Raw genomic sequence first — 48,988 nt, 5'->3', positions numbered from 1 at the left:
AGGTTCTAGGTTCTAGGTTCTAGGTTCTAGGTTCTAGGTTCTAGGTTCTAGGTTCTAGGTTCTAGGTTCTAGGTTCTGCATACCAAACAACACCAAGCTGGCTCTTTATAATCTTTCGTTTTCCGCTGCCGTTGATTCTCTGTCTATTCAGCTTTTGTTGTACCATCTTGCCTTTGCGGCCTTTGCCGTCTCAGCTTGTATCGTCTCAGCTATTCTCGACTTATCACCTGCTCTTTCGGCTTTATCTTCTTTAGAATCTAGAGCACTCGTAAACTCGCTGCGAGGACGCTTCGCGGCTAGAGCGGGCTTCGCCCTGCTATACAATCAAAAGACGGCATTGTGTTTTTTATGTAGGTTGGGCTTTAGCCCATCAAAGGTGACGGCATAAATGCCGACCTACTTTAGAACAAGGACCTAGATCCTAGGACCTTCTTGCCTTCATCATCTCTAAGCTGGTATCGAGCATACGGTTAGCAAAACCCCACTCGTTATCACACCAGAGTAATAGCTTCACCAAATGACCATCGCTGACTCGGGTCTGCGTGCCATCGACAATGCTTGAACGTGGGTCGTGGTTAAAGTCACACGATACTAACGGCTCATTGGTAAATCCGACCACGCCAGAATATGAACCTTCAGTTGCTTGTTTAAGCACTCGGTTCACGGTTTCGATATCGACGCGCTTATTGAGCGTAACGGAAAGGTCGATTGCGGTGACGTTAATGGTCGGCACGCGTACAGAGATAGCTTCAAACTTATCTTTCATGTGCGGCAAAATACGCTCAATACCCCGAGCAAGTTTAGTATCGACAGGGATGATTGATTGACCAGCGGCGCGGGTTCTACGTAAATCGTCATGATAGGCATCGATCACTTGCTGATCATTCATTGCCGAATGGATAGTGGTAATCGCACCACTTTTAACTTCAAAATGCTTATCGAGCACGTCGATCACCGGTACGATACAGTTAGTCGTGCATGATGCATTCGACACTATGGTATGTTCGGCTTTGAGTAAATCTTGGTTAACACCATAAACAATGGTGGCGTCGACATCGCTAGATGACGGGTTACTGATTAGAACTTGCTTAGCACCCGCTTTTATATGCGCTTCACATTGCACTCTGTCATTAAGCACGCCCGTCGCTTCATAAACAATATCAATATCCAGTTCTTTCCAGGGCAGATTTTCAGGATTAGGTTCATGCAGCAATTTAATGGCGTCGTCACCAATAATCATATGCTGATTATCAAGTGACACTTGGGTGTGGAAGCGCCCGTGGGTGGTGTCGTACTGAGTTAAATGAAGCATCGCTTCAGGTTTGGCCAACTCATTAATCGCCACTATCTGAATGCGGTCACGTTTGGCAGATTCATACACTGCACGAAGAATTGAACGACCGATACGGCCATAACCATTGATAGCGACTCTGATCATGTAAGCTTTCTATTTCCTTTAACAGCTTAATTATTGATACGACAACGGCCTACCTCAATAGGTAAGCCGTTGTATCATAAATGCTTAAAGTAAAAAATACGTAAACAATTATTCTGTATCATAGAGCAAATTATTGATGCAATACACTGATTAATCTTTCGACTCGCGCCTAGGTTAACCGCCCATTGCATCATTAGCTCTGACACGTTAGCTGATTATAGTCCGTTAACGGTTGCTACAACGTTTTCAACAGTAAAGCCAAAGTACTTCAACAAGTCGCCACCAGGAGCAGACTCACCGAAGGTGCTCATGCCCACAACTGCGCCGCCAAAGCCAACATACTTGTGCCAGAAATCAACGTGAGCCGCTTCAATCGCAACACGCTTAGTCACAGAGGCTGGTAGTACAGACTCTTTATAAGCCGCATCTTGCTTATCGAACTCGTTAGTTGACGGCATAGACACAACGCGAACCTTTTGTCCTTGCTCAGTCAGTACTTTTGCAGAATCTAGTGCTAGCTGAACTTCAGAGCCTGTAGCAATCAGGATTAGGTCTGGTGTGCCAGCGCAATCACTTAGTACATAACCACCTTTAACAACGTTCGCTAACTGCTCTGCAGTACGTGTTTGCGCAGCAAGGTTTTGACGACTGAAGATTAGCGATGTTGGCGCGTTACGGCGCTCGATTGCATTCTTCCAAGAAACCGCAGTTTCAGCCGCATCACATGGACGCCATACCGTCATGTTTGGTGTCATACGTAGGTTTGCAAGCTGTTCAACTGGCTGGTGAGTTGGACCATCTTCACCTTGACCGATAGAGTCATGGGTATAAACGAAGATGTTCTGAATGCCCATCAATGCAGACATACGTACAGCATTACGTGCGTATTCCATAAACATCATGAACGTTGCGCCGTAGTTGATGAAACCACCGTGTAGAGAAGCACCGTTCATGATACCGCTCATGCCGAATTCACGTACACCGTAATAGATGTAGTTACCGGCTGGATCGTCTTGAATACCTTTAGAGCCTGACCAAAGCGTTAGGTTAGAACCGGCTAGATCTGCAGAGCCACCTAGCATTTCAGGTAGGATAGCGCCAAATGCACCAATAGCATTTTGTGATGCTTTACGGCTAGCAATGCCTTCTGCTTTATCTTGACACTCTTGAACGAAAGCTTGTGCTTTCTCTTCAAAGTCAGCAGGTAGGTCGCCAGAAATAACACGACGCTTGTATTCAGCCGCCAATTCTGGGAATGCTGCTTCATATGCTGCGAACTTATCGTTCCAGTTAGCTTCGTTAGCTTGACCCGCTTCTTTAGCATCCCAACCCGCGTAAACGTTTTCTGGGATTTCAAATGCACCGTGGTTCCAGCCAAGGAATTCACGAGCCGCTGCGATTTCAGCATCACCTAGTGGTGCGCCGTGACAGTCGTGGCTGCCAGACTTGTTTGGTGAACCAAAACCGATAGTCGTTTTACAGCAGATCATGGTTGGCTTGTCTGTAACAGACTTAGCTTCTTCGATAGCCGCACGAATAGCGTCGCTGTCGTGGCCATCTACGTTTGCAATAACATGCCAGCCGTAAGACTCAAAACGCTTAGGCGTATCGTCAGTGAACCAGCCTTCTACGTGACCATCGATAGAGATACCGTTGTCATCCCAGAACGCGACTAGCTTGCCAAGACCTAGGGTGCCGGCTAGTGAACATGCTTCATGAGAGATACCTTCCATCAAACAGCCATCACCTAGGAAGCAGTATGTGAAGTGATCAACGATGTCGTGACCAGGCTGGTTGAACTGTGCAGCCAGTGTCTTTTCAGCAATCGCCATACCTACAGCGTTGCTGATACCAGCGCCTAGTGGGCCAGTTGTCGTTTCAACACCGGGGGTGTAACCGTATTCTGGGTGTCCCGGTGTTTTAGAGTGAAGCTGACGGAAGTTTTTCAACTCTTCGATAGGTAATGCGTAACCTGTAAGGTGCAGCAAAGAGTAAATAAGCATAGAGCCGTGGCCGTTAGAAAGGATAAAGCGGTCACGATCAACCCAGTCTGGGTTGTTTGGGTTGTGCTTTAGGAAATCGTTCCATAGCACTTCAGCAATATCAGCCATCCCCATTGGTGCACCTGGGTGACCAGAATTGGCTTTTTGAACAGCATCCATGGTCAATGCGCGGATTGCGTTTGCGAGTTCTTTACGAGATGACATGCTCTCTCCTGCTTCGTTTTGAGGTATTGAGGCTTAGATTGAGAAAAGGGCCACAAATTTGTATTTGCTTTTCCCTTCCCTACAGCAAATTTTGGAGCCATATTTTCGCCTACTCGCCAGTAGGACGCAAATTTAATTCACCCAGAATGAAAAATATTGGCACTTTTAAGTGAGATGAATGAAGCTTGAGCAAATTAATGCCATCAAATAATAGCTTTTTTCTATTTCAGCGGTGAGTTTTTGGCAAAAATGGGCAAATTATTGATCATTCCTAAATCAGAACGCTGCGCATAAAACAGTAAAAATCACCTTTACTTACATAGATCTAATGTAAATCAAAAACCCTATTAAATATCCATCTAGCAAATAAAATGCGCGCGTGACTGCACAAAATTTAGTGAAAGGGGTGTCATCAACTCTGTTTTACACTAGAATAGCCGTCTAGATGTAGATACTTCTACACATTCAAATTGTTTAAAGACGAGATTTTCCATCATGGCAAAGCACTTGTTTACCTCTGAGTCGGTCTCAGAAGGTCATCCAGATAAAATCGCCGATCAGATTTCTGATGCGGTACTAGACGCAATTTTGGCGCAAGATCCAAAAGCTCGTGTAGCATGCGAAACTTATGTCAAAACTGGCATGGTTATGGTTGGCGGCGAAGTTACCACTTCAGCTTGGGTTGATATCGAAGAGATCACCCGTAAGACTGTACGTGACATTGGCTACACTCACTCAGATATGGGTTTTGATGCCGACTCTTGCGCTATCCTAAACGTAATTGGTAAGCAGTCTCCAGACATCAACCAAGGTGTTGACCGTGCTGACCCTAAAGAGCAAGGTGCTGGTGACCAAGGTTTAATGTTTGGCTATGCCAACAACGAAACCGACGTACTCATGCCTGCGCCTATTACTTATTCGCACAAGCTAGTTAAGCGTCAGTCTGAAGTACGTAAAGACAAGACACTTCCATGGTTACGTCCTGATGCGAAAAGTCAGGTTACTTTTGCTTATAACTCAGATGGCAGCATTGCTGGTATCGATGCAGTTGTTCTATCTACGCAGCACAGCGAAGATGTGACTCAAGCAGACCTCATTGAAGGTGTAATGGAAACCATCATCAAGCCAGTATTACCGGCTAAGTGGTTATCTAAAGACACTAAATACTTCATCAACCCAACTGGCCGTTTCGTTATCGGTGGTCCAGTAGGTGATTGTGGTCTAACGGGTCGTAAGATCATCGTTGACACATACGGTGGTATGGCTCGTCACGGTGGTGGTGCTTTCTCTGGTAAAGACCCATCAAAAGTTGACCGTAGTGCAGCATACGCAGCACGTTACGTTGCTAAGAACATCGTTGCAGCAGGTCTTGCAGACCGTTGTGAGCTTCAAGTGTCTTACGCTATTGGTGTTGCAGAGCCAACTTCAATCAGCATCGAAACATTTGGCACTGCTAAAGTTGGCGAAGAGCTATTGATTGACCTAGTACGTCGTCACTTCGACCTACGTCCATACGGTCTAACAGAAATGTTGAACCTAGCTCGTCCAATCTACCAAGCGACTGCAGCATACGGTCACTTTGGTCGTAACGAGTTCCCATGGGAAGCTACAGACAAAGTTGACGCTCTACGCGCTGACGCAGGTCTATAATCGTTACCGATTAGTTCGGCGTTGCTGGTTCAACGCCGATAAAAACCGCCATTTGGCGGTTTTTTTATGTCTGGAACATTTATGACGATTTACCATGGATGACTTTTTCAAAATAGTAAATCGTCGTTGTGTCTGCAATTAGCAATATTAAGTTGTGGTTTTGCATCAGAGCACACAATTACGCAAGACGCCATAAACTCATCCCTGAGGGCTTAACCACAGCATCCCTGCTGCGGATACTTGCTTCATTTGTATCACTCTGATTACTATCAATGTACAACATAATATTCCCAGCGCAGCTCTCTACAGACTAAGAATGAGGTAGTTACAAAGTGCAATTAACTTGGTTAGCGGCTGATGAGCGTATCGAGGTGAAGAAGTTTTATCGCCAGCACATGCCTTATGCACGCCTGTTGCAGAAGGAGTCTGTCTGCGTGTTAACGCAAGCTGACCCTAACCTTGATAGCTTTGACGAAATCACTTCTTCCAACATAATCGCTAGTGCGCGTATTCGGCCTATTGGTCAGTTAGCTATTTTAACTGGCATGTTAGTGCACCCAGATTTTCGTGGCCAAGGTGTTGGGCATCAGTTGATGCGAGAACTTTCACCCGTGATTAGTGACGGCAAGACGTATATTTTTGCCTTAGCGAATTTAGAAGGGTTTTATTCGCAACATGGTTTTTGCGCTGTGGCATCAGCGCCGAATGATATTGAGCAGTTGTTTCTGAAGTATCAGGGGGATGGTGAAAGGTTGGTGTTAATGGGATTAACTGGTGCTATTGAACGATAGCTTTCGTTTTATTTGAGGCCTTACGGCCTTTGAAGCAATCAAACTTCGTTTGACCTTATAGTTAGACTGCGTCTAACAACTAACTCAAGCTCCGCTTGAGAAAGGTCGTGGCGCTTCGCCCACACCAGATTTTTAAGGCATCAGGCTGCGCCTGACCAAAGTCGTGAGCTTCCAGCTCGCACACGGCCAAGAAGGGGTCTACAGCTACCCCCTCTTGGATCTCCCCTGCCGCCCCGACGAAGTTGTTGATCCTCATACTCCAATAAAAATCGCCTAACGGCTCAGATGGGACATCCATGTCCCGCTGAGCCTGAGCCATCATCCATGATGGCTCCACCGCATTTTCATCTACGTATTTCGGCAACTCCGATGGGATTAGGTGTTTTCTGTAAGTTTTGTCACTCACTTTTGCCCCATTACGCATTCGCAAGAGAAATAGATATACCGAAGAACAGCTAATAGAGCCTTATATTCTCTAATTTATTGTGCGCAGCAGCTCTGACTTACAAGTCCTAGATAAATTCGCAGTTACATTCCCACAACAGATATACCCCTTGAGAAAAAAGAGCGGAAAATGAGCATAGAATGCTCCCTCCCCGCACTACTCCGTAAGCCACCGAAATTAAAATATTTAGCGAAAGATTGAAGAGACCTCGACTTCAAGATGATCAAGTTTTCAAGTTTGATATGGCTCCAGCAAATCGACATATTATTGAGCTGCGACACCATATACTGATACCGGCTAAATTTGACTTAAATCAAATACTTATACCACTATAAAGGTATAATACTAGGTAAGTTCAGTATTACTCACTGTGGCACTATGAAAATAATTAACCCTACGGACGCCGATCTTCTTACATCAGGTGAACGTTATGCTTTAGACCAAAAATTGAAGAAATTACTAAGCAACGAAGATTGCTTTGTCTACGTTCAACCTAATATAAACAGCTTACGACCAGATTTTGTTGTTATTGGCAAAAGCTTCGGTGTACTGATTATTGAAGTGAAGGACTGGAGTGAAGAATTTATTCTTTCCTCTAATTCTAAATTAGTGTCTTGTAAAAATGGGCGTTTTAAAAACCCTATTGATCAAATTGAAACATATGAAAGTATTATTTTAAGCAAGCTTAATGGAGTGTTTGATTTTATAGATGAGGCTGGAGAGCTCAAAGTTAGTGTTAGAAAATTAGTTTTTTATACTAACTTAAACTCCGATTACTTAGAGTCGAAGCCTGAGCTTATGGGGAGCTCATCAATAATATATGATCGAAGAAAGCTAAGAACATTAACATTAGATGAGCTAGTAATCGAACGTCAAAACAATCTTAGTAATGCCGAGATACTTGCTATTCGAAGTGTTCTTTTCCCAGAAATAGTTATCCCAACAGAAACAAGGCAGTCAGATGACTTTGTTGAAGTTAAAGATGTAAAAGCACTAGATTACGAGCAAGAGGAATTTGCCAAAAAAGTTCCTAATGGACACTATATGGTGTCTGGTATTCCCGGTAGCGGAAAAACAGTGATCTTGTTATCGCGAGCGTTGCACTTGGCTCAACGTTATGAAAGCTACTCGATATTAATACTTACATATACAAAAGCTTTAGCTAATAAGCTAAAACACCAGCTTACAGTGAAAGCTAAGGATATGAATATTCCTGAAAGTGTTAAAAGCAGAATTCAGATCAAGCACTTCCATAAGCTTTGCTATGACATTATAGGATTTAACAAAAGAGTCGCAGATCAAAGCGGTGAAAAATACTACAGTGAGCTTTGGCCTCAAGAAGCAATCAATGGCTTAAAAGGTAAAAACGGAACTTATGATGCTGTATTAGTTGATGAGTACCAAGACTTTCATGTGGATTGGTTTGAATTATGTAAAACTATTTGTAAAAAAAGTGAAGATGGACAAGAAAACTTGTTCTTTGCTGGAGATCGTTTACAACGAATCTATGATATTACTTGGAGTAGTTATAAAGAAATTGGCATTAATATCCAAGGTCGAAGTAAATTACTAAAAATACCTTATCGAACAAACCAGAATCACCTAGATTTTGCATTGAAGTTTCTATCAAATGATGACGTACTAGCAAAGGATATTGGTAATTTCTACGAGATGGATAAATTAAATGGCTTTGCAAATAATGGTAATTCGATTGACTTGGTAGAGGGGAATGCAACTTCAATTTCTAGTTATGTAGAGCAGTTGGTTAACAAACTAGATATCTTGCCTCAAGATATACTAATTTTATGCCATACAAATTATGAATGCCGAGAAATGCTAAGAACTTTACCAAACAATATCGCAAGTAAATTTGATAGTGGTAAGGAGCCCCAAAAATGCAAAGGATTGATCACCACTTATCATTCATCAAAAGGTTTAGAGGCAAAATACTGTATTTTATATAAAGTTGATAAATTTGAAGTACAAAGAAACAATAGAACATTAATTTATGTTGGTATGACAAGAGCATCTGAAAAGCTAATTGTAAACTATGATCGTGATAATAACTTTGCATCTGAAATATTAGAACTCTTGGATCAATAAAAAGTGGGTGTCAGAGTAAACTTTCTAGAGTTTCTAGAGTTTCTAGAGTTTCTAGAGTTTCTAGAGTTTCTAAGCAGAATAACTATTCCCCATAGATATCAAACGAATAGTGAAACTCACAGAAAACACCTATTCCCCATCGGAGTTGCCGAAGTTATTGAAGACAATCGCGTGAGTGAGGCATGGATGCCGAGATAGCCTTAGGTGAGCCATGGATGGCGAATATGAGGCGATAGCGATTGTCGAAAATAACTGAGGATCAACAACTTCGTCGGGGCGGCTCGGGTGATGCAAGAGGGGGAAGCTGTTGTCCCCCTTTTGCCCGAGTGTGAGCTGGAAGCTCACGACTTTAGTTGTTAGACGAAGTCTAACTGAATCACGTTTATCAAGCGCAGCTTGATTGGAACTAGGGGGTGGGAAACATTCCCACATCACCATTACTGGTTTGCCAAAACCTCTTCCAATTTAAGCCCGGTCAGATCTCGAATAGTACGCCATAAATAATAAAAGGTCCCCATCATCATCAACATCGATGGCACGGCGATCATTGGGTAACTGTATAAGCTCAATTGCCCCAGCTGTTCATTGAACTCAGGGGTCCCGGCTGGGCTGGTGACTATCCATTTGGCCAGTATGTAATTCATGGTGGCCGAGAACGCGAACGAGCCGGCAACAAAATAGGTGGCTGTCATGAGTCGCTTTTCAAACGCCGCCATACAATTGTTCTGTTGTAAGCGCTTCATGATCTTATCTACGTCCATCACCGCTGGATTAAAGACCAAGACTTTAATTAGTGGCTTAGAAGTAAAGGTCGAAATAAGCACTGCAATGCCGATAGCGGCTGGAATCGCGGCTTCTTTAATTGCCAACCATTTAAGGTCAAGCTCCAGTAAACCAATGCCGCCGGTTAACATCACATTGGCTAAGCCAAGCAAGGCGATAAAATTAAACTTTTTATACTTTATTAGCTCAAATATGCCCCACCCTAGCGGAAAGCTTAACGCCAACATTAATCCACCACTCGCCCCGAGCTGATCATCACCACTTAGCTTCATTAGAATAAAAGCGGGGATGACGATACTCACTAACAGGTCAACCATAGGCCGAGGTTTATGTGTCGATGTACTACTCATATGTTGTTTTCCAGCCGAAGCATATAAGCTTCGAAAAAATTTAAAGATAAACCAGCGCTGCTTCTATGATCTTAGACTAGCCACTCTATGATGCCAGCATTGATACTAAACCGCGTACAGGGGCGTAAAAATACCTTTTTCTACCTCAGGTGTCACTCTTGTTCAAACATAACTGAGACTCAGCATGTTAGCCGCTACAATGTCTGAAACTGTACAAAAGAAAGTTGGCGACTCTTCTATGCCGAATAACCATTCCGTTGAGCAAACTCCAATCGCCATAAAAAACAGCTGTTATCTATGGCGATTATCGAAATGGATTGGAAACTATTTATAAAAAGAGCGTAAACAGAGGAAGCCGTTGCCCCGCTTTATAGAGTGTGAACAAGAAGCTGACACTCTCTATCAACAATGATCAAAATGTGCGTTTTCCATGCACATAAACTCAACTTGTTGCATCGACAAGACTGGCGGTTGTAGAACCTGTATCGACTCTGGATTAATGTCATCTAAACTCGCGACTTCATCAATCGCATTGCCGTAAGAGTTAGTCCGACCACAATAGATAAAATGCTTGTGCCAACGCACTAAGTACGCAGTTTGTGTTTTACCTTCAAAGGTTAATTCTGCTTCTAGCGCATGACACTCTTGGCCTTGGGCCGTTAATACCGCAACCACCAACTTAAGGTTATCAAACCCAGATAAGTTTAATGTTAGATACGGAGAGAAAATGGCTGCTACTGATTCAGATAACATAAAAATCCTTAAAAAAACTTTCGCTGGTTGGCAATACAAGCAAGTAATAATCACGGCCATCATAACTAATATAATCGACAACTTGCATACCGCCTTTACGAGTATGTGCGGCAAACGAGCCTGCGTTGTCTTCTGCGATAAAGGTCAACATATAAGGCAGTTCATTAGCGACCAGTTTTTTAATATAGCTCACAAGTGCTTCAAATATGCCCTGACCGCGATGACGACTATCAATCCATATTGGCCCATATTGACAGCAGTTCTTCTCGGTGAGTTTTGCGCGCTCATAATCAAGACGAGGTAAACGATTTAGCAAGTTACGATAGATAGGCCATTGCTTGAAGAAAGACCATCGCCCCGCAATAACATAACCGACTATAGCACCTTCAACTTCAGCCACAACCACCCAATGCTGATCCACCAATGTCGTTAAATCGGCCTGCGTGAACGATTGCCCCTCAAGTGAATTGTCGCGCTTATCGGCAACAAGCTCATCTTGTAAGTGTTCTTGCTCCAGTGCAACTAAGGTTGCGATATCGGCGGTTTTTGCACGTCTTATATTCATCTCTGTCTTCTACACTCAATCTTGGTTCTGTTGGAGTAAAAACACTAATTAACTAGCAATTATAACTGAATAATCGTGAGGGTCGTTAGGCTTCAAACTATCGTTATTTTTTAAGGAAGTGCATAAAACTGTAAATCCTTAACCAAAGTGACCAAGCGAGCATTACTTAGCCAGATACAGATCAGGTTTTTACATATTTAACATTCAAATAACCCAGCAAAGCCCGTATAGTTATTTGGCGATATAAGCTTGATAAAAGCCTATCTAGGCCTCCATAACAATAAGCGAGCTCACTCATGTTAGCGCAAAAAATCAATCATAACATTTGGATTAGGGAACAGGATCATCCTGCTATTAGCTTGCCGAGATGGCAACAACAAGTAGACTTAATTAACGACCTTTATCAATCTGAAGCCACTGTTATTCTTCAGTCTAATGGTGATAGAGGCCAAATAACATGTAGCAGTCCCCAGCAGACAGGTAACGCCTTTGCCGCTGGCGATATGCTCCAAAGAGAAGGGCTTATTGATGCCATTTGCGAAACAGTCAGCTACGGGTTAGTGCCATTTGAACCCGCTAAGCTCGGTGGCAGCTTTGCTGTTTTTAACACATTACTCGCTATCAAGCTCACTTGGCCTGATGGCAGACTATTTGGTTGCCTTGTGATCTGTAACCCCGCCAGTGATAAAATCAGTGCGACCTCTGCAGCGGTCTGCGAAACGGTAAAAGCACTTATTCAAGGTGAATTGAAGCAGATGTATATGATGGAGCAGCTGCAGAGAATGTCGGTTCAGGACGAATTTACCTGTATGCTCAATCCTTACGGTTTTAATTTAATGGCTCCTAGGCAGTTAAGCTTGAGTCGCCGCTTTGGCTCTCATGCCGGGATTATTATTCTAGAAGATGTCCCCTCTTCCCAACATCAGAAATACACCGAGACACAACGTATTCGAATTATGGCTAGGGTTATTTCAGAAAGCATGCGTGAAGCTGATATATCGGCGCGAATTCAAAACCAGCAATTTATTATTCTCGCCTTTGTTGATAACGAGTCTAACTTAGACAGTTTAATCGCCCGTTTGCGCAAACGACTCAGCAAGGAAGCACCGGAAATTAATCTTGTCACAGGCAAATGCTTTTTTACCCCAGACACTCAATTAACGTTAATTCCGATGCAGGAGCAAGCGACTGCAGATCTTGAAAGAAATCGGGGTTAATAGAAGATCCTAGGTTCTAGGTTCTAGGTTCTAGGTCCTAGGTCCTAGGTCCTAGGTCCTAGAAAATGCTAAGACGGTAAAAGCTGAAAGGCAAAGACAAAAAAGAGCCGGAAAGACCACATAGACGCTTGTGTAGGTCGGCATTTATGCCGTCATCTGTGATGGGCTAAAGCCCAACCTACATAAAAAACACAATGCCCTCTTTTGATTGTATAGCAGGACGAAGTCCGCTCTAGCCGCGACTTTACGAGTGTTCTTGGCTCCTGGCTCTTTAAAGCATTTTTGTAGGTCGGCATTTATGCCGTCATCTGTGATGGGCTAAAGCCCAACCTACATAAAAAACACAATGCCCTCTTCTGATTGTATAGCAGGACGAAGTCCGCTCTAGCCGCGAAGCGTCCTCGCAGCGAGTTTCGAGCGCTCTAGGTTCTAGGTTCAAAGTTAAACCGCTATTGTTGATTTTGCTTTTGTGCCCACTCTAAAAATAGTGCGATAGGAAACGGCGACATCATCACCATTCCTAACCCTGACAAACTCGCAATAATAACCATGCCTTCAACTTGTTGTGACATATTGGACATAAAATAGATACCAAGTGCACACAACAGCATGCTTAACCCTATCCAATGGAATATTTTTAGGGTTTTAATTACACTTTTTTGCACTGCCAACCGCCTTTTATTATCGATTTTAGACTAATATATTCACAAGATATTGATATTAACCACTTTGGATCCAGAACATGATAAAACAATCCTTAATCGTAGCAAGTTTGCTATTGGGTTTAGCAGCTTGTCAATCAACGCCTCAAACTCAAGTAGAGGATTTAGCCATTGAAGGTACATGGCACATTGAGTCAGCACAAGGTCAGCCTGTCATCGATTATAGCCCTGCAGAACTGATTTTTGATGCCGAAGGTAATCTAACCGGTAACAACAGTTGTAATAACTTTTTCGGTGGTTATGTACTATCTGGTCAATCACTGCAATTGCAACCCGCTGGTAGCACAATGAAAGCCTGTGTCGATGCTTTGATGGCGCAAGAGCAACGTGTAATGCAAGCGATGCCTAAAGTCACTCAAGCTGAAATGGCAAAAGGTAAGTTAGTGTTAAAAGATGCTGGTGACAATACAGTTATGGTACTCAGCAAAAAGTAAGACTCATTTTAAATCATTGCTGGGCGAGTTTTTGTTCGCAAGACGTTTCATGGCATGTTTCATGGGAGCCAGTTTGTTAGCAGTGAGATAAGACATTTATGACATAAAGACGATTTTTTACCGTCCTTGGTAAATCGCCATAAGTGTTCCAGACACAAAAAAACCGCCTGTTGGCGGTTTTTTATACGTTAAAACTCATCTTGGCACAGGCTACTTAAGACTTTAGCTTTTCTGCCATTTCAGCGCTGTCTTCAGCATTGGCGTTGTAATGTTCAACATCAATTTCACCTTCTGATTTTGCAATCACGGTCGTTGCCACTAGATCGCCAGACACGTTCACTACGGTACGTGCCATATCCAAGATACGGTCGATACCGGCAATTAGGGCGACACCTTCAAGTGGTAAACCAACGGTGGTCAATACTAACGTTAGCATTACAAGGCCCGCACCTGGCACACCTGCGGTGCCGATTGAGGCTAACGTTGCCGTTAAAATAATAGTGAGATAATCAACCCAGGTTAAATCGATACCAAAAGCTTGTGCAACAAACAGTGCCGTTACGCCTTGATAAAGCGCTGTGCCGTCCATGTTAATCGTGGTGCCAAGTGGCAATACAAAGCTTGAGATTTTCTTGTTAACACCTAGGTATTCGCTAGCACACTTCATACTCGCAGGTAAGGTGCCCGCAGAGCTTGATGTTGTGAATGCCACCGCAAGTGCATTGCTAATACCTTTAAAAAATTGAATAGGATTGAGCTTAGCAAACACCACTAAAACAAAACTGTAGAAGCCCACAACATGCAAGAAGCAGCCAATGTAAACGGCAATAATCACCTTGATTAACGGCATCAACATATCAACGCCATATTCACCAGCTACCCAAGCCATCAAACCAAATACACCGTATGGTGCTAACTTCATCACCATATCAGTCAGCTTATACATAGCCTCGGCTAGGCTCTCAAACACCTTGATGGCAGGTTTGCCATGCTCACCAATCAACACCAAAGCAACGCCTAGCGCGACGGCAAACACAATCACTTGTAGAATTTGCCCATTTGCTAGCGCTGCAATCGGGTTAGTCGGTACGATATCAATCAAGGTTTGCATGATTGATGGCGCTTGCTTAACCACTTCCGTTGTTTCGTGAGCCACCATATCTAAGCCAACACCGGGCTGCATAAAGTGACCAACGGCTAAGCCTACTGTGATTGCAATAGAGGTTGTGCCTAAGTAGAAAGCGAACGACTTGAAACCAATGCGGCCCATCTTTGCAGTATCTTGCATTGAGGTCACGCCGACAATTAAAGAACAGAACACTAATGGCACAATCAACATCTTGATTGTATTTACAAATAGCGTTCCAATTGGTTTCAAGTAGGTCGCCTGCTCACCTAAGCCGATACCCGTTAAAATACCTAACAGCATACCTATCATTATCTGTAACCATAGCGGCACAGACATCCAGCTCGACCACACTTTTTTCACCAGTGAAGGTTGTTGACTTGACATATTTAAACCTTGAAACATTTAAAGGGAGGACTACCAGCACATGACTAGTTCAAAATAACGCGGCAGTTTAGCATAAGCTTTAGAAGTGAGAGATGATCTGTATCACGCCGATAAATTCCATGGATTAGCTACAACAATAACCGCTAACGCACTGAGGAATTCATAATTTTATGCATCAAATTTTGAGGTTTTCACATTTTTAGAGAAATGCATTTGATGAAGTGCTGCGGGAGGCTGATCTCGCTCAATAAGATAGCTCCAATAAGCATCATCGAAACCTGAAAATATCGCTTTACCTTCGGCACGTAAAATCAGCCACCACCAAACGATACCCCAAAGCCCTAGAGTGAGTAACGTCAGTACAAAATGCCACACATGTTTAATCTCTTGTTCCTTTTTCATCGCGACTCCACTTAGATGAGGGCCATAGAAAAAGTCTAGCAGAGTTCGACTTTAGTCGAATAACCATGGTTAGACTTTAGTCGAATAAGAATAGTTAAAAAAATATCTGAGAGGCTTAAACTTCATGTTAAAGTGAGCGAAAAAAGGAACCCGATAGATGATAATTCGTAAAGGTCAGATGGCAGATCTGCAAGCACTGGTTAACTTTAATCAAGCAATGGCAGAGGAAACAGAAAACTTAGTCTTAGATGCAACAACTCTGACAAAAGGGGTCAATACTCTGCTGACATCAGCCGAAAAAGGTTTCTACCTTGTTGCTGAAGTTGACGGTGAAATTGCAGGCTCACTCATGGTGACATTTGAATGGAGTGATTGGCGCGCTAAAGACTATTACTGGATCCAGAGTGTGTATATTCGCCCTGAAAATCGCCGCCAGGGGATCTATGGCAAACTCTATCAAGCCGTTAAAGATATCGCTGCAGAAAACGATGGCGCGGCCAGTTTTAGACTCTATGTTGAAAAAGAAAATACCAATGCTCAGCGCACCTATAGCGCCTTAGGTATGGAGCAAAGCTACTACTTGATGTACGAAGAAAAGTAAGCTTTTATCAAAAAAATACATATGAAAAAGGCCATCATTTGATGGCCTTTTTGCTTTTTTGACAGCGATACTACATGTAAACGCCTAGCTCACTTCAAAAATTAACCGCAGATGCTGGTTACTTTGATTGCTAAACCGCCCTGGCTCGTTTCACGGTACTTAACGTGCATATCTTTGCCCGTCTCATACATAGTCGCGATAACTTTATCCAAGCTCACCTTTGGTGCGCAGTTACGGCGCATTGCCATACGTGATGAGTTAATTGCTTTAACAGCAGCAATCGCATTACGTTCAATACATGGTACTTGAACTTGGCCAGCAACTGGGTCACAAGTTAGACCTAAGTTATGCTCCATGCCAATTTCAGCAGCCATACAGACTTGCTCAGGGTTAGCCCCCATTATTTCAGCAAGACCCGCTGCAGCCATAGAACATGCCACTCCAACTTCACCCTGACAGCCAACTTCAGCACCAGAGATTGAAGCGTTACGCTTATATAGCGAACCTACTGCAGCCGCAGCTAGGAAGAAGCGAGTGTACTCTTGCTTGCCAACAGGCTTAATGAACTTGTCATAGTAAGCAAGAACAGCTGGGATAATACCCGCTGCGCCGTTAGTTGGTGAAGTCACTACGCGGCCACCGGCAGCGTTTTCTTCACTCACTGCCATTGCAAATACGTTGATCCAATCAACGATTTCCATTGGGTCGCTAGATAGACGCTCACCCGTTTGTAACTGGCGGTAAAGTGCTGGAGCGCGACGAGCCACTCGTAGCGGACCGGCTAGTACGCCTTCAGTTTGACAGCCTTTTTCAATTGCTTGATGCATGGTTGCCCATACTGCACCAAAGCCATCGTAAATCGCTTCTTCACTGTTGAAACACAGTTCATTCTTGAACATGATAGTGCTGATGCTTAGGCCAGTCTCTTTACAGGTCGCTAGTAGCTCATCGGCAAAGTTAAACGGGTATGGCACTTCAACTGGGTTTTCAACTTCTTTGCCAAATTGTGATTCTTCAACAATAAAGCCACCGCCAACTGAATAGTATGTCTTGCTTAATACTACGTCGTCGCCACTGTATGCGTGCAACATCATGCCGTTTTCATGCAATGGTAATGCGTGGCTATGGAAGATAACCGCATCGTGACCAAAGTCGACTAACTGCTTTTCGATGCCCATTGGCAGTTTGTGCGTTTTTTCGACGTCAGCAATAAAGCTTGGGATCCCGTCAATATCTACATCGTGCGGTGAGTTACCACCTAGACCCACAATAATTGCGATATCGGTATGGTGCCCTTTACCGGTTAACGACAAAGAACCAAAAATCTCTACGCTCAAACGTGTCACTTGTTCAAACTGACCCGTTTGACGAACATCATCGATAAACTCTTTGGCGGCCTTCATCGGCCCGACAGTATGAGAGCTCGATGGACCCACACCTATCTTAAAAATATCAAATGCGCTAAACATAAAAACACCTCGGGAAAAAGAGGAAAAACCGGGAGAACTCCTGGCTTAGTCAAACAAATGGAATCATAAAACTTAATGGATAACGCCTAAGCAAGTGCTTAAACATTAAAAAGCCAGGCTATCTCAAAATGCTATCGCATAAAGAAACAACCCAGCTTTTAGCGTTATCTTTTTACATCATACCAAACAGAATCGCAGTCATAGCAAGTAGACCTGCAACCACAACAAAGATGTTGCTGAAACGACCACGGTATGCAGCTAGAGCTGGCACTTTGTGAATCGCATACATTGGCATTAGGTAAAGAATCGCAGCGATGATTGGACCACCTAGCGCTTCAATCATACCCAAAATGCTTGGGTTGATAATGGCCACGCCCCAGATAGTGAAGAACATGAAACCTAAAATAAACTTGTTCAGTTTAGAATCAGAAACTTCTTTTCCACTCGAACGTAGTTGCTTAGTGATTAACCCTTTCATGCCTTCAGTCGCACCCATGTAGTGACCGAAGAATGAAGAGATAATCGCAACGAAAGCAATGAATGGACCGAAGTAGCTTACAAAGCCACTTTCATGCACGTTTGCCAAGTAAGAAAGAATTGGCAAGTTCATCGATTTCGCTTCAGCAAGTTGCGCTGGCGATAGTGCTAATACGCATGAAATTACAAACATCATCACGAAACCAACCAACATAAATGTAGTGTTACGTAAGATCACGTCTGCTTTGCGTGCTGCATTTTTACCATGTTCACGCTTCAATGACACAGAGAACTGTGAGATCGCTGGCGAATGGTTAAAGGCAAAAATTAGTACTGGGATAGTCAACCAAACCGTACCTAAGAAGTCTACAGTGTCTGGCACAACTTGTAGCGCATCTGTTTTCCAATCAGGGATCAGATATACAGACATGAATGCTAAAATCGCAACTAATGGGTATACCAATAGCTGAGTCACTTTAAGCATCATTTTTTCACCCGCTACCATCACTGACATCATGCCAAGAATTAATACTCCTGATAAAATGAAGCGTGGTGGCGATGCCATGCCTAGCTGGTTTACAATAAAGCTATCAACAGTGTTGGTAATACCCACACCGTAGATTAAAACGATTGGGTAGATAGCAAAGAAATAAAGCAAAGTAATTGCCTTGCCCGCACCCACACCAAAGTGCTCTTCCACTACGTGGGTGATGTCACTGCCTGGCTTGCTTGATGAGCAAACAAAACGCGACAAACCACGGTGAGCGAGGTAAGTCATTGGACCGATGATAGCAACCATCATCATTAGTGGCCAAAAACCGCCCATACCTGCGTTAATTGGTAGGAATAAAATTCCGGCACCGACAGCAGTACCGAACAAACTCAACATCCAAGTCGTATCTTGACGTGTCCAAGGCATTGACTTAGTCGTTGCCGTATCATTTTGTACCACTTCTTGTGTACAGATCGCGTCTTTTTGCATTCTTGTTACCTTAAAGGTGCTGACAGGCACCGTTTAATTTTGATCTCAGGAGTAATTTCGCGGTTAAGAGTATCCTAATGCATCCGCTAAATATTGATCTGGGTTCACATTCTGTAATTGATTTTCAAATCGTAATCAAATTGAGAGCTAGATCGCTTATTTGATGTAATAAGTTTTCATTTGTTCATCACAAACGCAACCGAATCGAACCTTAAACTAACATTAAGTTTACGTAAATCATGAAATACTCATGTACAGCCTCTAATCTTGAAAACTTCTGAACGGACATAGATCGCAAAAATACCAATTTACCGACACTGACCATCAACTCAATGTCGGTTTTTGAAGCGTGTCACAGCTTTAAAAGGCAAAATTCACCCTCTTATTAGGTAATCTAATGATAAATTTTGTTAATTTATATTGAACATTAGTTAACCAGCGTTAAATCCATACAAGTAATCCTTTTTCAGGCCAATTATTTAATGGTGAAGATAAAGATAAATTACAATAAACTGGTGGGACAAAAGAGTTCCCTACTCGAGAAAAGATAACCAAAATGAAAGACACAATAACCATCATCGTGGGCTCAAAGAATCCCGTTAAAGTGGGTGCGGCTCAAAGCGCCTTAACCCGCCTTTTTCCCGATTGCAATATCGAGTGTCAAGGAGTGCATGCGCCGTCATTAGTGGCTGACCAACCGATGAGTGAAGCAGAAACAAAACTAGGCGCAATCAATCGAGCCAAATATTGCCAGGACAATTATCAAGCCGATTACTATATTGCGATGGAAGGCGGCGTTGACTTGTTTGATCATGGTCCTGCGACATTTGCCTATATCGCAATTACACATAAAGCACAGGTGAGCGTGGGGCGCGGCGCACAACTGCCCTTACCCATGCAGGTTTATCAAGCGTTAACCCAAGGCCAAGAGCTAGGCCATGTGATGGATGACATGTTCAATACGGTCAATATTAAACAGAAAGGCGGCGCGATAACCTTGCTCACTGAAGGTCATGCAACGCGTCAGGGGAACTATACCCAGGCGATCATTCTTGCCATGGCACCTATGCTACACCCGCATCTGTACATTAATTAGCCATCGCTTTATTATTTTTATCTTAAGATACTTGATTTTGAAAAGTAGTCCTCGTAAGTTAGGTGTTAATCGCAACTAAACAAGAACTGTTCGATGAATCAAGCTCAAGATAATAGCCCTTGTGTCGCTTCTCAATTACGCCGTCTCTCTAGGCAGCTTATCCGTCAACTAGGCATGTTAAATGCTGCCTGCGGTAATCAGCCTCTCTCCCCAGTTCAAGCTCATACGCTAATTGAGTTAGGCGAGAACACCTACTCTATTAAGCAATTGGCCGATATTCTCAATATCGACAAATCCAACGCGAGTCGAGCCGTCAGCCATCTGGTCGATAAAGGCTTTGCCAAGTCACAATCTAACCCAAGAGACAACCGCAGTTTAGTGGTGCAAATTAGCCCCAAAGGCAAAAAGCAGCTGGCCCTGTTAAATGAGCAGCAAAACCTACAGTTTAGTGAAATTATGGCCCAGCTCCCCGCTGAACATATTGCCGAGCTAGAGCTATCACTTAGGCGTTATAACAAAGCTGTGATGCAATCTAAGTCGCAGCAAGGCTATTGCATTAGAAGCATTACAGCCCAGGACAATGAGCAGATCGCCCAGGTGATCCGCCAAGTCTCCGCCGAATATGGCCTAACAGCAGATAAAGGCTATGGCGTAGCCGATAAGACCCTAGATAGCTTGAGTGAGGTTTATCAGGCTCAAAACGCCCATTACTGGGTCATAGAGTTAGAGGGCAAGATCCTAGGCGGGGCAGGCATCGCCCCATTGGCAGGACACGCTGACACCTGTGAACTACAGAAGATGTATTTCTCCACCGAGCTGCGCGGCAAAGGGTTTGCTAAGCGCCTAGCCTTGCAGGCCATCCGTTTTGCTAGTGAGCAAGGTTATACCTCCTGTTATCTAGAAACCACTGCTAATCTTATTGAAGCGATTAAGCTCTATGAGTCGCTAGGCTTTAAGCATCTCGATAGGCCAATGGGTAATACTGGCCATGACGCCTGTGAGATAGCCATGCTGCGTTCGCTGTCAGTAGACGAATCGTTTTATATAAAAGAAACATTAAACTGACGATAAGCTCATGGTTTTTATCGCTAAAGCTTGCTAGCCTCAAGTTAAAGTAGCCTTCGGGTATAAGAGAGTTTTTATGGAATATAGACGTCTTTCGCATTCAAGTTTACATGTTAGTCAAATCTGTTTAGGTACCATGACTTGGGGTGCACAAAACACCCAGGCACAAGCATTCGAACAACTCGATTATGCTATTGGTAAAGGCATTAACTTTATCGACACCGCAGAAATGTACCCAGTACCGCCCGAGGCTGAAACTCAAGGTGAAACTGAACGCATTTTAGGTCAATACCTTAAACAAAGAGGTAATCGAGAAAACTTAGTGATTGCGACTAAGGTGGCCGCACCGGGTGGTAAGAGTGATTATATTCGCCCAGATATGGCGCTCGATTGGCGTAATATTCATGCCGCCGTTGACGCCTCTCTAGAGCGTCTGCAAATCGATACCATTGATTTATACCAAATCCACTGGCCAGACAGAAACACGAACTTTTTCGGTGAGCTGAGCTATAACCAGCAAGATGAGCACGAGCAACTTACACCGATTATCGATACCTTAGAGGCACTATCGGATCTCATCAATGCAGGCAAAATTCGCTACATAGGGATCTCTAATGAAACGCCTTGGGGCTTTATGGAGTATCTGCGCTTAGCCGAGAAGCATGACTTACCTAAAATAGTCTCGGTGCAAAACCCCTATAATCTGCTCAATCGCAGCTATGAAGTGGGGATGGCTGAAATTAGCCACCGCGAAGAAGTACCGCTACTGGCTTATTCACCGCTGGCTTTTGGCGCACTATCGGGCAAGTACCTTGATAACCAATGGCCAGAGGGTGCGAGAATGACGCTATTTAAGCGTTTTGCACGTTACAACGGTACAGAGCTAGCACTTGAGGCCACTAAAGCCTATGTTGAACTGGCGCGTGAATTTAATATGAACCCAGCACAAATGGCGCTAGCCTTTGTTAATTCGAGAAAATTTGTTGCTTCAAATATTATTGGTGCTACCAATCTTGAGCAGTTAAAACAGAATATCGACAGTATAAACTGCACTATTTCACCAGAGTTGATGCAACGCTTAGATGAGCTGGCGTTGATTTATCGCCTACCTTGCCCATAAAAACAGGCTCTTTTAGCAGTCTAACCTTGCTTTAGGCGCTTAGATCTTACAAGATCTGAGCGCCTTTTTATTTTATCGATAACCTCGGATCGGATTAATGGATCTCTCAACGCTGCGGTCACAATTCCCAACTCTTGCTCAGTCTAATGATGGCTACCCACTGTGTTATTTAGACACGGCCGCCACCAGCCAGAAACCGCAGCAAGTGATTGATGCTATGAACCACTATTATCAGCATGATAATGCCAACGTGCACCGCGCAGCCCACCAACTGTCGGCCCGAGCCACCAGCCAATATGAAGCGGTGCGCGATAAGCTAAAGCAGTTTATTCATGCCAAGCAACGTGAAGAGATTATCTTTACTCACGGTGCCACTGAATCGATCAATATCGTCGCTAATGGCTTAACCAGCCAAATCAAAGCTGGCAGCGTGATTCTAATTGATAGCGCCGCCCATCACGCTAACATCGTGCCCTGGCAAGAGCTAGCCAAGCGCACTGGCGCGATTATCAAGCCGATTCCACTGACGGCAGATTGCCGGCTAGACATTGATGCTTTCGAGGCTTTGTTGAAAGAAAAGCCCGCCATCGTGGCGCTGAGCCATGTATCTAATGCCTTAGGTACACGCAATCCGGTTAACGAGTTAGTAGCCAAAGCCAAACACGCGGGCGCCCTCACCCTGGTCGATGGCGCGCAGGCTATCGCCCATCTTCGGGTCGATGTACAAAGTATCGGTTGTGATTTTTATGTCTTTTCGGGTCACAAGATGTATGGCCCTACCGGCATAGGTGTCTTATATGGTCGCTTTGAGGCTTTAGATAGCTTAAGCCCATTAATGACAGGTGGTGAGATGATAAAAACCGTCAGCTTTGAGCTGACCGAGTTTAGTCAGTTACCTAATCGATTAGAGGCCGGCACGCCAGCAATCGCTGAAGTGATAGGTTTAGGCGCCGCCATCGACTTTATTCAAGCACTACCAAAAGAGCAAGTACACGCCGCCGAGCAAGCACTGTTATACTACCTGCAAGATGAGTTAACCGCGCTTGGTGATGTGGTACTTTATGGCGCTCACCGCGATAATATCGGCGCGGTAGCATTTAATCTTAGCGACGAGCACCATCAGGATGTGGGCATTTTACTCGACCAACAAGGCATCGCGGTGCGCTGCGGCCACCACTGCGCGATGCCCTTGATGCAAAGTTTAGGCTTAAAAGGCTGCTGCCGTGCTTCCATTGGCGTTTATACTAATAAGGCTGATATCGACAGTTTTATCAACGCCATGAAATCGGTAAAAGAGTTGTTGATTTAAAAAAAGGTTCTAGATCCTAGGAAAAGCAGGTTCTAGGAAAGGCCAAGACGGTAAAGATTTAAGCAACAGATGGAAAGACAAAAGCTGGACCGTCTGTTGACTGTATAGCAGGACGAAGTCCGCTCTAGCCGCGAAGCGTTCTCGCAGCGAGTATACGAGCGCTCTAGATTCTGCGAATAAGAAGGTTCTAGGTTCTAGGTTCTAGGCAAAATCTAAGACGGAAAGCAAAACCAAACACAGTTTTATTTATTGTTATATTAATCATTTCAAATTAGGTCGAGTATGAGTCAGCAAGTTAAGCCCACCCAAGCAGAGTTTTTAGCATTAACACTTGAAAGTGATGCTCAAACGACACTAAAGCTATTTGAACAAGCCGGTAACTGGCAAGAGCGTTATCGTCAGATAATGCTGCTGGGAAAAAGTCTGCCTAAACTCGATGACAGTTTTCGTGTCGAAAGCGCTCAGGTTCGCGGCTGTGAGAGCAATGCTTGGCTATATCATAGTGAAATTGATGGTAAACACTATTTTGTTGCAGACAGCGATGCTCGCATCGTCAAGGGCTTAATCGCACTGCTACTGATAGCCTGCAACGGTAAAACCAGCAGCGAAATCAGCGCGTTCGCCCCTGACAGCTACTTTACTCAACTTGGGCTACATGGCCAGCTAAGCCCCTCGCGTACCAATGGCCTACTGGCACTGACTAAAGCGATAAAGTCTGCTTCGTAAACCAAAAGAGCTTAACGCCATTTCTTCTCAGAAAGATTCGACTTGCCTTTATTACATGCTGCGCAAAGGATCTGCAGATTCTCAATATCCAAAGCCAGTTCAGGATATTGAGAGCGAGGCTTAATGTGGTCTACGTGCATTATTGCGCCTTGGTCTGGCGTAATACCGCAACATGAGCAACGGCTACCGTACTTCATTAAAGCTTCATGCCTCAGCGTATGCCACTTACCTGAACTATAAAAATCTTGCTCAATTGGCTCACTAAAAGGTAGCTCATCACAATCATTAAAAATCTTCGGCTCAGACCCTGGAGCAAGAAATACAGCATGGCCATCGTTCACTTTAAGCCATTTCCATATCGCTTTTAATGCCCCTTTTTCAGTTTTATAAGACGCAGTTCGCCTCCTATCACTTCTAAAAGTAACCGACCACATGCAAAATCCTTTTGTATCAATTAATCTTGCGAACAGGCTAACATTTCACTTATACAAGGGCAAAGTAGCCCTGTACTCGAAAGCACAAATTGTTGGGGGGAGTCTTATCAAAAAGCAATCAATATCAGGAAGCTCATCTCAACATCGACAATGGCTCAAAGGCTAGCTGCTATTAAGCCGATGGAATGCCTTACCCGCCTGCGCTTTTACTACAAAACGCCGGAATTAAAGGCATTACACACACTAAACAGCTTGTCGAGACGCATGCCGACAAACTTACAGAGACAGATTAGCGATGGTCTTTTGAATCCCTACTACATCGGTGCCACGTTTGAGCTCTTTAACTAGTGGGTCTTTCTGGCCTGAAATCCAAATCTTAAGCTCGGCATCCATATCAAAAGTGCCCGCGGTTTCCACTTCAAAATGGGTTATCGACTTATATGGCACCGAGTGATAGCTGACCTTTTTACCCGTCACGCCTTGCTTATCAATTAAAATAAGCCGTTTATTGGTAAACACGAACATGTCGCGAATAACCTTATAAGCCAAGGTTAACGACTCATCGTCGGCCATAATAGGGCTTAATTCTTGGGTTAACTCCTCAAGGTTAACCTCTGAAGCATTACCCATTAGCGAATCTAATAATCCCATTGCTATTTTCCTTAATAGTGTGTGAGTGTTCGATTCGCCAACTTGTCGACGAACCTAATTCGTTGAGCGAACTTGTCTATTTTCGCCCACCACCATCATTTCACATTTCGGGCAGTCAAACACTAGCTTGAGCACATCTTTACCGATTTCTAACACCATAGGGTCGGCTTTGATGCCTGGTACTTCTTTTGGACAAAGATTGAAGTTAAAGCGCAAACAGTGCTTAGTCACCATTAATGGCACGTCTTCACTAATGCCATTTTTCTCATAGGTGTCTTGAATTTCAATCACGCCATGACGCTGGTAAAACGCTTTTGCTTGCTCATTTGCCACGTTGCCAAGATAGCTTAAGTGTTTAACCGGATAGACCGCGTCTTGATTATATTTCCACGCTTTAGGGCGCTGGTAATCGTTTACTCGTGTTAGCTCTAAAGCGGCCACAGTGTCACGGCGTAATCCGTTCAATATCGAGGTTGGAATAAACCAAGTCTCGGCGGTTTCAATCAAAATATTGTGCGCGGTAAAGTCGGTGCTACCAAGCTTTGCTAGTTGCTTACGCAAACCTTGCTGCGTTTTTTCAATATCCGTCGCCGCCGTTTTTTCAACAACTAATGACTGCATTGCACTGTGACCATAAACGTCGGTCATGGTTAGCGACACGCCATCAGCCGTATCCGCTAATACCAGATCAACGCCGATAATACGTTTAGATGACTCTTTAGCCAGTACAGATTCAAAGGCTTGGTTGTGGTTACGATAAATCGTCATGCCAACTTTTAGCTCTTTTGGCATACGTGCCACAAACAGCGTTAGCCCTTCGGCGCGGTTAACCCGCAGGCCCTTTAGCTTGTCATCAGACTGTTTGGCTTCGGCGTAATCACTTGGAAAGAAACACAAGCCATCGCCGTTATTGAATGTCTCATTTGAGGTCACTTCAATATAGTCATTGCCAATACGCTTAACCGTCGCCACTTCTTCACCAATATATTTAGGCGAGCGGAAGTCACTTACGCCCTGGCTGCGCTCATTAACGAAATAATCGGTGCGGCCACGGTTAAAGGTTTTTTCAGGATCAGGCGTAAAAGAATGTTCACAACGTCCGTGAGATGATGCGACAAACTCACTGCGACGCGCCATGATCTTGTCTAACTCTTGACGATAATGTGCTGTAACGTTTTTAACGTAGCTTAAATCTTTTAAACGCCCTTCGATTTTAAATGAGCGCACGCCCGCATCAATCAGGGCTTCAAGGTTGTCAGTTTGGTTATTATCTTTAAGTGATAACAAGTGCTCGTTTTGCGCTAGCACTTCGCCTTGGCGGGTTTTAAGCTCGCCCGGCAAGCGACACATTTGCGAGCATTCACCGCGGTTGGCACTGCGGTTGCTGAACGAGTGGCTCAAGTTACAAAGGCCGCTGTAGGCCACACATAATGCACCATGAATAAAGAACTCAATTTGCATATTGGTGTTAGCAGCGACATCGCGAATTTGGCTTAAACCGAGTTCACGGGCAAGTACCACTTGAGAGAAGCCAACTTGCTCTAAAAAAGCCACTTTTTCTGGGCTACGGTTATCCATTTGCGTACTGGCATGCAGTGCAATAGGAGGCAAGTCGAGCTGTAAGATCCCCATGTCCTGCACGATAAGTGCATCGGCACCTGCTTCGTAGACTTCCCAAATGAGTTTTTGCGCCGCATCGAGTTCGTCGTCCATCAAAATAGTATTGATAGCGACAAACACTTGGGCGTGATATTGATGAGCAAAGGTACATAAGCGCGCAATGTCTTCGACACTATTGCCAGCTGTGGCACGTGCACCAAACGCTGGACCACCGATGTAAACCGCGTCCGCGCCATGGCGAATGGCTTCGATACCATAGTCGGCATTTTTAGCCGGAGCCAGCAGCTCTAGACGATTATTTTGCATCTCTAATGGAGAATGCGTCTCGCCAGTAGGCTTGTCACCAGACTTATCGCTAGGGTTGTAGATGCCAACATTGCTCATAAAAATCACTCAAAAAAGGGAAATACAAATATTTTGGGCGAAGATTATAGCAAAAATGCCGAGCTTTGGCGTTAGCTAATATAAAATCAATTTTTGAGCGATTCGCTATAGGTCGGAGTGGCGATTATCACAGTGACAATTAGCCAAATGCAATTATCACAGTAGCAATTAATAGTGAACCGCTAACCAGATAGTCTCAACCTCTTCACTAGTCCACGCCACACGATGTTTTACATGGGCCGGAATATTAAGATATTCCCCCACACTTAGCTCAACCACTGCACCATCAATAAATTCCAGCCTAGCCGCGCCCTGCATCACCATCACCCACTCGCTGCGGTGTTGATCATACCATTCACCTAAAGGGGTAATATGCGCCTTAGAAATGATGCGTTCAATGAGCACATCGCCTTGCTCCACCAGCGGCTCAAACGCCTCTTCAATTAAGTCTTGTGGTAGTTTATTAAAGATATTGTGCTTTTCCATCCGGCCTCACTTTTGTCATTAACCGCAGCGCTAAGCGACTAGGATAATAATAGGCTACTACGATTATAAAATGGTGCAGATCTCCTCTAGCGACTTTTTCTGCAATGCATGTTCTGGCACGGTCGCATCATCACTTGGATAACCGGCAATAATCAACATATAGGGGCGCTCATTGCTGCTGTCGCGGCCACAGACTTTAGTTAAAAATGACATAGGTTTAGGCGTGTGAGTTAACGTACCGAGCCCTGCGTTATGTAGCGCCTGAATTAAAAAGCCTGTGGCAATCCCCACCGACTCATGTACGTAATAGTTAGCCTTTTGTTCGCCCTCTTCCTCTGAGCGTTTTTGACTAAAAATGGCAATCAACCAGGGGGCATGTTCAAGGTAAGGTTTGTCGGCATTGGTGCCTAGAGGCTTAAGCGCATCGAGCCACTCTGCACCTGCACGACCAGCGTAAAAGGCTTGCTCTAACGCCTCGGCCTCGTGACGAATTTGCGCTTTAATTTCTGGGCTATTAATCGCCACAAAGTGCCAGGGCTGATGATTGGCCCCATTAGGTGCGGTGCCCGCCGCAAGAATGCACTTTTCAATGATCTCCTTAGGCACTGCGCGGTCTGAAAACTTACGGATAGAGTGGCGGCGCTGCACCTCTTTATAGTTTTGTGTCGCGCGCTCGAGCATCTCTGTTTGAGGGTATTCGATAAAATCATTAAGTGGATGATGCGTATCTGTCATATCGGTTCCTTCACTTGCCCTTCAATTGATCTACCTGTCAGGCCTAGTGTGCCTCAACAACCGTTTTTAGCTTAGTCAGTCCTAGGCTTAAGTCATTCCCAATCATGCCCTCAAAGTCCATAAACAGGAACATCAAATTCATCGGGTACGCTAACTGTCCGTCAAAGCCCCATATCACTCGCGTTTGATCTGCAGAAATAGCCTGAGTTTCGATATAGGCCAAATCCGTTGACTCAAAGGGTTTAAAAAATCTCAGCTCATAATCGATTCGCTTATCGTCATCAATACGCATAATCTCTTGTTCACCCACGCCAACGTCTTCTTTGTCACTCGCCCAACCAGCAACAAAGCCCACCATACCGTCTGTGCCGCGGTAGTTTTTTTGCATATCAGGATCCATCTGCGCCCAAACACTAAAGTTATCTTGGTTTTTAAGCAACTTAACGTAATCGAACACTTCTGCAACGGGCTTGTCTATGGTGATTTGCGATGTCACCGAATAATGGTTAGTGACAAACAAAGCCACAATAAATGGCGCAGCGATGACCACTAATATCAAAAGCAGGAATCTTTTCAGCATTATCATTTACTCTTTTTGATAAGAAGCATGACCTATTTATACTGCTGTCGTGCGAGATGAATTAAGAATATACATATTATTAACACAATGACAATTTTGGCTGATTAATTGGGTTAACCTCTCGCAAGCCTCAAGGTATTAAAATAGGCTGGGAGAGGGTAAAAATGGCATAAAAAAAGACAAGCTATACTTGTCTCTTTTCTATGTTCAACTTTCTATTTGTTCTTTCTATTTATGTAAGTTGTTTAAACAAATAGCCGTAATCATTAAAGCCCTAATCTCGCCATCAGCTTTTGGTTTTCAGCTTCGATGTGTTTATAAAAATCACAATCTGTAAGCTTTGATGCGGCGGCTTCATCGATGACTAACACCGCATCTTGGTGCAATTGCAACGCAGAAGCTGGGCAAGCTGCGGTTAATGCCCCTTCCACGGTCGCTAAAATCGCATCAGCTTTATTTTCGCCTGTAGCCAATAACACCACCTTCTTGGCATCTAATATGGTGCCAATTCCCATGGTGATCGACAGGTGTGGCTGATACTCACCCGCGTCAAAAAAGCGCGCGTTATCATCAATCGTGGCCTTAGTTAAGGTTTTTACTCGTGTGCGCGACATCAAACCAGATGATGGTTCATTAAAGCCAATATGACCGTTACGGCCAATGCCGAGTAACTGGATATCGATGCCACCAGCCGCCTTAATTTGCGCTTCATAACCATGGCACGCTTCAATCGGGTTAGCTGCGTCACCTGGCGGCACAAAAGTGTGTGACTTATCAATATCGATATGGTCGAAAAGCTGCTCATTCATAAAATAGCGATAGCTTTGAGGGTGCGTTCCCTCAAGACCTAGATATTCATCTAGATTGAAAGTGGTGACATGTTTAAAGCTTATCTGCTCAGCCTTATTCGCCGCTATCAAGCCTTGATATAGCGAAACGGGTGTCGAGCCTGTTGCCAATCCCAATACCGAATCAGCCTTTTTCTGCAGCTGTTTAATAAAAATGTTGGCGCCGTATTCAGCAACCGAGGCACTGTCTTTTAATATTACGATTTGCATAAACTTGATCCAATATATGTGAGCGGCAGTTGACTATGTAACATAACTATAACCTCTAATGACAACGCTGTCATTAGCTATTATTTAGGCAAGTGACTCGCTCAACAGAACAGCTCGGAATCAAATGCTATCGATTCAGGTTATAATTGCGCGCTATTATTTGAGGAATATAATCATGACTGCAACGGGTTTACCGACAGAGCAAACACATTTCCACTATGTGATTTATAAGCCCTATCGATATTTAAGTCAGTTTGTACCAGAAACCCGTAAGAGCAAACCGCTACTTGGTGAGCTGTTCGACTTCCCTGAGAACACTATGGCGATTGGCCGACTGGATCATGACTCTGAAGGCCTATTACTGCTCACAACCGATGGGATGCAAAGTCACCTTATCCGCAGTAAAACCATTGAAAAAGAATACTATGTACAGGTAGATGGAGAGGTGACTCAGGCGCAAATTTTGCAGCTTAGCCAAGGAGTTGAAATTGGCATTAGCGGCGGAAAATACCAGACTTTACCTTGCAAGGTTAAACAGCTTGATCCTGAACCTGATTTGCCAACTAGAGGAAGAAAAATCCGCGATGCTCGCCATGGGCCTACTAGCTGGATTTCAATAACCATTGGCGAAGGAAAAAACCGTCAGGTAAGAAAGATGACGGCAGCGGTTGGGTTACCGACTTTAAGACTGGTTAGAGTTAGGATTGGGAATATTAAGCTTAATGCTATGCTTCCCGGTGATGTTATCCCTGTTGCCCAGTTCGTAACAGAACTGTCGTAATAAAACGGTTCACAACAGCCAATTGACGTCGACTACCGTCTCTATTCATAGCCGCCTCTGTTAACGACCCTCTTCATTAATAATCGCTTCTCTTAATAGGGTATTAGAGGGGTTAAGCAGGATGTTAATACTTAAAAGAAATCAGTCAGATCTTCAGGCAGTTTTGGGCGACTATAAAGATAGCCCTGCGCTTCATCGCACTGGTTAGCTTTTAAGAAGTCTGCTTGCTCTTGCGTTTCAACCCCTTCGGCGACCACCTGCAAATTTAACGCATGTCCCATCGCGATAATGGCTTTTGCAATCGCGGTGTTGTGAGTATCAAGTGGCAAGCCCGCCACAAATGACTGGTCAATTTTGAGCTTATGGATAGGCAGTGTCTTAAGGTAGCTCAATGATGAATAGCCTGTACCAAAATCATCTACCGAGACTTCAATCCCCATATCCCCTAGCTTAGCTAAGCCTTGGCTGACCAGTTCGGGATCTGACATCATGCAACTTTCTGTGACCTCAAGCTCTAAACTCGTCGCAGCTAACCCCGTATCTTTAAGGATCACTGTAACTTCATCGACAAAACTACGACGCTGAAGCTGCTGACCAGCAACATTCACCGCTATCCGTCCAAAGCAAATACCTTGCTCATGCCATTTTAGCCCCTGTTCGCAAGCCTTGATTAATACCCAGCGACCGATATCTTGAATTAAGCCGATCTTTTCCGCTAAAGGAATAAAAATCGCCGGGGAGATATTACCCAGTACCGGATCATTCCAGCGAAGCAAGGCTTCGAAACCAACCGTTTTACCCGTCACAAAGCTAATTTTAGGTTGGAACACCAAATAGAAAGCATCAAGTTCAAGTGCATCATGCAGTGCACTTTGAAGCTTAAGTTTTGCCACTGACTCCTGGGTTAAGGATTCGGTGTAAAAAGCATAATTATTACGCCCGTCATGTTTAGCTCTGTGCATCGCCACTTCAGCCCTGACCATTAAACTACTTGAATCTTGGCCATCATCAGGATACATCGCGATCCCCATACTCGCTGTTAAACGCGCTTGACCATGTTCACCTAAGGTGAAGGGCTGATCGAACATTTGTCTAAGTTTATTGACGCTGAGTAACAACATGTCACTGCTATCAATATTAGATAAAATTACCGCAAACTCATCGCTACCAAGCCTTGCCGCAGTAGCGAGGTTATTTAACCCTGAGCGAAATCGTTGACTCAGCTCAAGCAGGACTTCATCGCCGACAAGGTGACCATAGCTTTCGTTTACCTGCTTAAAAAGATCGACATCGATATAGACTAGCCCCAGACGATTTTGGCTATGACGCGCCTGTTTAAGCTCTTGCTCTAATCTTGCTGTAAGCGCCATGCGATTAGGTAACTTTGTCAGCGGATCATGAAATGCCACTTTAGCCAACTCTGCTTCACTTTGCTTTTGAGCCGAAATATCATTAAATACTGCCACAAAAAAACGGATCTTATATTCATCATCGTAAACGGCACTGATATTAAGTATTTGCGGAAATATGGCACCGTTTTTACGCCGATTCCAAACCTCCCCGTGCCATTTACCTTTTTTCAGCAAGTCATCCCACAGCGTAGTAAAAAATGCTTTCTTATGCCGACCAGAGTTAAACACTCTTGGGTTTTGCCCTAAGAGCTCCTCTTTTTCATATCCGGTGATCTCCCTAAAAGCACCATGTGCATTGACTATAGTGCCGTCAATATCTGTGATGATCACGCCCTCGACCGAGTTTTCGAACACCCGTGAGGCTAACTCAAGCTGATCTTGCGCGGCTTTATGAGAAGATATATTACGTGAAATGCCGATAACGCCAGCCAGCTCCCCATTATCATTGATAACAGGAACCTTGGTGGTTTCCTGCCAGGACTCGGTATCACCAATATCTAAGCCTTCACATTCGCCAACCGAGACTTCTCTTCCTTTACGAATCGATTCAATATCGCTGGCAATAAAATGCTTGGCTAAACGGGATTCAAATAGTTCATCATCGGTATAATCAAGGATCTGCTCTCGTGGGCGATTCCAGGCAAGTTCTACACTTTGATTAACCAAAATATAGCGTCCAGATGTATCTTTCATCCACACATGCTCTTTCATACTGTCAATAAAGGCTTGTAAGCTAACCTCACTTGCTCTTTCACTTACCCTGCGAAGCTTATTCTGTTGCTGTTTAAATTGTCGATATACATGACTTAGGCTTTGTTCGATACTGCTGCCGCATATTGCTAGTAGGCGTCGAATATCGGCTTGCTTTTCAGCGTGACAGGCCGCGCCTTGAGTTACATTTTGCTGACTATTGTCAGGTGATGTAATCAGGCAAATATAGCCAAACAAGGCTCCAGAAGGCCAGTTGATCGGAAATAAACACTGCAGTGAATCGTCTTCTGCCTTACTGATATCAAAGGACTTTTTAAACGGCGTGATGTCAGGTTGGCCATACACTTGCTCATGGCTGGCTGGCAGCTGATTAAGCTGCTCTTCGGTCATATTGGCATAACTAATAGGAATAAGCTGGTCAGCTTGATCTATCTGTAATAACGCGGCCTTGCACTGGGCTATTCGTGCCAGCATATCGATAGATTGCTGCCACTCATCCCGTTGTGCTTGCGTTATATTGATATTAATCAAATCAATGCCCTATCAGTCTTTTAGAGGTAGTTCGAACACGCCTTATTCATGATTGATACATAAATGAGTCGTACGTTTGTTTTGCCCATCATCAAAAATTGAGCAATAAAACAGCCATAACACTAGTATTGTTAACGAAAAAAATAAAGATTAAGCCAATGACTAGCGCTAGGATATTCAATGTGCCTCAAAAGCCTTACCGAACTAATACTCTAATTGTCAGACACTTAAATCTATTTTTGATGACAGGACAAAATACAAGGGACCCAGTTAAATTTAGTTGACTTCAATCAACAAACTAGCGAGTTACCTCTCTAATGCCCTATATACCTATCACTTATAACAATTAGTGATACCTATCACTGATACCAACTTGCATAAGAAAGTGACCAACCATAGCGTTTTTTGGCAAACTAAGCCGAAAAATGATGCCATGGTTGCTCTCTTATGAAGTCATTAATGCAGAAGTCGCCAAGCTTCCATTGGCAAACAGGCATAAAAAAACCAGCCCTAGAGCTGGTTTTTAAATCGTTACTAATGCAAGTTGGCGCAACAAACGCGACTTTGCAGTAATATCCCGGTTATTTAGTTCGCTTGTGGGCGCATAGCTGGGAATAGGATAACGTCACGAATAGTATGCGTATTCGTAAATAGCATCACGAGACGGTCAATACCGATACCTTGACCAGCAGTTGGCGGTAAGCCGTGCTCTAGTGCAGTAATGTAGTCTGCATCGTAGAACATCGCTTCGTCATCACCCGCATCTTTTGCATCAACCTGCGCTTTAAAGCGACTGTCTTGATCTTCTGCATCGTTAAGCTCAGAGAAACCGTTAGCCACTTCGCGGCCGCCGATGAAGAACTCGAAACGGTCAGTGATGAAATGGTTGTCATCGTTACGACGTGCTAGTGGAGAAATATCCGCTGGGTAGCCAGTGATGAACGTAGGTTGCATCAACTGAGTTTCAGCTGTTTCACCAAAGATCTCTTCTAGTAGCTGACCACAAGTCCAGAACTTCTCAACTGTCATGCCTAGGCTCTTAGCCAAGTCACGCATAAACTCAACATCTTTAACTTCTTCGTAAGTCATAGACTGAATGGTTGCGTTGTCAGGATTGTACTTCTTGATCGCATCCAACATGCTCAAACGTGCATATGGGCCACCAAAGTCAACTGTGTGCTCACCGTATGGAAGCTGTGGAGAACCACAAAGCTCAGTCGCGATAGAGCTTAGCATCTCTTCAGTCAGATCCATTAGATCGTTAAAGTCTGCATACGCCATATAGAATTCCATCATAGTGAATTCTGGGTTATGACGTGGAGACAGACCTTCGTTACGGAAGTTACGGTTGATTTCGAATACGCGCTCAAAACCACCGACCACTAAACGCTTAAGGTATAGCTCAGGAGCAATACGCAGGTACATAGCGATATCAAGCGCATTGTGATGCGTCTCGAATGGACGAGCAGAAGCGCCACCAGGGATGCTGTGCATCATTGGTGTTTCAACTTCCATGAACTCTTTCTTTACCATGAAGTTACGAATAGCCGAAACGACTTTAGAACGCATGATAAAGGCTGCACGAGAATCTTCGTTAACGATCAAGTCAACATAACGCTGACGGTAACGCGTCTCTTGGTCTGTTAGGCCGTGGAACTTTTCAGGCAGTGGACGCAGCGCTTTAGTTAGCAACTGGTACTGTTCCATGTTCACGTATAGATCGCCCTTACCTGAAAGGTGTAGCTGACCGGTCACACCGATGATGTCACCGATATCTAGACCCAGGAACTTCTCTTTAAGATCTTTTTGAACATCTTTACCCGCATAAGCTTGGATACGACCGCTCACATCTTGGATGACCAAGAAAGGACCACGCTTAGCCATAACACGGCCAGCGATAGAGCGCTCAATGCCCATGCCTTCAAGCTCTTCTTTGGTGTTTTGACCAAATTCAGCTTGAATGTCTGCCGCTTTGTGTTTGCGATCGAAGTTGTTCGGGTGACCGTTTGCAGGGCAGTTGGTACGAATGTGCTCTAATTTTGCACGACGCTCTGCAATTAACTTGTTCTCGTCTAGTGTTTGTTCAGTCATCTTCTTCTCTCGTTAAAGGCCAGATTTCAGGCTAGCTTCAATAAACTTGTCCAGATCGCCATCTAAAACGCTCTGGGTATTTCGGTTTTCAACGCCGGTACGTAGATCTTTAATACGTGCATCATCGAGCACGTATGAACGGATCTGGCTGCCCCAGCCAATATCTGACTTGGCATCTTCGGCGGCTTGCTTATCAGCATTCTGCTTAAGCATTTCTAGCTCATACAGTTTTGCTTTTAGCTGTTTCATCGCTGCATCACGGTTTTTATGCTGCGAACGGTCGTTCTGACATTGCACCACAGTGTTGGTCGGCAGATGCGTAATACGGATCGCTGACTCAGTTTTGTTAACGTGCTGACCACCCGCGCCTGATGCACGGTAGGTGTCAATTCTTAAGTCCGATGGATTGATATCAATCTCAATCGAGTCATCAATCTCTGGGTAAACGAATACCGAACAGAAAGAGGTGTGACGCTTACCTGATGAGTCAAATGGCGACTTACGGACTAAACGGTGTACACCGGTTTCCGTACGCAGTGAGCCAAAGGCATATTCGCCAGTAAACTTGATGGTTGCGCCTTTAATGCCGGCAACATCACCACCGGTCACTTCAATCAATTCAGGTTTGTAATCATGGGCATCACCCCAACGTAAAAACATACGCAGTACCATGTTTGCCCAATCTTGAGCCTCTGTACCGCCAGAACCTGATTGAATATCTAAATAACAATCTGATGCATCATGTGGACCCGAGAACATGCGACGGAACTCAAGTTCCTCTAAGCGCTTCTCAAGATCTTGTAATTCAGCAGCGGCATCATTGAAGGTTTCTTCATCATCTTCTTCAACGGCAAGTTCGAGTAAACCCTCGATATCTTCTAGGCCACTGTCCATATCATCGATAGTTTTCACTACCGCTTCAAGGGCTGCACGCTCTTTGCCTAAGGCTTGGGCGTTATCTGGATCGTTCCAAACTTCAGAGCTTTCAAGCTCTCGGCTCACTTCTTCTAGACGCTCACTTTTGGCATCGTAGTCAAAGATACCCCCGAAGAAGGTCGGTACGGTCAGCGAGCTCCTTGATTTTGAATTTAACTGGATTTACTTCAAACATGATTTAATCAACTTTTAAATGAGTTTTTGGCTAGGAAACAATGACGACACAACGCCATCGATTATCGGCTCAATTATTCACAGATAGAAAACCCGCTATTTTAACTCATGCTTTGCATGAAACATAGCGGCAAAAGCGCACAAAACAGCAATTTTATTCAACAAAGCTAACTCAAGTGCTAAAAACTAATATTTAACCAAATATTACTACTGCGCTAATCTCAATTGTTTTCATTTAACGCCATTTCGTGTCATTGCTCAACGGTATCTATTGCGCTTCCGTGACCTTTATCGCCCCGCCCTCCCGCTAACGTTATATCGGCAGTATTATCTAGCGCCACTGCGGCCTTCAACGCTTTCACTGAAGGTTTTTCGGCGCCTTGGGTGGGGTTTACATTGAACAAAATCGCTGACTCGATAACCAAACCGCACTGTAATCACCGACAAACCACCGATAAACCAGGCCCAATGACCACAAAACGCCAACTGACGCAGCACTACCGTACACCAGTAAAACCAAGGTGCACATTTTAAGCTGCAAGTGTGAAATACCCCGCAGTTTCCACTGAAATCCAAGCTGCATTTTCTGCGTAAAAAAAGGCCACAGGTATACTCCAAGTTATAACTATTTCGCCAAGTCCGTTCTCTGTGAATGCTGATGTTGCGCCTAGGTTCTCAAAGCCTAATGAAGCGTATTCAATCAAGCTGCGACCCTATAAATAAAGGCCAATGCGATGAAACAAATAATAATTGATGGCAAGACCTTAGTTGCCAAACAACAAGACACTCTGTTAGATGTCGCGCTTAATGCCGATATTGCCATCCCCAATCTGTGTAAGAGCAATGCCCGTTATTTAGTAAAAAGCTCTTTAGTACACGATATCAAGCAGCACTGTAATCTGTGCCATGTAGAGCTGCATACAGACGATAACTGCATTACCCATGTGCGCGCCTGCGAAACCCTTGTTAGCGATATTGCTGCGCAAAACATTCAAGTGATCACCCAATCAGCAGCGCTGAGTAAACAGCGAAAAGCGGCGCTGCAAGTGATCTTGTCTGATCACTTTGCCGACTGTGAGGCGCCTTGCCAAACGGCTTGCCCCGCGGGCGTTGACGTACAGTCTTACCTGTACCATATCGCTCAAGGCGATCACACTGAAGCCGTTAAAGTCATTAAGCAGACCTTACCTTTGCCACTCTCTATTGGCCGTGTCTGCCCCGCTTTTTGTGAATCTGAATGCCGCCGTGGCTTGGTCGATGAGCCTGTTGCTATCCGCCAATTAAAACGTCACGCCGCCGATTTAGATCTAGAAGGCGATGCGCCATATGTGCCGCCAAGACTTGCTGATACCAATAAAAAAGTTGCTATTATCGGTAGTGGCCCAGCGGGCATTTCAGCAGGGTATTACCTGTCGAATAATGGTCACAATGTCACTATTTTCGAGTCAATGCCGCAAGCTGGCGGCTGGTTAAGATATGGCATTCCAGAGTATCGTCTGCCTAAGGCTATTCTCGATAAAGAAATTGACCTGCTGTGTAAAAATGGTCTCAAGATTAAAACCGATACACGCCTTGGTCGTGACATTCACCTTAACGGTTTAATTGATGATTTTGATGCGGTTTGTTTAGCCATCGGCGCGCAAAAAGCCGTGCCAATGAACTACCCCGGTATCGAGCTAGACGGCTGTTATTTAGGCGTAGATTATTTAAAAGATTACTGCACCGACAAACAATACATCACAGGTAAAAAAGTCGCAGTGATTGGTGGTGGAAATACCGCCATAGATTGTGCCCGCACAGCCAAACGTGATGGCGCCGATGTCACGCTAATTTATCGTCGTACTCGTGACGAAATGCCAGCAGAAGACTATGAGATCCATGAAGCTGAGCAAGAAGGGATCAAGTTCCACTTCTTAACCAATCCGATTGAAAACCACTGCGATGATAATGGCCGCGTGGCACAAGTGACCTTTGAAGTGATGGCGCTTGGAGAACCAGACAGCTCTGGTCGTCGCAGCCCAACCCCAACGGGGGAGACCTTCACTGAAGCGTTCGATACCGTGATCCCTGCGGTTTCGCAAACCCCTGATATGGCGTTTCTTGAAGATCCACAAAGCCAACTTGCCACTGGTGAAGTCGCTCTTACTCGCTGGAATACCTTCGAGGGTTGCGAGCACACCATGTCGGCAGGGCAATCTGCTGGGCTCGATAAACTGTTTGTGATTGGTGACTCTCGTACAGGTCCAGCCACCGCGGTTGCTGCTGTGGCTGATGGTCGAAAAGCTGCCGATGCCATTGAGAAACTCCTTAACCAGGGTTTGACTTGTGAGCTAGTAAAACAGCCATTTAACTCAACTAAGGCCGCTAAGACTCGCGCACTAAAATCCCTTAAGGCAGATGCGCTTTATCCTGCTGCAAGTGTGCAATCTCGCAGCCTAATGCCTGAGCTTGATAAGCTACAGCGCGCCCTGAATTTTAGTGAGGTTGAACTTGGCTTTGCCGCCGATGAAGCGATGAAGGAAGCCGCGCGCTGCTTAGAATGTGCCTGTCAGGCAAACACCGACTGTAAGCTACGAGATTATGCGACCGAGTATAAGGTTAAAGCCAGCGAGCTTGATCTTAGCCAGGCGCAACATTTTAGCATTGATACCAGCGCGCCATTTATTACCTTTGATGCTAACCGCTGCATTAGCTGTGGTGCCTGTGTTGAAACCTGTAAAGGTGCCAGTGGCCACAACGCGATATCTTTTGCCAAAGATCATTACCACGCCCTGCCAATCTCATGTGCCAGCTCAAGTGAAAGTGACGAGCGCAAAGCCCCGCGTGTGGGCTTTAGCGTTAGCATGAACGACAGCGACTGCGTGCAATGTGGCAACTGTGTACAGGTGTGCCCAACAGGTGCATTAGTTGATGCTCGTGATAAGACTCAGGGCCTAACTCAAGCGCAAAAAGCACCGCTTAAGTGCGTCTCTACCATCTGTACCTATTGCGGCATTGGTTGCCGAGTTAACCTGCATGTGGATGAACAGAAAAACCAAATCCGCCATATCAGTGGTGATACATCATCGCCTGTAAATGAAGGCATGCTATGCGTTAAAGGTCGCTTTGGTTTTGACTTTGTTGGCAGCGACAAACGCCTAACCACGCCGCTTATCCGCAAAAATGGTCAATTAGTGCCTGCGAGTTGGGAAGAAGCCATCTCGGTTGTGGCGCAGCGCTTTGGCGAGATCAAACAAACCTATGGTGATAAAGCGCTAGCGGGTTTGTCTTCAGCTAAAGCCACTAACGAAGATAACTACGTTTTCCAAAAGTTCTTCCGCAGCGTTATTGGTAATAACAATATCGACCACTGCGCTCGCTTATGTCACGCCTCAACGGTTACCGCACTGCGCGAAAGCTTAGGCAGCGGTGCGATGACAAACGACATTCCAAGCATTAAAGACAGCGACCTTATCTTTATTCTTGGCTCAGATACCGAAAGCGCTCACCCGATTATCGCCTCTCGCATCAAGCAAGCAGTAAGCGAACATGGTGCTCGTTTAATCGTTGCCGATCCTAAGCGCGTCTCTATCGCCGATAAAGCCCAGCTTTATGTGGCACACAGACCGGGCTCAGATGTCATGCTACTGAATGCCATTATGCAGCAGATCATCAAAAATGATTGGCATGATCTTGATTACATTCAAGCTAGAGTCGAAGGTTTTAGTCAGCTCTATGATGAAGTGATGAGCACCGATTACAGCCCTAAGAATGCAGAGTTAATTACCGGCGTGAGCGCTAAAGATATTATCGAAATGGCTCACCTTATCGGTACTGCAGAAAAAACAGCAGTCTACTATGCCATGGGGATCACTCAACATACTTCTGGTCACGATAACGTCACCGCGATATCTAACCTGCAGTTACTGTGTGGCAATATTGGCGTAAAAGGAGCGGGAATTAACCCTCTGCGCGGCCAGAGTAACGTGCAAGGCGCCTGCGATATGGGCGCCCTGCCAAATTACTTTAGCGGCTATCAGAAACTTGACGACCCACTGGTCCAAATGCGCTTTCGCGAAGCTTGGGGCAAGCAGGATCTTTGCGCAGATATCGGTTTCTCCGCCACAGAGATGATGCACGCGTTATCTCACGGCGAGCTTAAAGGGCTATATGTCATGGGCGAAAACCCAGTGCTGAGCGATCCTGACCAAAAGCACGTATTGCAAGGCCTAGCTGCTGCAGAGTTTGTAGTGGTGCAAGATATCTTCTTAACAGAAACCGCCGAGCTAGCCGATGTGGTCTTGCCTGCGGCCGCGTTTGCCGAAAAGCTAGGGCATTTCACCAATACCGAGCGCCGAGTGCAGCAGTTACTCCCCGCTGTTACGCCACCGGGTCTTGCCAAGAATGATTGGCAAATAATCCAACTTATTGCCACCAAGATGGGTGAAGATTGGGGCTACCAAAATGAAAAGCAGATTTGGCATGAGATCACCGACGTCACGCCACAATATCGCGGCATTACCTGGAAAGTTATCGACAGCCTAACGAGCAATGGCCTCCAGGGTCTGCAGTGGCCCTGCCCAGCTGAAGGTCACCCTGGCACGCCTATTTTGCATACCAGAGAGTTTACTCATGGCAAAGGTAAGATGCGCGCTGTGCACTACCGTCTTCCCGCCGAAATGCCGTGTAAAGAGTATCCATTGGTCTTATCAACTGGACGCTTATTGGAGCAATTCCACACTGGCACCATGACTCGCAAAACCGAGGGACTCAATCAACTCGGTAGCGCTAGGGTGATGATTTCGGTATTTGATGCTGACAAGCTCGGCGTGAATAACGGTGATATGCTCAAACTCAGCACAAGGCGCGGAGAGATTGAAATTAAGGCATTTGTCACTAAACGTGCTCAGGCTGGGGTCTTGTTCCTGCCGTTCCACTTTGCAGAATCTGCCGCCAACAAGCTGACTAACAACGCCCTCGACCCAGTGGCTAAAATCCCAGAGTTCAAGGTGTGTGCGGTAAAAGCTGAAAAGGTAGCAGAAGAAGTAGCCGAAATGACAGCTGAACTAGCGTAACTAGCGTAACTAGCGTAACTAGCGTAACTAGCGTAACTAGCGTAACTAGCGTCAAAGTAGATCAAAAAAGGCCGTAAGCGCATGCGCTTACGGCCTTTTTGTTGGTTTTAGTTTAGCTAGCTGCTAACTCATAAACGCGCCCACTACCGCCCCTGCAACACCAAAACCTGTCACTAGGATAAATATATTTGGCTTAAAGATTTTAAACAGACCAAAACCTAACACCACCAAGGCCATATCAAGCGGAGATAGCACAGCACTGATAAATATAGGATTATAAAGCGCCGCCAACAAGAAACCGATCACACAAGCATTCACTCCCGCAACCGCGCCTACCACTTGCGGCCGCGCGCTGAGAGCATGCCAGCTTTTAAGTGCCACCAGCATAAGTAAGAATCCCGGCAGGAAAATAGCGAGTGTCGCAACCAAGGCCCCCATTAACGGCTGTTGCACCCAGATCTCTGCACCTAAAAATGCGGCTAAGGCAAACATAGGCCCCGGCACAGCTTGAGCTAACGCATACCCCGTTAAGAACTGATCGTTACTCATCGCATCGCCAACACTCGATTGCAGTAAAGGCAGCACCACATGCCCACCGCCAAAAACCATGCTACCCACTTGATAGAACTGGCTAAACAACTCAGTTAAATTCGATATCCCAGCATGCTTAGATAACCCTATGACCACCAAGGAAGCAATCAATAAGCCGCTGAAGATACTTAACCAAAAGAAGTTGAGTTTTATCGGTTGCTGCGCCGTTGCCTTAGGTTCATCATCCTCAGCAGATAAGTAATAGCGACCCACCATAGCGGCTACGATGAGCAAGCCAAACTGTACAAGCATCGAAGGCTGCAGCAAGATAATCACGCAACTTAAGACCATTAATAGCTTGGCTTGCTTACGCTGACAAAACTGCTTAAACATAATCCAAATGGCATCAGCAACCACGACCACAGCCAGTAGTTTAAGCCCGTGGATTATTCCTTGAGTAAATGAATAATCCAGCCACTGGCTACTGGTTACTGCGAGTAAAAATAATAGAATAAACGAAGGAAGGGTGAAGCCTAGAAAGGCGGAAATAGCCCCTAACAGCCCGCCGCGATGGTAACCAATCGCAAAACCCACCTGGCTCGAGCCAGGTCCAGGCATAAACTGGCTTAACGCCACCAAGCTGCCATAGTGTTTGTCATCGAGCCATTTCAGCTCCTGTACAAAAGTCTGCCTAAAGTAACCGATGTGCGCTGCTGGCCCGCCAAATGACACGAGGCCTAACGAAAAAAAACGAAGAAAAATTTGAAACATAACCATCCATCAATATGTGCGCCAAGACGCCTTTAAAATAAGTGCTTTAAATAAGCTGCTTAGAATAACAGATACAGCATATGACACTAACGTTACAAAATAATGAAACCTAAAAAACGACAGTAATCTGTCACAAGTTAAACCAAGCTTGCAGAGGCGATAAGCTAAAAACAATATAAATCTTTTAGTGCTTTGCTTTACCTGCTTAGCTAATCCAACATTAGTCGCTCAAAATCGGCTAATGGCTGGCGCTTACCGATAGAGTCTTCCACCCATTCGAGCACTTCTGTTGCCGTCGTCCTATAAGTTGTCAGCTTGCCTCCATAGAGGCTTAATAACTTAGGGTGGCTTAGCTGACTTTTTTGCAGGGTATCTCTTGGGCGGTCAAATGAATTGCCAGCCTGTTTTGGTAGCACTCTAATTCCACAAAAGCTGTCAATCACCCGCGTTTTCAATGCCTCTACATCACCAAACTGGGCAAAGTAGTGTTGATAAATACCCAGTAAATACGCCTCCTCTTCGGCGGTTATTTGGGGTTTGCCGTTTAACTTATCAAGCACGACTTCAGTGGTGCCAATCAAGGTCTTACCATTCCATGGCATCACAAAAATCACCCGTTTGTCAAAGCAAGACTCAAGGTAAAGAATGCCGTCATTAGCCGGAATATCGAGCAGTAAATGACTGCCCTGCACCCATTCGATGGGCTCTGCTGCAATGGGCGGGACCACATTATCTAACACATGGTTCACCCAGGGACCCGCCGCGTTCACCACCGCCAACGCTTCTACCTCTTGCTCAGCACCGTCGGCTTGGTAACGCACGATACAATGACTTTGCAAATGCTCGATATGAGTACATTTTGCATGCTCAATAACATGGGCACCTAAAGAACGGGCATTTTTTACGACCGCCTGGGTCAGAAGTTTGTCGTCTGTTTGCGCATCCCAATATTGATAAACAGCCTTAAGCCCGTTGAGTTTGAGCCCTTTGATTTTCGACCAATGCACTGAGGGTATCGATTTAAACTGCCCTAGCGCATCGAAATCGCTAAGCATGGCATACAAACTCAGTCCCGCCCTGATCGCCCATGAACTGCGACGACTGGTGTCATATACGGGAATATAAAATGGGATTGGATTCACTAAAGAGGGAGCAAGCTGTAGCAAAGCTTTACGCTCGGCCAGTGACTTTCTCACTAACGGCAGTTGTCCGGACTCAAGATATCGTAGGCCACCGTGAATAAGCTTGCTAGAGTTGGCTGATGTTTGCGCAGCAATAGTGTCTCGTTCAAGTAATAGCACACTATAACCGGCCGCAGCCGCGCACTGAGCAATACCAGCACCGTTAATGCCACCGCCAATAATGATAAGATCAACTGTCGCCATTTGTGCTCCTTAAAGTGCATCTGTTATTTTTGCTACTGCTTTAACGGCTTTTCAATCAGTGTTTCAGCCACTATTACGACAGATTTATAAAGACTGATTTATAAAGACTGAGTAAAGTCCATAATTACCGCCACTAAATACGCATATACGGCATTGCACAATAACCTTGGCTAATAGAGGCTGTGGAGCGAGAAACAGATCTGTTTGTTTGGGCTCAATGGTGTTTCAACGCTGTCTTTTGTCATAATCAGAGTCATCATAAGAGTAACCCTACTTTGTCCCCCGATTTAAGGCTCTAGTTCAGGCTCTAACTCGCGCTAGAGTCTAGGGCAATAAACAAAACACCTAGCATATAACATACTTATGTTATTGATAAAATTCGAACCTTAAATTGAGCCGTAAAAATGCCCCTCTCTTGATGCACGCTCAGTATTTTGTTAGCTGTAACCTAACTCACATCATCCTAGGCGACATTGCGGCATCAATTTTATGAGCCTGGTTAATAGCATATTAGGTCGTGAAACTAGGTTGTGGGTTTGGCTCTAATATCCGCCAAAGCATCATTAGAATAATTGATCTAAAGATGATTGCTTTTCAGATACTAATAGCATAAATTGCTCTCGAATTTGAACGATCCAGCTGTTTTTACGCTGTTAGTTTTTAAAAAGTTTTCATGTTATCAAGGATGTACAAAATGAAGTCTATAGCCGTAGTTGGTTTATTGTTCGCAGGAAGCGTGGCCGCACAATGTGATAACCAAACCCATATAGTCGATATTCCTTATGCAAAGAATAGCTCTTATTTTGCAGGACATTACGCATCGCAACTCGATAAGTTAAGTAAAAACACCCAAGCCAATAGCGGTTATTTGCTGCTCGAATTTAAAGTCAATCAAACTCAAACCACTGAAGAAGCGCGCAAGTATAATAAGTGGTTAGCACAAAGGCGTATTGAAAGAGTAAAAACCTACCTTGATAATGCGGCTTACCCCGCCCCCGTGATCACTCGAATATTAACCGCAAGTACCGACGAGAACCGCAATGTGTCAGTGGTATGGTGCGCTGCAGAAACCGAGCAACTGCAGATTCAAATTGCCAGTAAAGATGAATAACCGATAACGACTATAAAAAACGCTCAAACATTAGTCAGCCTGCAGCGTCTTTATTAACAAAATGCCAACATTGATCATAGGTGCCCCAAAACGGCAATCTAGCTATGCACAACACCTATCAAACTGTTTATAAAGCTTTTAGCGATCAAACCTATGTATAACGAGTGGCTCGTTATGACTAGTTAAACAACGGCTTAATCAAGCCATTACAATTATTGCTAAAAGTTTAATTCTATTACCTAAAACTAGTCATAGTTCCCAAAAGTAATTTATTCGAGATTCCAGTAGCAAAAACCACACATTAATTTAGCAAATGCTAACTATTACAGTAAAGTATCGGTAACCTAAGTCTCAATTCATGCCTAATTTGCCTTTTGGAGTTCGCATGGTCAAATCAGCTCTATTATTCATCGCCATATTTCTCTCAAGCCTTTCTATGCCAAGCTTTGCAGCTGACAGCCCAGTTAATGGTAATTCCATTAATGACACTGCCATTAATGAAGCCAATATGTGGCATTACACTAATTCCCAAGGGGAGTTAAAGGTAAAACTGTATTTCTTCTGGTCTAAAACCTGCCCACACTGCGCCGAAGCGCATCCATTTATCGACAGTCTGCCAGAGCGTTACCCCTGGATCGAGGTGGAAGATCATATGATCACTGCTTCCGGTACCATGAAGATTTGGCAGCAAATAGCCAAACAAACAGGTACAGAAGCGCGTTCAGTGCCTTTCTTTGCTAGCGGTGAAAAAGCGGTGGTAGGCTACAGTAGCCAAGCTGTTACTGGTGAGTTTTTAGTGCAACGCTTAAAGTCATATTATGTATCACTTGGTGGTCAGTTAGCCCCTGAAATCGAGGGCCAATACACTAGTGCTGCTCCCGTCTCTGCGGGCCTATTTGAAACCTGTAAAGAAAGCAGTGACAGCGAAGGCACCTGTGATTTAGGTTTAGATAGTACCAGTGAAATAGCCTCTTCTGATGTGCAACCCGTTGAGTTGCCACTCGTTGGTGTTGTCCACCCTGAGCAGATGTCGCTACCGCTATTAACAGTGGTACTGGCTGGCGTCGATGCCTTTAATCCTTGCGCTTTCTTTGTATTGTTATTTCTACTTTCAATTATGGTTAACGCCAAGAGCCGCACTCGCATGTTAATTGTCGGTGGCATCTTCGTATTCTTCTCAGGCTTTATCTACTTCATCTTTATGAGCGCATGGCTGAATATCTTCCAACTACTTGGCGCTGGTAGCGACGGCGGCTGGATTATTCTCGGGGCGGGTATGTTGGCGCTCGTCGCAGGCGCGGTAAACATCAAAGACTACTTCTTTACTAAAGGCGAAGTCACTTTATCCATGTCTGCAGAGAACCGCACTGGGTTGATTAAACGTATGGGTAAACTCACCAGCGCCAGCAGCATGACCGCCATGATAGCCGGTACCGTGGTGTTATCGATTTTAGCCAACGCGTATGAGTTACTCTGCACAGCTGGCTTCCCGATGATCTACACCAGCGTATTGTCGATGCATGACCTAGACACATTTGAGCGTTACATGTACCTGGTGATGTACAACGTGGTGTATGTCATCCCACTCGCGGCGATTGTTATTGCCTTTAGTGTGTCACTAGGTAAACGCAAGCTCACCGAAAAAGAAGGCCAAACCCTTAAGCTCATGTCGGGCATTATGATGATGGGCCTAGGTGGTATGCTAGCTATCGACCCAACGGCGCTGCAAAATGTGGCCTTAGCGATTGGCCTTATCTTAAGCTCTATCGTGCTGACCTTTATCATTACCCTTATTCGCAAGGGGATTGAGAAATCACGGATTGCAAAATCATAGTTTTCTTAACTGAAGAGTTAAGCTTGTGAAAATCTAGGACAGACATAGCTCTTCAAAAAGCATGAATCTCACCACGAAGCGCTGCGCTTTCACGGAGAACACGGAGGTAAAGATGAAGAGCTTAACAGGCCTCGGCTGTGGCTCTTCTCCGTGATCTCCGTGTCCTTCGTGGTGAATTGCTTTTGCCCCAAAACGTGTTTACCTTCGAATGACGGATCATTATATTTTTTGTATCGTTGCTAATTGGTAGCGTGCTTGAACTTGTAGCTTCATGGCTATCAATCGCCTCCAGCGAGGGATGTGCAGATACTGCCGTGACACGCTGCAAGTCCATCCTTGGAAGCTCGACCATGACGTCCATGTCATGGACAGTCACGGCCGCATCTACACCGGATAATTGGTGCTCTCATTTAGCCATGGTGGTTCGATTTCTAAATTGAAAATGCCCCCAAAGTGTGTTTACCTAACGTATAAATTTAGCGTTAACATCATTTTTTTTAAAGCACTGAACTCACCACGAAGCGCAGCGCTTTCACGAGGAGTACGCAGGTGAAGATCTTAAAAAGCTTAAGCCGTTGCCTTTGTTCGTGTCCTCCGTGTTCCAACAACATCCGTGTTTAACCGCCAGTTCGCTATCCCTAGCTCTCGCTTATTAGCACATGGCTTCACCATATTCGCCGTGGTGAGCCACATTTATCGCTTTTGCTTTTCCTGTAGCGAACAACGAAATTTGGCCCCTTCTTTTCCGTAGGTCGGTATTTATGCCGACAAATCTAGTATAAAACCAAGATTGATGGGCTAAAGCCCAACCTACAAAAGAGAATATGTTTTCTGGCTGCTCTTCTTTGCTTTTATCATCTTTACTCTTTCTTAGCTTTACCGCTTTTACCGTGAGCGCAGCGCTCCGTAAGTGACGCTGTCACGTTCCCTAGGCCGCTGGCCGTCCGGCTCTTCCCGTCTTAGCTTGAACCGTCTTTGCTTTTCCTAGGACCTAGGGCCTGCTTTTCCTCAAACCTAGCCCCTCTTTCCGTAGGTCGGTATTTATGCCGACAAATCTAGTATAAAACCAAGATTGATGGGCTAAAGCCCAACCTACAAAAGAGAATATGTTTTCTGGCTGCTCTTCTTTGCTTTTATCATCTTTACTCTTTCTTAGCTTTACCGCTTTTACCGTGAGCGCAGCGCTCCGTAAGTGACGCTGTCACGTTCCCTAGGCCGCTGGCCGTCCGACTCTTCCCGTCTTAGCTTGTACCCGCTTTGCTTTTCCTAGGACCTAGAAGCTGTTTTCCTAGAACCTTCTTTTCCGTCTTAGCTTTAAAACCGATACACTCTGTAACACGACTGACCTTAAGTCTTTAAAGTGCGCGCCGATAACCAAATAACATTCTTAATTAATCGAGCTACATATGGCAGTTACTATTTCGGCTCTTCTCCGCTTAAGTGAGTCTATTTATATCAAAGATCATAAATAACATTATCATTTGCAACACTTTCTTATCT

At 44.7% G+C, this 48,988-nt stretch carries 38 protein-coding genes; 15 read left to right on the top strand and 23 right to left on the bottom strand.

Going from position 1 to position 48,988, the window contains the following annotated elements; genetic code table 11:
• Window positions 1–421: 421 nt before the first annotated feature.
• Together epd and tkt are read right to left on the bottom strand one after the other, a co-directional pair.
• Window positions 422–1,438 (bottom strand): erythrose-4-phosphate dehydrogenase, encoded by a 1,017-nt coding sequence (gene epd / locus ACVBIK_RS15260; protein WP_447170041.1) that lies wholly within the window; start codon window positions 1,436–1,438, stop codon window positions 422–424.
• Window positions 1,439–1,653: 215 nt separating this feature from the next.
• A complete protein-coding gene (gene tkt / locus ACVBIK_RS15255) occupies window positions 1,654–3,645 on the bottom strand; it encodes a transketolase (RefSeq protein ID WP_447170040.1) in 1,992 nt (663 codons plus the stop codon).
• Between the two features lie 495 nt (window positions 3,646–4,140).
• Here tkt and metK point away from each other — a divergent pair, with 495 nt between their 5' ends.
• Window positions 4,141–5,295 (top strand): methionine adenosyltransferase, encoded by a 1,155-nt coding sequence (gene metK, locus ACVBIK_RS15250; protein ID WP_447162158.1) that lies wholly within the window; start codon window positions 4,141–4,143, stop codon window positions 5,293–5,295.
• A 332-nt stretch (window positions 5,296–5,627) separates the two neighbouring features.
• Window positions 5,628–6,086 (top strand): GNAT family N-acetyltransferase, encoded by a 459-nt coding sequence (locus tag ACVBIK_RS15245; RefSeq protein ID WP_447170039.1) that lies wholly within the window; start codon window positions 5,628–5,630, stop codon window positions 6,084–6,086.
• Between the two features lie 79 nt (window positions 6,087–6,165).
• Here ACVBIK_RS15245 and ACVBIK_RS15240 read toward each other — a convergent pair whose 3' ends face one another.
• Window positions 6,166–6,492, bottom strand: coding sequence for a hypothetical protein (locus tag ACVBIK_RS15240; RefSeq protein WP_447170038.1), 327 nt, complete (start codon window positions 6,490–6,492; stop codon window positions 6,166–6,168).
• A 417-nt stretch (window positions 6,493–6,909) separates the two neighbouring features.
• On the opposite strand from ACVBIK_RS15240, the gene ACVBIK_RS15235 reads away from it, so the two are divergent.
• Window positions 6,910–8,634 (top strand): UvrD-helicase domain-containing protein, encoded by a 1,725-nt coding sequence (locus ACVBIK_RS15235; RefSeq protein WP_447170037.1) that lies wholly within the window; start codon window positions 6,910–6,912, stop codon window positions 8,632–8,634.
• A 437-nt stretch (window positions 8,635–9,071) separates the two neighbouring features.
• Here ACVBIK_RS15235 and ACVBIK_RS15230 read toward each other — a convergent pair whose 3' ends face one another.
• The 3 genes from ACVBIK_RS15230 to ACVBIK_RS15220 all read right to left on the bottom strand — a co-directional run bounded on the left by ACVBIK_RS15230 (window position 9,072) and on the right by ACVBIK_RS15220 (window position 11,085).
• A complete protein-coding gene (locus ACVBIK_RS15230) occupies window positions 9,072–9,767 on the bottom strand; it encodes a VC0807 family protein (protein ID WP_447170036.1) in 696 nt (231 codons plus the stop codon).
• Between the two features lie 402 nt (window positions 9,768–10,169).
• Window positions 10,170–10,520: a hypothetical protein gene (locus ACVBIK_RS15225; protein ID WP_447162162.1), complete on the bottom strand. Its 351-nt coding sequence runs from the start codon at window positions 10,518–10,520 to the stop codon at window positions 10,170–10,172.
• Window positions 10,510–11,085, bottom strand: a complete 576-nt coding sequence (locus ACVBIK_RS15220; RefSeq protein ID WP_447170035.1) for an N-acetyltransferase family protein — start codon at window positions 11,083–11,085, stop codon at window positions 10,510–10,512. Before ACVBIK_RS15220 ends, ACVBIK_RS15225 begins: the two co-directional genes overlap by 11 nt.
• 296 nt (window positions 11,086–11,381) lie before the next feature.
• Here ACVBIK_RS15220 and ACVBIK_RS15215 point away from each other — a divergent pair, with 296 nt between their 5' ends.
• Window positions 11,382–12,302: a GGDEF domain-containing protein gene (locus ACVBIK_RS15215; RefSeq protein ID WP_447162164.1), complete on the top strand. Its 921-nt coding sequence runs from the start codon at window positions 11,382–11,384 to the stop codon at window positions 12,300–12,302.
• 449 nt (window positions 12,303–12,751) lie between these two features.
• Here the strand turns inward: ACVBIK_RS15215 and ACVBIK_RS15210 are convergent, their stop codons facing one another.
• Window positions 12,752–12,967 (bottom strand): hypothetical protein, encoded by a 216-nt coding sequence (locus ACVBIK_RS15210; RefSeq protein WP_447162165.1) that lies wholly within the window; start codon window positions 12,965–12,967, stop codon window positions 12,752–12,754.
• A 77-nt stretch (window positions 12,968–13,044) separates the two neighbouring features.
• On the opposite strand from ACVBIK_RS15210, the gene ACVBIK_RS15205 reads away from it, so the two are divergent.
• Window positions 13,045–13,458 (top strand): META domain-containing protein, encoded by a 414-nt coding sequence (locus ACVBIK_RS15205; RefSeq protein ID WP_447170034.1) that lies wholly within the window; start codon window positions 13,045–13,047, stop codon window positions 13,456–13,458.
• 214 nt (window positions 13,459–13,672) lie between these two features.
• On the opposite strand, the gene ACVBIK_RS15200 is transcribed toward ACVBIK_RS15205, so the two are convergent.
• Window positions 13,673–14,971 (bottom strand): dicarboxylate/amino acid:cation symporter, encoded by a 1,299-nt coding sequence (locus ACVBIK_RS15200; protein ID WP_447162167.1) that lies wholly within the window; start codon window positions 14,969–14,971, stop codon window positions 13,673–13,675.
• A 168-nt stretch (window positions 14,972–15,139) separates the two neighbouring features.
• Window positions 15,140–15,373 (bottom strand): hypothetical protein, encoded by a 234-nt coding sequence (locus tag ACVBIK_RS15195; RefSeq protein ID WP_447162168.1) that lies wholly within the window; start codon window positions 15,371–15,373, stop codon window positions 15,140–15,142.
• 157 nt (window positions 15,374–15,530) lie between these two features.
• Between ACVBIK_RS15195 and ACVBIK_RS15190 the strand changes: the two genes are divergently transcribed.
• On the top strand, window positions 15,531–15,974 hold the full coding sequence (locus tag ACVBIK_RS15190) for an N-acetyltransferase family protein (protein WP_447162169.1): 444 nt from the start codon (window positions 15,531–15,533) through the stop codon (window positions 15,972–15,974).
• 101 nt (window positions 15,975–16,075) lie between these two features.
• On the opposite strand, the gene ACVBIK_RS15185 is transcribed toward ACVBIK_RS15190, so the two are convergent.
• Window positions 16,076–17,443 carry an L-serine ammonia-lyase gene (locus ACVBIK_RS15185; RefSeq protein WP_447162170.1) on the bottom strand — a complete coding sequence of 456 codons (1,368 nt, stop codon included), beginning with the start codon at window positions 17,441–17,443 and terminating at the stop codon, window positions 16,076–16,078.
• Between the two features lie 172 nt (window positions 17,444–17,615).
• Entirely contained in the window at window positions 17,616–18,902 is a 1,287-nt protein-coding gene (locus tag ACVBIK_RS15180) for an aromatic amino acid transport family protein (RefSeq protein WP_447162171.1), read from the bottom strand.
• 556 nt (window positions 18,903–19,458) lie between these two features.
• Between ACVBIK_RS15180 and yjjX the strand changes: the two genes are divergently transcribed.
• From yjjX to ACVBIK_RS15155, 5 genes are all read left to right on the top strand, one after another.
• Window positions 19,459–19,998, top strand: coding sequence for an inosine/xanthosine triphosphatase (yjjX, locus tag ACVBIK_RS15175; protein WP_447170033.1), 540 nt, complete (start codon window positions 19,459–19,461; stop codon window positions 19,996–19,998).
• A 93-nt stretch (window positions 19,999–20,091) separates the two neighbouring features.
• Window positions 20,092–21,063 (top strand): bifunctional helix-turn-helix transcriptional regulator/GNAT family N-acetyltransferase, encoded by a 972-nt coding sequence (locus tag ACVBIK_RS15170; protein WP_447163190.1) that lies wholly within the window; start codon window positions 20,092–20,094, stop codon window positions 21,061–21,063.
• A gap of 76 nt (window positions 21,064–21,139) precedes the next feature.
• Window positions 21,140–22,183, top strand: a complete 1,044-nt coding sequence (locus ACVBIK_RS15165; RefSeq protein ID WP_447162174.1) for an NADP(H)-dependent aldo-keto reductase — start codon at window positions 21,140–21,142, stop codon at window positions 22,181–22,183.
• A gap of 97 nt (window positions 22,184–22,280) precedes the next feature.
• Window positions 22,281–23,492, top strand: a complete 1,212-nt coding sequence (locus tag ACVBIK_RS15160; protein WP_447170032.1) for an aminotransferase class V-fold PLP-dependent enzyme — start codon at window positions 22,281–22,283, stop codon at window positions 23,490–23,492.
• 282 nt (window positions 23,493–23,774) lie between these two features.
• Window positions 23,775–24,218: a SufE family protein gene (locus ACVBIK_RS15155; RefSeq protein WP_447170031.1), complete on the top strand. Its 444-nt coding sequence runs from the start codon at window positions 23,775–23,777 to the stop codon at window positions 24,216–24,218.
• Between the two features lie 11 nt (window positions 24,219–24,229).
• Here ACVBIK_RS15155 and ACVBIK_RS15150 read toward each other — a convergent pair whose 3' ends face one another.
• From ACVBIK_RS15150 to nagB, 7 genes are all read right to left on the bottom strand, one after another.
• The gene (locus ACVBIK_RS15150) at window positions 24,230–24,652 is read right to left on the bottom strand and encodes an HNH endonuclease (protein ID WP_447163187.1); all 423 of its coding nucleotides are present in this window, start codon (window positions 24,650–24,652) and stop codon (window positions 24,230–24,232) included.
• A gap of 276 nt (window positions 24,653–24,928) precedes the next feature.
• Window positions 24,929–25,303 (bottom strand): PH domain-containing protein, encoded by a 375-nt coding sequence (locus tag ACVBIK_RS15145; protein ID WP_220759134.1) that lies wholly within the window; start codon window positions 25,301–25,303, stop codon window positions 24,929–24,931.
• 54 nt (window positions 25,304–25,357) lie between these two features.
• Window positions 25,358–27,229, bottom strand: coding sequence for a peptidase U32 family protein (locus ACVBIK_RS15140; protein ID WP_447170042.1), 1,872 nt, complete (start codon window positions 27,227–27,229; stop codon window positions 25,358–25,360).
• Window positions 27,230–27,475: 246 nt separating this feature from the next.
• Entirely contained in the window at window positions 27,476–27,793 is a 318-nt protein-coding gene (locus ACVBIK_RS15135) for a cupin domain-containing protein (protein ID WP_447162178.1), read from the bottom strand.
• A 63-nt stretch (window positions 27,794–27,856) separates the two neighbouring features.
• Window positions 27,857–28,528 carry a nitroreductase family protein gene (locus ACVBIK_RS15130; protein WP_447170030.1) on the bottom strand — a complete coding sequence of 224 codons (672 nt, stop codon included), beginning with the start codon at window positions 28,526–28,528 and terminating at the stop codon, window positions 27,857–27,859.
• A gap of 43 nt (window positions 28,529–28,571) precedes the next feature.
• Complete coding sequence (locus tag ACVBIK_RS15125; RefSeq protein ID WP_447170029.1) at window positions 28,572–29,108, bottom strand: SRPBCC family protein; 537 nt, start codon at window positions 29,106–29,108, stop codon at window positions 28,572–28,574.
• Window positions 29,109–29,374: 266 nt separating this feature from the next.
• Entirely contained in the window at window positions 29,375–30,166 is a 792-nt protein-coding gene (gene nagB / locus ACVBIK_RS15120) for a glucosamine-6-phosphate deaminase (protein ID WP_447162181.1), read from the bottom strand.
• A 175-nt stretch (window positions 30,167–30,341) separates the two neighbouring features.
• Between nagB and ACVBIK_RS15115 the strand changes: the two genes are divergently transcribed.
• Complete coding sequence (locus tag ACVBIK_RS15115) at window positions 30,342–30,947, top strand: pseudouridine synthase (RefSeq protein WP_447170028.1); 606 nt, start codon at window positions 30,342–30,344, stop codon at window positions 30,945–30,947.
• Between the two features lie 131 nt (window positions 30,948–31,078).
• On the opposite strand, the gene ACVBIK_RS15110 is transcribed toward ACVBIK_RS15115, so the two are convergent.
• From ACVBIK_RS15110 to prfB, 3 genes are all read right to left on the bottom strand, one after another.
• Window positions 31,079–33,601: an EAL domain-containing protein gene (locus tag ACVBIK_RS15110; protein ID WP_447170027.1), complete on the bottom strand. Its 2,523-nt coding sequence runs from the start codon at window positions 33,599–33,601 to the stop codon at window positions 31,079–31,081.
• A gap of 585 nt (window positions 33,602–34,186) precedes the next feature.
• Window positions 34,187–35,692, bottom strand: a complete 1,506-nt coding sequence (lysS, locus tag ACVBIK_RS15105; RefSeq protein WP_447162184.1) for a lysine--tRNA ligase — start codon at window positions 35,690–35,692, stop codon at window positions 34,187–34,189.
• A gap of 12 nt (window positions 35,693–35,704) precedes the next feature.
• Window positions 35,705–36,803 (bottom strand): peptide chain release factor 2 gene (gene prfB / locus ACVBIK_RS15100; RefSeq protein WP_447162185.1). Its coding sequence is split into 2 segments (ribosomal slippage): window positions 35,705–36,727 and window positions 36,729–36,803, totalling 1,098 coding nucleotides; the frame shifts between segments, so codons are not numbered across the junction.
• Window positions 36,804–37,536: 733 nt separating this feature from the next.
• On the opposite strand from prfB, the gene fdhF reads away from it, so the two are divergent.
• Complete coding sequence (fdhF, locus tag ACVBIK_RS15095) at window positions 37,537–41,856, top strand: formate dehydrogenase subunit alpha (RefSeq protein ID WP_447170026.1); 4,320 nt, start codon at window positions 37,537–37,539, stop codon at window positions 41,854–41,856.
• Window positions 41,857–41,979: 123 nt separating this feature from the next.
• Here fdhF and chrA read toward each other — a convergent pair whose 3' ends face one another.
• Both chrA and ACVBIK_RS15085 read right to left on the bottom strand, forming a co-directional pair.
• Window positions 41,980–43,158, bottom strand: coding sequence for a chromate efflux transporter (gene chrA / locus ACVBIK_RS15090; protein WP_447170025.1), 1,179 nt, complete (start codon window positions 43,156–43,158; stop codon window positions 41,980–41,982).
• Between the two features lie 209 nt (window positions 43,159–43,367).
• A complete protein-coding gene (locus tag ACVBIK_RS15085) occupies window positions 43,368–44,543 on the bottom strand; it encodes a glycerol-3-phosphate dehydrogenase/oxidase (protein ID WP_447170024.1) in 1,176 nt (391 codons plus the stop codon).
• A 694-nt stretch (window positions 44,544–45,237) separates the two neighbouring features.
• Between ACVBIK_RS15085 and ACVBIK_RS15080 the strand changes: the two genes are divergently transcribed.
• Complete coding sequence (locus tag ACVBIK_RS15080; protein WP_447163180.1) at window positions 45,238–45,654, top strand: hypothetical protein; 417 nt, start codon at window positions 45,238–45,240, stop codon at window positions 45,652–45,654.
• Between the two features lie 385 nt (window positions 45,655–46,039).
• Window positions 46,040–47,488 (top strand): cytochrome C biosynthesis protein, encoded by a 1,449-nt coding sequence (locus tag ACVBIK_RS15075; RefSeq protein WP_447170023.1) that lies wholly within the window; start codon window positions 46,040–46,042, stop codon window positions 47,486–47,488.
• The last annotated feature ends 1,500 nt before the right edge of the window (window positions 47,489–48,988 follow it).

The sequence above is a fragment of the Shewanella sp. 125m-1 genome (assembly GCF_052977065.1).
The sequence above is the reverse complement of the archived record's forward strand: the minus strand, read 5'-3'. Positions and strand labels throughout refer to the sequence as shown.

Coding starts and splice junctions, on each gene's coding strand:
- epd (WP_447170041.1), bottom strand. CDS start 1,438: ATGATCAGAGTCGCTATCAATGGTTATGGCCGTATCGGTCGTTCAATT.
- tkt (WP_447170040.1), bottom strand. CDS start 3,645: ATGTCATCTCGTAAAGAACTCGCAAACGCAATCCGCGCATTGACCATG.
- metK (WP_447162158.1), top strand. CDS start 4,141: ATGGCAAAGCACTTGTTTACCTCTGAGTCGGTCTCAGAAGGTCATCCA.
- ACVBIK_RS15235 (WP_447170037.1), top strand. CDS start 6,910: ATGAAAATAATTAACCCTACGGACGCCGATCTTCTTACATCAGGTGAA.
- ACVBIK_RS15230 (WP_447170036.1), bottom strand. CDS start 9,767: ATGAGTAGTACATCGACACATAAACCTCGGCCTATGGTTGACCTGTTA.
- ACVBIK_RS15225 (WP_447162162.1), bottom strand. CDS start 10,520: ATGTTATCTGAATCAGTAGCAGCCATTTTCTCTCCGTATCTAACATTA.
- ACVBIK_RS15220 (WP_447170035.1), bottom strand. CDS start 11,085: ATGAATATAAGACGTGCAAAAACCGCCGATATCGCAACCTTAGTTGCA.
- ACVBIK_RS15215 (WP_447162164.1), top strand. CDS start 11,382: ATGTTAGCGCAAAAAATCAATCATAACATTTGGATTAGGGAACAGGAT.
- ACVBIK_RS15205 (WP_447170034.1), top strand. CDS start 13,045: ATGATAAAACAATCCTTAATCGTAGCAAGTTTGCTATTGGGTTTAGCA.
- ACVBIK_RS15200 (WP_447162167.1), bottom strand. CDS start 14,971: ATGTCAAGTCAACAACCTTCACTGGTGAAAAAAGTGTGGTCGAGCTGG.
- ACVBIK_RS15195 (WP_447162168.1), bottom strand. CDS start 15,373: ATGAAAAAGGAACAAGAGATTAAACATGTGTGGCATTTTGTACTGACG.
- ACVBIK_RS15190 (WP_447162169.1), top strand. CDS start 15,531: ATGATAATTCGTAAAGGTCAGATGGCAGATCTGCAAGCACTGGTTAAC.
- ACVBIK_RS15185 (WP_447162170.1), bottom strand. CDS start 17,443: ATGTTTAGCGCATTTGATATTTTTAAGATAGGTGTGGGTCCATCGAGC.
- ACVBIK_RS15180 (WP_447162171.1), bottom strand. CDS start 18,902: ATGCAAAAAGACGCGATCTGTACACAAGAAGTGGTACAAAATGATACG.
- yjjX (WP_447170033.1), top strand. CDS start 19,459: ATGAAAGACACAATAACCATCATCGTGGGCTCAAAGAATCCCGTTAAA.
- ACVBIK_RS15170 (WP_447163190.1), top strand. CDS start 20,092: ATGAATCAAGCTCAAGATAATAGCCCTTGTGTCGCTTCTCAATTACGC.
- ACVBIK_RS15165 (WP_447162174.1), top strand. CDS start 21,140: ATGGAATATAGACGTCTTTCGCATTCAAGTTTACATGTTAGTCAAATC.
- ACVBIK_RS15160 (WP_447170032.1), top strand. CDS start 22,281: ATGGATCTCTCAACGCTGCGGTCACAATTCCCAACTCTTGCTCAGTCT.
- ACVBIK_RS15155 (WP_447170031.1), top strand. CDS start 23,775: ATGAGTCAGCAAGTTAAGCCCACCCAAGCAGAGTTTTTAGCATTAACA.
- ACVBIK_RS15150 (WP_447163187.1), bottom strand. CDS start 24,652: ATGTGGTCGGTTACTTTTAGAAGTGATAGGAGGCGAACTGCGTCTTAT.
- ACVBIK_RS15145 (WP_220759134.1), bottom strand. CDS start 25,303: ATGGGATTATTAGATTCGCTAATGGGTAATGCTTCAGAGGTTAACCTT.
- ACVBIK_RS15140 (WP_447170042.1), bottom strand. CDS start 27,229: ATGCAAAATAATCGTCTAGAGCTGCTGGCTCCGGCTAAAAATGCCGAC.
- ACVBIK_RS15135 (WP_447162178.1), bottom strand. CDS start 27,793: ATGGAAAAGCACAATATCTTTAATAAACTACCACAAGACTTAATTGAA.
- ACVBIK_RS15130 (WP_447170030.1), bottom strand. CDS start 28,528: ATGACAGATACGCATCATCCACTTAATGATTTTATCGAATACCCTCAA.
- ACVBIK_RS15125 (WP_447170029.1), bottom strand. CDS start 29,108: ATGCTGAAAAGATTCCTGCTTTTGATATTAGTGGTCATCGCTGCGCCA.
- nagB (WP_447162181.1), bottom strand. CDS start 30,166: ATGCAAATCGTAATATTAAAAGACAGTGCCTCGGTTGCTGAATACGGC.
- ACVBIK_RS15115 (WP_447170028.1), top strand. CDS start 30,342: ATGACTGCAACGGGTTTACCGACAGAGCAAACACATTTCCACTATGTG.
- lysS (WP_447162184.1), bottom strand. CDS start 35,692: ATGACTGAACAAACACTAGACGAGAACAAGTTAATTGCAGAGCGTCGT.
- fdhF (WP_447170026.1), top strand. CDS start 37,537: ATGAAACAAATAATAATTGATGGCAAGACCTTAGTTGCCAAACAACAA.
- chrA (WP_447170025.1), bottom strand. CDS start 43,158: ATGTTTCAAATTTTTCTTCGTTTTTTTTCGTTAGGCCTCGTGTCATTT.
- ACVBIK_RS15085 (WP_447170024.1), bottom strand. CDS start 44,543: ATGGCGACAGTTGATCTTATCATTATTGGCGGTGGCATTAACGGTGCT.
- ACVBIK_RS15080 (WP_447163180.1), top strand. CDS start 45,238: ATGAAGTCTATAGCCGTAGTTGGTTTATTGTTCGCAGGAAGCGTGGCC.
- ACVBIK_RS15075 (WP_447170023.1), top strand. CDS start 46,040: ATGGTCAAATCAGCTCTATTATTCATCGCCATATTTCTCTCAAGCCTT.